At 64.8% G+C, this 57292-nt stretch carries 47 protein-coding genes and 1 pseudogene (1 of these 48 only partly in view); 26 read left to right on the forward strand and 22 right to left on the reverse strand.

Annotation, left to right across the window (positions count from 1 at the left end):
* Positions 1-114: 114 nt before the first annotated feature.
* A complete protein-coding gene (locus N4264_RS11420) occupies positions 115-963 on the reverse strand; it encodes an endonuclease/exonuclease/phosphatase family protein (RefSeq protein ID WP_261697162.1) in 849 nt (282 codons plus the stop codon).
* A 216-nt stretch (positions 964-1179) separates the two neighbouring features.
* Here N4264_RS11420 and N4264_RS11425 point away from each other — a divergent pair, with 216 nt between their 5' ends.
* Together N4264_RS11425 and N4264_RS11430 are read left to right on the forward strand one after the other, a co-directional pair.
* Positions 1180-1665 carry a hypothetical protein gene (locus N4264_RS11425; protein ID WP_261697163.1) on the forward strand — a complete coding sequence of 162 codons (486 nt, stop codon included), beginning with the start codon at positions 1180-1182 and terminating at the stop codon, positions 1663-1665.
* A 29-nt stretch (positions 1666-1694) separates the two neighbouring features.
* Positions 1695-3083 (forward strand): hypothetical protein, encoded by a 1389-nt coding sequence (locus N4264_RS11430; protein WP_261697164.1) that lies wholly within the window; start codon positions 1695-1697, stop codon positions 3081-3083.
* A 4-nt stretch (positions 3084-3087) separates the two neighbouring features.
* Here N4264_RS11430 and N4264_RS11435 read toward each other — a convergent pair whose 3' ends face one another.
* A complete protein-coding gene (locus N4264_RS11435; protein ID WP_261697165.1) occupies positions 3088-3390 on the reverse strand; it encodes a hypothetical protein in 303 nt (100 codons plus the stop codon).
* 126 nt (positions 3391-3516) lie between these two features.
* On the opposite strand from N4264_RS11435, the gene N4264_RS11440 reads away from it, so the two are divergent.
* The 4 genes from N4264_RS11440 (at position 3517) to N4264_RS11455 (ending at position 6596) form a co-directional block, all read left to right on the forward strand.
* Positions 3517-4446, forward strand: a complete 930-nt coding sequence (locus tag N4264_RS11440; protein ID WP_261697166.1) for a M14 family metallopeptidase — start codon at positions 3517-3519, stop codon at positions 4444-4446.
* 99 nt (positions 4447-4545) lie between these two features.
* Positions 4546-4977: a DUF7919 family protein gene (locus N4264_RS11445; protein ID WP_261697167.1), complete on the forward strand. Its 432-nt coding sequence runs from the start codon at positions 4546-4548 to the stop codon at positions 4975-4977.
* A gap of 155 nt (positions 4978-5132) precedes the next feature.
* Positions 5133-5846, forward strand: coding sequence for an SDR family NAD(P)-dependent oxidoreductase (locus N4264_RS11450; protein WP_261697168.1), 714 nt, complete (start codon positions 5133-5135; stop codon positions 5844-5846).
* Positions 5847-6107: 261 nt separating this feature from the next.
* A complete protein-coding gene (locus N4264_RS11455; protein ID WP_261697169.1) occupies positions 6108-6596 on the forward strand; it encodes a hypothetical protein in 489 nt (162 codons plus the stop codon).
* 90 nt (positions 6597-6686) lie between these two features.
* On the opposite strand, the gene N4264_RS11460 is transcribed toward N4264_RS11455, so the two are convergent.
* Positions 6687-8303 (reverse strand): hypothetical protein, encoded by a 1617-nt coding sequence (locus N4264_RS11460; RefSeq protein WP_261697170.1) that lies wholly within the window; start codon positions 8301-8303, stop codon positions 6687-6689.
* A 595-nt stretch (positions 8304-8898) separates the two neighbouring features.
* On the opposite strand from N4264_RS11460, the gene N4264_RS11465 reads away from it, so the two are divergent.
* Positions 8899-9954, forward strand: a complete 1056-nt coding sequence (locus N4264_RS11465; protein WP_261697171.1) for a hypothetical protein — start codon at positions 8899-8901, stop codon at positions 9952-9954.
* A 114-nt stretch (positions 9955-10068) separates the two neighbouring features.
* On the opposite strand, the gene N4264_RS11470 is transcribed toward N4264_RS11465, so the two are convergent.
* The gene (locus N4264_RS11470; RefSeq protein ID WP_261697172.1) at positions 10069-10242 is read right to left on the reverse strand and encodes a DUF3606 domain-containing protein; all 174 of its coding nucleotides are present in this window, start codon (positions 10240-10242) and stop codon (positions 10069-10071) included.
* A gap of 224 nt (positions 10243-10466) precedes the next feature.
* Here N4264_RS11470 and N4264_RS11475 point away from each other — a divergent pair, with 224 nt between their 5' ends.
* Positions 10467-10943: a GFA family protein gene (locus N4264_RS11475; protein ID WP_261697173.1), complete on the forward strand. Its 477-nt coding sequence runs from the start codon at positions 10467-10469 to the stop codon at positions 10941-10943.
* A gap of 45 nt (positions 10944-10988) precedes the next feature.
* On the opposite strand, the gene N4264_RS11480 is transcribed toward N4264_RS11475, so the two are convergent.
* Entirely contained in the window at positions 10989-11384 is a 396-nt protein-coding gene (locus N4264_RS11480) for a DUF1801 domain-containing protein (RefSeq protein WP_261697174.1), read from the reverse strand.
* A 121-nt stretch (positions 11385-11505) separates the two neighbouring features.
* Complete coding sequence (locus tag N4264_RS11485) at positions 11506-15732, reverse strand: Ig-like domain-containing protein (RefSeq protein ID WP_261697175.1); 4227 nt, start codon at positions 15730-15732, stop codon at positions 11506-11508.
* A 572-nt stretch (positions 15733-16304) separates the two neighbouring features.
* On the opposite strand from N4264_RS11485, the gene N4264_RS11490 reads away from it, so the two are divergent.
* The gene (locus N4264_RS11490) at positions 16305-16817 is read left to right on the forward strand and encodes a CHRD domain-containing protein (RefSeq protein ID WP_261697176.1); all 513 of its coding nucleotides are present in this window, start codon (positions 16305-16307) and stop codon (positions 16815-16817) included.
* Positions 16818-16828: 11 nt separating this feature from the next.
* Here N4264_RS11490 and N4264_RS11495 read toward each other — a convergent pair whose 3' ends face one another.
* From N4264_RS11495 to N4264_RS11505, 3 genes are all read right to left on the reverse strand, one after another.
* The gene (locus tag N4264_RS11495) at positions 16829-17218 is read right to left on the reverse strand and encodes a hypothetical protein (protein ID WP_261697177.1); all 390 of its coding nucleotides are present in this window, start codon (positions 17216-17218) and stop codon (positions 16829-16831) included.
* 132 nt (positions 17219-17350) lie between these two features.
* Positions 17351-18910 carry a serine hydrolase domain-containing protein gene (locus N4264_RS11500; RefSeq protein ID WP_261697178.1) on the reverse strand — a complete coding sequence of 520 codons (1560 nt, stop codon included), beginning with the start codon at positions 18908-18910 and terminating at the stop codon, positions 17351-17353.
* 274 nt (positions 18911-19184) lie between these two features.
* Positions 19185-19931, reverse strand: a complete 747-nt coding sequence (locus tag N4264_RS11505; RefSeq protein ID WP_261697179.1) for a gamma-glutamylcyclotransferase family protein — start codon at positions 19929-19931, stop codon at positions 19185-19187.
* Positions 19932-20511: 580 nt separating this feature from the next.
* Between N4264_RS11505 and N4264_RS11510 the strand changes: the two genes are divergently transcribed.
* Positions 20512-22161, forward strand: coding sequence for a hypothetical protein (locus N4264_RS11510; RefSeq protein ID WP_261697180.1), 1650 nt, complete (start codon positions 20512-20514; stop codon positions 22159-22161).
* A gap of 271 nt (positions 22162-22432) precedes the next feature.
* On the opposite strand, the gene N4264_RS11515 is transcribed toward N4264_RS11510, so the two are convergent.
* Complete coding sequence (locus N4264_RS11515) at positions 22433-22873, reverse strand: SRPBCC family protein (protein ID WP_261697181.1); 441 nt, start codon at positions 22871-22873, stop codon at positions 22433-22435.
* Positions 22874-23026: 153 nt separating this feature from the next.
* A complete protein-coding gene (locus tag N4264_RS11520; protein ID WP_261697182.1) occupies positions 23027-23182 on the reverse strand; it encodes a hypothetical protein in 156 nt (51 codons plus the stop codon).
* Between the two features lie 870 nt (positions 23183-24052).
* On the opposite strand from N4264_RS11520, the gene N4264_RS11525 reads away from it, so the two are divergent.
* From N4264_RS11525 to N4264_RS11535, 3 genes are all read left to right on the forward strand, one after another.
* Positions 24053-24244: a hypothetical protein gene (locus tag N4264_RS11525; protein ID WP_261697183.1), complete on the forward strand. Its 192-nt coding sequence runs from the start codon at positions 24053-24055 to the stop codon at positions 24242-24244.
* Positions 24241-24672 carry a hypothetical protein gene (locus N4264_RS11530; protein WP_261697184.1) on the forward strand — a complete coding sequence of 144 codons (432 nt, stop codon included), beginning with the start codon at positions 24241-24243 and terminating at the stop codon, positions 24670-24672. The genes N4264_RS11525 and N4264_RS11530 overlap by 4 nt, the downstream gene beginning before the upstream one ends.
* A 261-nt stretch (positions 24673-24933) precedes the next feature.
* Positions 24934-25146 carry a cold-shock protein gene (locus N4264_RS11535; RefSeq protein ID WP_261697185.1) on the forward strand — a complete coding sequence of 71 codons (213 nt, stop codon included), beginning with the start codon at positions 24934-24936 and terminating at the stop codon, positions 25144-25146.
* Between the two features lie 411 nt (positions 25147-25557).
* Here the strand turns inward: N4264_RS11535 and N4264_RS11540 are convergent, their stop codons facing one another.
* Positions 25558-26304: a LamG-like jellyroll fold domain-containing protein gene (locus tag N4264_RS11540; RefSeq protein ID WP_261697186.1), complete on the reverse strand. Its 747-nt coding sequence runs from the start codon at positions 26302-26304 to the stop codon at positions 25558-25560.
* 500 nt (positions 26305-26804) lie between these two features.
* On the opposite strand from N4264_RS11540, the gene N4264_RS11545 reads away from it, so the two are divergent.
* Together N4264_RS11545 and N4264_RS11550 are read left to right on the forward strand one after the other, a co-directional pair.
* Positions 26805-28193, forward strand: a complete 1389-nt coding sequence (locus tag N4264_RS11545) for a CSLREA domain-containing protein (RefSeq protein ID WP_261697187.1) — start codon at positions 26805-26807, stop codon at positions 28191-28193.
* A 62-nt stretch (positions 28194-28255) separates the two neighbouring features.
* Positions 28256-28603, forward strand: a complete 348-nt coding sequence (locus N4264_RS11550; RefSeq protein WP_261697188.1) for a hypothetical protein — start codon at positions 28256-28258, stop codon at positions 28601-28603.
* Between the two features lie 114 nt (positions 28604-28717).
* Here the strand turns inward: N4264_RS11550 and N4264_RS11555 are convergent, their stop codons facing one another.
* Together N4264_RS11555 and N4264_RS11560 are read right to left on the reverse strand one after the other, a co-directional pair.
* Positions 28718-29584 (reverse strand): alpha/beta hydrolase, encoded by an 867-nt coding sequence (locus tag N4264_RS11555; protein ID WP_261697189.1) that lies wholly within the window; start codon positions 29582-29584, stop codon positions 28718-28720.
* 63 nt (positions 29585-29647) lie between these two features.
* Complete coding sequence (locus tag N4264_RS11560) at positions 29648-31201, reverse strand: polyamine aminopropyltransferase (RefSeq protein ID WP_261697190.1); 1554 nt, start codon at positions 31199-31201, stop codon at positions 29648-29650.
* A gap of 152 nt (positions 31202-31353) precedes the next feature.
* On the opposite strand from N4264_RS11560, the gene N4264_RS11565 reads away from it, so the two are divergent.
* Both N4264_RS11565 and N4264_RS11570 read left to right on the forward strand, forming a co-directional pair.
* The gene (locus N4264_RS11565) at positions 31354-31872 is read left to right on the forward strand and encodes a hypothetical protein (protein WP_261697191.1); all 519 of its coding nucleotides are present in this window, start codon (positions 31354-31356) and stop codon (positions 31870-31872) included.
* A gap of 173 nt (positions 31873-32045) precedes the next feature.
* The gene (locus N4264_RS11570) at positions 32046-32192 is read left to right on the forward strand and encodes a hypothetical protein (RefSeq protein WP_261697192.1); all 147 of its coding nucleotides are present in this window, start codon (positions 32046-32048) and stop codon (positions 32190-32192) included.
* An 84-nt stretch (positions 32193-32276) separates the two neighbouring features.
* On the opposite strand, the gene N4264_RS11575 is transcribed toward N4264_RS11570, so the two are convergent.
* The 3 genes from N4264_RS11575 to N4264_RS11585 form a co-directional block, all read right to left on the reverse strand.
* Positions 32277-33845 carry an MBL fold metallo-hydrolase gene (locus tag N4264_RS11575; protein ID WP_261697193.1) on the reverse strand — a complete coding sequence of 523 codons (1569 nt, stop codon included), beginning with the start codon at positions 33843-33845 and terminating at the stop codon, positions 32277-32279.
* A complete protein-coding gene (locus N4264_RS11580; RefSeq protein ID WP_261697194.1) occupies positions 33838-37515 on the reverse strand; it encodes a S8 family serine peptidase in 3678 nt (1225 codons plus the stop codon). Before N4264_RS11580 ends, N4264_RS11575 begins: the two co-directional genes overlap by 8 nt.
* Positions 37516-37708: 193 nt before the next feature.
* Entirely contained in the window at positions 37709-38848 is a 1140-nt protein-coding gene (locus N4264_RS11585) for a T6SS phospholipase effector Tle1-like catalytic domain-containing protein (protein WP_261697195.1), read from the reverse strand.
* A gap of 296 nt (positions 38849-39144) precedes the next feature.
* On the opposite strand from N4264_RS11585, the gene N4264_RS11590 reads away from it, so the two are divergent.
* Positions 39145-41232, forward strand: a complete 2088-nt coding sequence (locus tag N4264_RS11590) for a tetratricopeptide repeat protein (protein ID WP_261697196.1) — start codon at positions 39145-39147, stop codon at positions 41230-41232.
* Positions 41233-41235: 3 nt separating this feature from the next.
* On the opposite strand, the gene N4264_RS11595 is transcribed toward N4264_RS11590, so the two are convergent.
* The gene (locus N4264_RS11595) at positions 41236-41622 is read right to left on the reverse strand and encodes a hypothetical protein (RefSeq protein WP_261697197.1); all 387 of its coding nucleotides are present in this window, start codon (positions 41620-41622) and stop codon (positions 41236-41238) included.
* A gap of 361 nt (positions 41623-41983) precedes the next feature.
* Here N4264_RS11595 and N4264_RS11600 point away from each other — a divergent pair, with 361 nt between their 5' ends.
* Complete coding sequence (locus N4264_RS11600) at positions 41984-43030, forward strand: hypothetical protein (protein ID WP_261697198.1); 1047 nt, start codon at positions 41984-41986, stop codon at positions 43028-43030.
* Positions 43031-43165: 135 nt separating this feature from the next.
* Here the strand turns inward: N4264_RS11600 and N4264_RS11605 are convergent, their stop codons facing one another.
* The 3 genes from N4264_RS11605 to N4264_RS11615 all read right to left on the reverse strand — a co-directional run bounded on the left by N4264_RS11605 (position 43166) and on the right by N4264_RS11615 (position 48571).
* Positions 43166-43759, reverse strand: coding sequence for a hypothetical protein (locus N4264_RS11605; protein ID WP_261697199.1), 594 nt, complete (start codon positions 43757-43759; stop codon positions 43166-43168).
* A gap of 145 nt (positions 43760-43904) precedes the next feature.
* Complete coding sequence (locus tag N4264_RS11610; protein ID WP_261697200.1) at positions 43905-48014, reverse strand: beta strand repeat-containing protein; 4110 nt, start codon at positions 48012-48014, stop codon at positions 43905-43907.
* Complete coding sequence (locus tag N4264_RS11615; protein ID WP_261697201.1) at positions 48011-48571, reverse strand: hypothetical protein; 561 nt, start codon at positions 48569-48571, stop codon at positions 48011-48013. The genes N4264_RS11610 and N4264_RS11615 overlap by 4 nt, the downstream gene beginning before the upstream one ends.
* Positions 48572-48979: 408 nt before the next feature.
* Here N4264_RS11615 and N4264_RS11620 point away from each other — a divergent pair, with 408 nt between their 5' ends.
* Positions 48980-49867 (forward strand): alpha/beta fold hydrolase, encoded by an 888-nt coding sequence (locus N4264_RS11620; protein WP_261697202.1) that lies wholly within the window; start codon positions 48980-48982, stop codon positions 49865-49867.
* On the opposite strand, the gene N4264_RS11625 is transcribed toward N4264_RS11620, so the two are convergent.
* Positions 49843-50649 carry an MBL fold metallo-hydrolase gene (locus N4264_RS11625; protein ID WP_261697203.1) on the reverse strand — a complete coding sequence of 269 codons (807 nt, stop codon included), beginning with the start codon at positions 50647-50649 and terminating at the stop codon, positions 49843-49845. The two genes, N4264_RS11620 and N4264_RS11625, sit on opposite strands and share 25 nt — an antisense overlap.
* 270 nt (positions 50650-50919) lie before the next feature.
* Here N4264_RS11625 and N4264_RS11630 point away from each other — a divergent pair, with 270 nt between their 5' ends.
* The 6 genes and pseudogenes from N4264_RS11630 to N4264_RS11655 form a co-directional block, all read left to right on the forward strand.
* The gene (locus tag N4264_RS11630) at positions 50920-51246 is read left to right on the forward strand and encodes a hypothetical protein (RefSeq protein ID WP_261697204.1); all 327 of its coding nucleotides are present in this window, start codon (positions 50920-50922) and stop codon (positions 51244-51246) included.
* A gap of 330 nt (positions 51247-51576) precedes the next feature.
* Positions 51577-51933 carry a hypothetical protein gene (locus tag N4264_RS11635; RefSeq protein WP_261697205.1) on the forward strand — a complete coding sequence of 119 codons (357 nt, stop codon included), beginning with the start codon at positions 51577-51579 and terminating at the stop codon, positions 51931-51933.
* Positions 51934-52267: 334 nt separating this feature from the next.
* Positions 52268-52450, forward strand: a complete 183-nt coding sequence (locus N4264_RS11640; protein WP_261697206.1) for a hypothetical protein — start codon at positions 52268-52270, stop codon at positions 52448-52450.
* 216 nt (positions 52451-52666) lie between these two features.
* A complete protein-coding gene (locus tag N4264_RS11645; protein ID WP_261697207.1) occupies positions 52667-54775 on the forward strand; it encodes a glycoside hydrolase family 9 protein in 2109 nt (702 codons plus the stop codon).
* A gap of 815 nt (positions 54776-55590) precedes the next feature.
* Positions 55591-56523, forward strand: a pseudogene (locus tag N4264_RS25805) (S8 family serine peptidase); the annotation flags it as partial.
* A 607-nt stretch (positions 56524-57130) separates the two neighbouring features.
* Positions 57131-57292 carry the beginning of a serine/threonine-protein kinase gene (locus N4264_RS11655; RefSeq protein ID WP_261697209.1) on the forward strand. The gene runs 2766 nt beyond the window's last position, so only the first 162 of its 2928 coding nucleotides appear in the window; it begins with the start codon at positions 57131-57133; its stop codon lies off the right edge, out of view.

A 57292-nucleotide genomic window follows, 5' to 3' on the forward strand; every position in this document is an offset into this window, starting at 1 on the left:
TAGACGCGTCGTGGTCCATTTACCCTACCGGGGCGGCCTGTCGCGTGCGCGATTCGGAAAAGAGGGAGAGGTGGAGTTGTGCAGAACAGACCACTTCGGGAATTGGCTGTGCTGTCAGTCGGAATTCGGGGATGCGCCGCCGATCCATTCCAGTACGACCAGGACGGGGTAGTGATCGGAGACGACGGGAACCTCGTGCACCTGCTGGCTGATGACTCGCCACTGGTGCGATGCGCCAAACAGGACGTAGTCCAGTTTGTCGTTGGTCGAAGGGAATGTGGCGACGTTGCTGATCGGTGCGGTTGCATCGCCGAGCACGCGGGTCAGGATGCGCAGCGGTTTCGATCGCGGCGTGTCGTTCAGATCCCCGGCAACGACGACAGGGCCGGCCGCCTTGAGAAGCTCGGCCAGCCGACGCGCCTGCTGCACGCGGCCGGCGCGCGTTTCATAGTCGAGGTGCAGCCCCATGAACACGAACGGTGGAAGGCCGTTGGTGGGCGCGAGCGTCACCTGGATTGCCGACCGGGGCTCGTGATCCTTCGGATAGGGCAGCGGATGGTTGGTCACCGTGGTGGACGGCCAGCGGAACAGCAATGCCTGGCCGTATTCGCCGCCGTCGTAGTCGAAGAACTTGCCGAAGACGTGCGTCATGTGCGTCAGGCGAGCCAGTTCCGCGCCCTGGTCGACGAGGCCCGTGCGACGAACGTTGTTGTCGATCTCCTGCAGGGCGACAACGTCCGGTTCGAAGCGCCTGATGATGTCGGCGACACGGGGAAGATCCAGCCGGCCATCCATGCCTTCGCCATGATGGATGTTGTAGCTGAGCACACGCAGCTGGGGGTGTTGGGTCTGCGAATGCACAGCCAGGGGGAAGACCGACAGCAGCGCCAGGATGATGTGCCAACGACGTGGTGATGCAACGGCGAGCCAGCGCTGTGGGCAAATCCGGCGGGTGATGCGCATCGCGTCGTCTCGTGGGCTGGCAGGATGGCGCATCGTATACCAGGGGATGATGCGAAGATCCTTGCGCTTTTGCGCCGGCACGTCGCATTTCCGCTTTACAGGAATCGATCGCGTCGTTAGAGATGCCGCGTTGGTGCAAACGAAAGCGGCTGCTGGACGAAACTTGCGGGCGTGGCGGCGTCGGAGCACATGGCGTCCTGCATGTCAGGAGCTTCGATGAAGAGCTGGACCCTCGCTGCCCCCGGGCGCAGACTAGAGCGCGTCGCCGTCGCGTGTCGGCGCGACGGCCAGCAGGGGGGCGTGGTCATGCACAGGCATGTACGCGGCGCACCCGTTGCCAGGGCATGGCTACAGACGGGGTTTTTGGCAGCAGCGATGGCGGGCGGATGGCTCCCGGCTGTTGCGCAGGGGGCAATCATCACGGTCGGCTTGCCCGGCGAATCGGGATGCGCGTTCACCTCCCTGCAGACAGCAATCAATGCGGCGGCAGCGTCGAGCGGCCTGGATATCCTGCGTCTCTCCGTCGGCACTTTTTCGGCACAACGATTGCAGATCATGGACAGCGGCGACCTCGCCATCGAGGGCGGCTGGCTGGCATGTACCTTGCCGATCCCGAATGCGGGAACCACCACGCTGAGCGGACAGGAGCGAACCCTGCGGGTTCGGTCATTGCGCACACCGGGGCGGGGCGCCTCACCCTGAGTGACCTCGCCATCACCGGTGGCAACGGCTTGGCGGGTGGCGCCATCAATTCGGAAACCACTGCGGCACTGACGCTCAATCGCGTGCTGCTCTACAGCAACCGCGCCTCCGTGGGTGGCGGACTGGCTGTCACCGGAAATTTGGTGACACCCAAGGAAGTCAATCTGTTCGGCGTCGGGTTCAACAGCAATACGGCCACCGCGAGCGGCGGTGGACTGTATGCCAATTACTCCGACGTGACGATCGGTGGCGATGGCATCAACTACTTCGCCAGCAACGTCGCGCAGGGGACCACCAACCTCAATGGCGGCGGCGCCATCTACCTGAGCAACAGCGACTTGCTGGTCGACAGTCTCGCACCCGCGCAAAGTCCGTTCATGGATAACAACTTCGCGCAGCGTCACGGCGGCGCGATCGCCTACGTCAACCAGTCGTCGGGATACCACTACATCTCCATCTTCAACCGGAACCGGCTGCGTATCCTGGATATTTCGAACAACGCGACAGCTTCGGGCGGCAAAGGCGGTGCGATCTACGTCAACTCGCTGGAACTCACCAGCGGAACGCACAATCATTCCAGTGTCAACTTGTATAATGTCAACCTGATTGACAACGACGCGTCCGAGGGCGGTGCTTTCCATGTCGAGGCGACGGGAAATTCGATCGGTTCGGAAAGCGTCATCATCATGAACCAGGGCACGGACAACGGTGGTCCGCCATCCTGCCCGCCAGGTGTCCGCTGCAACAGCCTGGAACTCAATCGCACGGGAAACTCCAGCACGATTTCCCTGGTTTCGGGCGGCAGCAGCGGGCATGCACGGTTTTCGATGTACCGCGGCTATGCGCTGCAGAACATCAGTCCGCTGGGCGGTTTCATCAATGGCAATGGCCGGGTCTACCTGGACAACAGCGTCATCGCCAACAACACCCTTGGCAACGCCTATGTGATCGCGACCGTGTTTCACGAGCTGCAGATCCGCAACAGCACGTTTGCAGGAAACACGTTTGGCGCAGGACAGGTGATCTACCACGCACTGACACCCACCTATTTCCGCCTGCACAACAGCATCGTGTTCCAGCCCGGGAAACAGATCTACTTCATCGGCGGTGGTGTCATTGCGGATCCGCGCAACCTGCTGGTGCCGGTCGACCATGGCATCGCCGATACGACCGGCCGCAACATCCAGCAGACGACCGAGCCCTTCTTCGTCGATCCGGGCCAGAACAACTTCCAGCTGCAGGTGTTTTCCTCGGCACGCAACCGCTACGGTCCCGGCAACAGCGTGCTGATGCCGACGATCGATCTGCTCGGAGGCATGCGCCCGACGCCGCCGGATTTCCCGACCCCCTACGACTTCGGGGCCTTCGAATACGGCGCGGTACCCGATTCGATCCTGTGGGCGGATTTCGAGCCCTAGCGCGTCACGGATCGAGCGCGCCGTACGCGGCACCCAGCACGGCTCCGCCGAGCATCCACGGCAGCATCAGGAGCGTGTGCGCCCCCGGCGGTCCGGCGATCAAGGCCAGCATGTCGGTGACGACCAGTGCCGGGCTGGCGAGGGCCGACAGGGCAACGCCGATCAATCCCCAGTCGCCGTCGCGCTGATCCCAGGCCAGGTAGAAGCCGCGCCCGATACAGAAAAGCACCGCGCCCCAAAATGCGCCCGCCAGGCTGCCAAAAACGCGGGACGGAAGCGGTGACGGAGGTGGGGTGGCGTCGCTCATGCGCCGAGGATACCTGACCTCGCGCCGACGCAGCCGCACTGGACAGCAATCGGTCATGAGTCCCCGGGCTGGGCGAGGTGCTACAGTCGACAACCTCCTCACATGACTCCAAGGGCGAGTGGCGCAATGACGGTTCCCGCTTTCTATCCCATCGGTATTCCCGGCCACCCATGGACAGACGCAGAGAAGGCCGAGTGGTTGTCGCGCCAGGTGCGTCAACGCAGCTATCAGGCCGATGTCCTTGATGCGGTCGAGCCCTTGCGGGAACACTTCGACGTCGTGGAATACGGATGCGTGGTCTATGGCGATGAGCGCTTTCCACTGCTGGCCATCAGGAACCGGTGGGGTGATGCCTTACCGACGGTGCTGGTGACGGGCGGCGTCCACGGGTACGAAACCAGTGGTGTTCACGGTGCCCTGCATTTCCTGACGCATCATGCCGCGGCATACGCGGGACGCGTGAACCTGCTGGTCGCACCTTGCGTGAGCCCCTGGGCCTATGAGCGCGTGCATCGGTGGAATGCCAACGCCATTGATCCAAACCGCTCCTTCCGCGAGGGCAGCCCCGCGCAGGAGTCCGCAGCGCTGATGCGGCTGGTTGCGCCGCTGCGTGATCGCGTGCTGGTACATATCGATCTGCACGAAACCACCGATACGGACGAGTCCGAGTTCCGGCCGGCGCTTTCGGCACGCGACGGCAAGCCTTTCGAACCGGGTGAGATTCCCGATGGCTTCTATCTCGTGGGTGACACGGAAAACCCGCAGCCGGAATTCCAGCAGGCCATCATCGCTGCCGTGGCGAAGGTCACCCACATCGCTCCAGCCGATGGCAACGGCGAAATCATCGGTTCCCCTGTCGTGGCGCCCGGCGTCATCAACTACCCGCTGGCGCAGCTGGGGTTGTGCGCCAGCATCACGAATGCGCGGTACACGACGACGACCGAAGTCTATCCCGACAGCCCGCGCGCGACGCCGGCACAATGCAATATGGCCCAGTCAGCTGCTGTCTGCGCAGCGATTGACCATGCGTTGGGGCAGCAGGCGGCTGTGAAGTAGCACGTAATGGACCATTCGCGGCTGTCCCGATCGGATGGCCGCGACCGCCGTTCCATCGGGTGGTGCTATCAAACGCGCAGCATGCGCTGGAAGAGAGACATGACCGCCATTCCGGACCTTGCGCCGTATCCTGACGTCGCGCTGCCCGAGGGGCGCCTGGTCGCGGTTGGCTGGCTTGGCCGCGCCGCCGGGTTTTCACCGGGATACACCGACGAAGCGGTTTTCCGTACATTGCGGGCGCTCTGCAAGGATCCGTGGCGTCCCGCGCTGGCTGCCGGCGTACACGGGTGTGACCTGTGCCAGTTCGATCGCCCGGCATTTTCGGGTGAACTCTTCGTGCCCCATGCGGGACGTATCTACGTCGCCCCCGTCGGAATTGTCCACTACATCGGCGCGCACTGGTATCGTCCGCCGGACACTTTCCTTGAGGCCGTGACGCATTGCCCGCCGATGCGAAGCACGGCGTATTTCAGGTCGCTGTTGGACTGCGGCGGCAGGGCGCTGCTGGGCGCGCGCAGGACCGTTGGCTAGGGTTCCTTCCCGCGGCGTCCCCGTTCGCGGGGATATCGAAGCTGTACGCTTCGTACACAGGTGTAAAAATTTCGTGTATCCGTCGTGGGCGCGATACAGTACCGCCACGGAATAGGGAAGACGCGGTTACAGGAGTGGACCCGAAAGGAGGCAGCATGAAAGCAATCGTGGTCGGTGCCAGCTCGGGAATTGGAAGAGCTGTAGCCCTGGAGCTTTCCCGGCGAGGCTTTGCGCTCGGACTGATGGCGCGGCGCAAGGCCTTGCTCGAAGCGCTGTGCGAACAACTGCCGGAAGGCACGCACGTGCAGGAAACGGATGTGCGGGAATCCGGGCAGGCGATGGACGATCTTGCCGCCCTGATCGAACGCATGGGGCCGGTGGACGTCATCGTGCTGGCGGCGGGCGTCGGCGATATCAACCGGCCACTGGAATGGCGCGTCGAACGCGAAGGCCTGCTGACCAATGTGCTGGGGTTCGCGGCACTCGCCAACGTCGCCATTCACCACTTTGAAGCGCGCAGGCAGGGGCACCTGGTCGGCATTTCCTCCATCGCCGCCCTGCGCGGTGGCGGGTCTGCGCCGGCGTATAACGCTTCCAAGGCGTTTATCTCGAACTACCTGCAGGGACTGCGGCAACGGGTCACGCAGCGCAAGCTGCCCATCACCGTCACCGAGATTCAGCCCGGTTATGTCGATACCGCAATGGTGAAAGGCGATGCCGTGTTCTGGATGGCGACGCCGGAAGTCGCCGCGCGGCAGATTGTCGATGCCATCGTCCGCCGGAAGCCCCATGCGTATGTGACGCGCCGCTGGCGTCTTTTCGCCTGGTTGCTCAAGCTGACGCCGGATTTCATCTATCGCCGCATGTAGCGAGCCCGGCGCGGCGGATGGTGCCGCCACAGGCACGTTCCCCGCTCTCCACGACCCCGGGTGGTGGCGTGAAGCGTTCTTCCGCTACTTCGGGTGTGACATCAGACGCTTGCCCCGGATTTGAGCCCCCGGATGCCTGGTTTCGTCCCTGTTTGGGTGTTTGCAGGGGAATGACGGGCGCCTAGCGTGGGGCCGCCGGTCTTTCTGGCCTGGCCCGCGTCACCATGGCGTGCTGCGGCAATCCCTGATGAAGGTGCTGTGATGAAAACGATCATGCTGGGTGTGGTCACCGTGGTGTTGGCGATGGTCGCAGGCCCGACCTGGGCCGCGGCAGGAAAGGGGATGACCTGGGGCAAATACAGCCACGACGTGACGACCGGTACCGACCTGGTCGGTTGCGGTGGCGTGTGCAATCCGTATGTTGGTGACACGCAGTGCCGCACCCTGCTGCCGATCCTGTGCGTGCGAATTGATGGCTCGCCCAATCCGGGCGTCGCGGCCGATTTCTACCACGGGTGGCGCGAGGGCCACATCACCACGACCATGCCGTTGGCGGGCACGGCATTGACGAGCCAGGCCGTCGCCGACCAGATCTGCGCGGCCACGTTTGGAACCGGATGGGTGATGGCCGAGCATCACCACCCCACCGGTGGTGGCGGCTGGAGCTGGTATGCCTTCGGCAATATCCGGCAGGACACGCGCTTCTGGACGCGGATCCAGAACCAGCCGGGCAATTGCTGGGATCCGTGATGCATCCGCATCGGCAGTCTGACGCGAGCTGTCGGACGTTCGCGGCTGTTTCCTCTCCGCCGGCGCGCGCCGGCGGAGTTTTGGCCGTCTTTACGGCTGGAAGCCGTCGGCGAAGAGCTTGTCCGATGGCCGCGAGCTGAGAACGACATCACCGAACGTGCTGATATTGGCCTTGATGATCATGTGGCCATCTGCTCCGATCCAGCCGTCAAAGCCGCGGCTGAAATCCGCGCCCTCATCGGGCAGGTCGAAGCTGTTCACCGTGGCGGAGACGACGCCCGCGGTCGTCGGCACGGGAACGGACTGCCCCTGCTCAAGGATGCGCCGTGGTGCGCGACCGTGCTCGAGCAGCCAGATGGCGGGCACGTTGCCGGGATCGGTCCTGGCTTCCAGGATGACGTCGCCATTGGCCAGCACCGCGTTTGCCCCGAAGCTGCGCCAGGTGCGGCCCGGTTCCGGGGCCAGTGCGCCGGACTGGCCGATGAGCGCGACCGGCTCCGGCGCCATGCCGTCACCCACGCGCCACACGCCCTGGACTTCGGTGTTGCTGGTGGTCAAGACGCTGCCACCGAATGCCGCATAGCGGCCCGCGGTGCTCAGCGAGGTGGTCTGGAAACTCCGCCAGGTGGAACCTTCCCAGTGCGGGCCAAAGGTGTCGGTGAGCCCCTGGCCGACGATCGGGCGGTTGATGGCACCGTCGTGCCGGAACAGGCCGTAGCGGCCTTCGACGACGCCGGGTATCCGGTAGATCGCAAAGAACGTGAACGTGCCGGGCGTCGCGGGGTAGGGGCGGAAAAGGCCTGAGAAATAGGCATCGGCGAGGCCGACAGAAGGACCGCGCGTGCCCACTTCGTTCTCCATGGCAATGGCCCGGGGCGCGCCGTGGCAGATTTCCCAGATGCCGCTGCGCGCACCGGTGATGTCGAAAATGCCATAGACGCGGCCGCTGGCCGTTACGGTCAGGTCCCAGGGGGCCCAGTGGGACATGAACTTGTCATTGGTGCCGAGGTTGGGACCCAACGCGTCGGTACTATCCGAACGAACGCAGGGAACATTGCCCTGTCCGGGGACATGCCGGGTGACAAGGGCGGTCGAGCCGGCAGTCGCGTGCCTGGCGTTACCGTGGATCAGCGCGCCGCCACCGGGCAGTCCGCGCGTGTGGACGAAGTTGGAGGCGTCCGTGTAGGTCCAGCCCGCACCGAGGCCCGGGCCGAGCGTCGAGTCGGTCTTGGTGCGGACGATCTCGGTGTTTTTCACCGTATCCCAGCGCCACAGGCCGAAGGTGAGGGTGTCGGGGATTGCCGCATCACCGGCGCGTGCGAGAAAGATGCGCTGGCCGTCCGCGGCTGTGTCGATCTCGCCGGTGGCGTCGGTGAATACGTGATGGGCTTCGCCCCCTGTCCGGCCAGGCCCTTGCGGGCCAGTGACGCCGAACTGCGCGTAGCGCGTGAGGATGCCCTGGCGACTGGCCCAGTTCCCGTTGAGGCCGGACTGGGTGAGGCGGACAAGGAATCCAAGCTGTCCGGCCCCCGCGTCGCCGAGGCGGTACTCGGACAGATTGCGGTGGGTATTGTCAGGCAGGCCGGCGAGGAGGACGCGCCCATCCGGCGCGGCGACGATGCGCCAATCCACTGCCTGGGCGTTGGTCAGTGAAACGGGAAGGAAGATCCCGGCGAGGGCGGCGAATACTACGGTCCTTGTCAGCATGATTCTCCCCTGTGGCGACTGCGCGGGCCTGCGGCCCTGTTGTTCGGATCCCTGGGACGCGGACGCTGGTAACGTCAGTCCGACGGAGGGAATTGGCAAGTGTAGCGGCTGGGGACAGGCAAGGCTGTGCGCCGCAACGCATCTTTGCTTTCCGGCCGGCATGGCTCGCGCGCCCTCCGTGACGAATCGCTGCGAACGGGTTCCAAGGAACTGGCCCGATAACGGCACCACCGTGTGCTTTTCGATCGATAGCAGAGTAGAGGGCGGTGCTGCTTCAGGCCGCTACGTTCGGAGCGACAAATTGCCGCAGTGGTTCCGGTGCCGACATTCGGATCTGGCGCCCGCATGGGCGCGGTGTTGTCTAGCACCGCTAGCAACTTTTCGCGCGTTTTGACAATTTTCAACGGGGCTGCAGATGTTCCATGGCAGCTGCATGGCCAAATCAGATTTCGCGATTAGATACTGCGACGTATATGACTACCATGACCTCGCCCGCAGACGGGCTGCTCCTGCCGGATCAGCCGCTTTGTTTCTGCGCAACGCGAACGGAAAACGCGGCCGGCAGGGCATTCTTCTAGCCATGGAAGTCATACCGATGAAACGTAATACGATGTTGCTGGCCGCTGCCAGCCTGATCCTGATTCCCGCCTTCTCCGCGATGGCTGCCAGCCCGCGTCCGACCTGGATCAAGTTCACCCCGGACAAAGTGGTCGCCGGTGGCGAAGTCCGCCTGGAATGGTCCTCGCCGTCCGCTCCCTACGGCTGCTCGATCTCGGGTGTTCCGGGCGTCGGCGGCGTGCCGACCTCGGGCTCGCGCACGGTGACGGCCACCACCGACCTCAACGCGCTGCTCACCTGCGATTACCACGGAACGCAGGCTTCGGCCTCGCTGCAGATCGTCGCGGTCAGCCCGAAGCCGACCGTCACCGCGCACTTCGCGCCCGAATCCATCGCTGCCGGCCAGTGGACCAATCTGTCCTGGTTCGCCCAGTACGCCACCTCCTGCAGCGCTGACAACGGCGTGAACATTTCTGGTACGTCGGGCCTGTACTCGATGAATCCGCGCCAGAACACCACGGTCACGGTGACCTGTACCGGTCCGGGCGGCGTGGCGTCGGCCACGGCGAACCTGGCTGTGGTCAACGTGTTCTCGCCGTCGGTTGCCGTGTGGGCGTCGCCGTCCGTGCTGGCGGCTGCAGACTACTCGCTGATCTCGTTCTACTCGCAGAACGCCACCAGCTGCGATCGCGGCGGTACCTTCGGATCGTTCTACGAATATTTCAGCCAGAGCGGCAATGTGTCGGTGCAGTGCTGGGGCCCGGGTGGTACGTCGACGGCGTTCACCAGCGTGACCGTGCAGGGCGCCCGCGCCAAGCAGGCCGGTGAAGTGGCCTCGCTGGAACTGGCGGCGCTCGGCCTGGATACCTCGCTGCTGCGCGCCCGCCGTGCGGACCTCAACCGTGACGGTTTCGCCGACGTCATCGCCGTTGACGCCAAGGCCCGCCAGGCCCACATCATCCTGGGCGGTTCGAAGGGCAAGCTGGACGTCGTTCGCACCATCGACGGCATCGACAGCCTCGACGCGATCGAGTCGGTGAGCTTCCCGGCTAACGGTGACGCGCAGGCCATCTCGGTCAAGCTGGCCCGTTAATCGTTGCTGATACACCGCTGAAACAGGAGCGTCGGCATCCTGCCGGCGCTCCTCGGGCGGAGGTATCCATTGCTTTATAAACAGTAGCGTGATGGCGCTCCTGCGCCGTGCGCGCTATGCCTGCCGTGTTTGTTGCTTGGCGGCTTCCACCAGGTCGCAGAATACCGCCCGCCACAGTTGCCGGTCGGTGATGCCAAGGGCCTGGGTCCAGTAGTGCTCGTCGTGTTCCGCATCCACTACGATGCGTTCGTCATCCGGCTTTGCAGTGTCAAGCGAGGGGTCTGCCATGATCCACTCCTTGTTCGGTAGGGCGACGATTGTTCGAGACGTGTTTACCTGTTTTTGTCGCGCGAGTTGTCGCGGGTGATCCCTCCGCCGCGGTGCGTGCGTTGCGCACCACGCTGGGCGCACGGCCCCCTGCAGAATGCCGCCGCGGGATGTGAATATCCCGTCAATGTTTCCGGCCGGTGTGCTTGTCGCTCGGGAGCAGTTGGTGTAGGCGAAGGTTGTCCATGGAGACAGTGCCGGTGCGCTACGCGTATCGAAACAAATCGGCCGAAGTTCGAGAATGTGTCACCGAGCCGGCGGCGAGCCGCGCCTCTACCAACCTGACCCCGTTGCCCCGTCCCATGATCGAAGCCTCCTGCCACTGCGGTGCTATCCGGATCGAGGTGGCCTTGAAACCGGGCTTCCTGATCGATTGCAACTGCTCGATCTGTCGGCGCAACGGCGCACTGTGGGCCATCTACGCCGCCGAAGCGGTGACGGTCCGGGCTCGGGACGGGTCTATGGCCGACTACATCTGGGGCGCGCGGTCCATCCGCACCGTGCATTGCCGGCACTGTGGCTGCACGACGCATTGGCAGTCGCTCGGATCTGCAGGTACGCGCCGAGTGGGGGTGAATACGCGCAATATCGATCCCGATCAGATGCGCGGAATCCGGATTCGTGCATTTGACGGGGCCGGGACGTGGGAATTTACCGACTGAGTAGCGAGGCATTACACGGCGCGTGGGGCGGCCATGATGTGTCCCTCACGCCGGCGCGGATTTCGTCGGATCGCCAGCGCTGGCATTGAGTGCCACTGCTTCCCTGACCAAGCGCGATACGACCGCGGGTTTCCACGGCGTGCCTTCCACTAGCTCAAACGTGGCGAGCTCGTACTTCCCGCCGGGTTTGAGGCGTGGTTCGATCGCGCGCAGGCGCTTGCCGCGCCAGAAGCCGAACAGCACACGGTTCTCCTCCACGCGAATCAGCAGGACCGGGCCATTCGAGAAATACACAAGGTGACCCCATTTGATCACCTCCTGCAGCGGTGCGGCCTTTTGCACCGCGGTGCGCAATCCCTCGGCGCAGTCGCGTCGCCATCCGCTGAGAGCCGCGATATAGGCATCCGGATCGGCGGCGGGAACGGATTTCTTCATGGCCATGGCCTATTCCCCGGCAGCGAAGGGCGCAAGTGACTGCGGCGAGCGCGCCCATGGTACGTGTTCACGCCGCGGCGGCAATGGGCTCGCGAAGGACTGCCGCGATTCCTTTGCGCGACGGGACCTACTCGAACCCGTCGGCGAACAGCCGATCCGCATTCGGCGGCTCGCCGTTCGCGTCACGGCCATCGAGTTCGCGCAAAAAGGCCAGCAGGTTGGCCATGTCCGCGCCAGGCAGTGCCAGTACGCGCCGGTGCGGTTCGGCAAGGGCGCGGTCGGCGGTTGTCGATACCGTGATGTCGTCGATGCTGATCGGTTCCCAGCCGTTGCTGAACTGGGTCAGCTCCAGGACGACCGTGTTCGTGGCGCCGGCCTGGAGGGGGATGTCCTCGAAGCGGACGCGGGTCCATTCGAAGTGCGTGGGCTGGCGCAGGAACGAATGGTCCCGCACCGTGGTGCCATTGACGCGAAGCCGGATCGTGCCGTTTACCGAGGGAATGAAGCGCACCTCGATCGCGCCGTTGCCGGCAGTGCCTTCCACATTCGTCCAGGTCACGCCGTCGCCGGCACTGTCGATACCCTGCACGTGGCGACCGTGCGCACTGCTGTCGGAATTGAACTGCGGGAAGTTGTCCATGAACGCGCTGCCGTTGAGCTGGGCATGTTCCGCCTGGAGCATCCGGCCCCCGGTGACGCTGAACACGTCCTCCAGTCGCGTCGCGGAGCCGTCGTGGAAATAGGGGCCTGTTTCCCACACGCCGATCAGCGTTGGTGTATCAATGCCGGCGAGTGTCTGCCCGAGACGCTGCCCGGAGCTGTCACGCAGCGTGCCGACGTTGTGGAGCGTTGCGGTGCCGACACTCGAATCCGTGTACTCGGCGCCTGGCAGGTGGCAGCTGCCACAGCCCTGGGCAGTGAAGACCGCCGCACCAGCTTGTGCGCCGCTGGTCAGCGTGCCGTTGGGCTGACGGTAGGGACTCCTTGGAATGGTGAACGGATCAAGCGAGGCCACGTAGGCGGCGAGCTGGTCCAGTTCGGCGCTACGCCCCGCGTTGGGGCTTCCCAGCGAAGGATGAGGTTCCTGACCCGGCGGGAGAAATCCGCGGCCGCGGAATTCGTTGACCATGTCGAGGACGAAATCCTGGATCTCGTCGAAGTTGCCTGTCCAGTGCACATTGCCGTGCTGCATGCCGTGGCGGCCATGAAGCGTCGTCGTGTTGCGGAAGCCTTCGCCGCGTTGCGTGAAATCCCAGGTGCGTCCGTCGTGACCACCATCGAGGTGACAGCTGGCGCAGGAGATATAGCCTTCGAAACTCATGTCATTGATGCCGTCGACGGAGTCGCCGGCAAAGTAGAAGGTGCGCTTGCCGGCCAGAACTTCCGGAGACAGCCGTTCGGCAACGCCGCTAGGTATCGTCGCGGGCGCCAGCGTGCGCGTGCCGCTGCGCAGGAAGTCGCCGACGGGGATGGCGGTGACATCGCGGCTGAGCAGGTTCTGGGACCACAGCGTCTGGGTGGTGGTGTCCAGCAGCAGGCCCTGCGGTGCGGCGCCGGATGGCAGGCGCCAGACCGTGCTGCGGCCTGCGCCGCCGCGAATCGCGAAGTCGTCGAATACGGCAATCGTGTTGTTGCCCTGCAGGGCGGCGAACGCATAGTCCCCGCGCGGTGAGAACACCAGTGCCGACGGGGAATCGGCATTGTCGATGTCCACGCGGCCGCGTGCCGCGCCGGGCTCGGCGCGCCCGGGCTCCTGCGGAACGCCGCCCGCGGCAGTGAGATTGATCCGGCCAAGCACCGGGCGAACCGTGGAATCGTGCGTCGACGCCTGGTTGAAGAGCGTATCGAGCTTGAAGAAGAGGCCGCGGTTGGTGTCCGCCTTCACCGCGGTGTACCAGAGCCAGTCCTGTTGCGGCGCCAGCACGAGGCTGGTGATGTAGTTCGGAACACCGGGTCCGTCCGAGCCGCCCGAATCAAGGCCAGGCACGCCACGGTCGCGCCACAGCGGCAGCGTTCGTGTCAGGGTCATGGCCGTGGCGTTGATATCCCATACCTCGCCATAGTGTTCGCGCGAAATCAGTCGCGAAACGAAGGCACGGGAGCCATTGCCCGTGAGCGCTATGGCGTGGGCGCCAGGCCCGAGTTCGAGCCGCCCGCTTTCCGTGCGCGTGGCGGTGGCGTACTGCACCAGCTGGCCGTTGTTCCGGTCGGTGTTGCCGCGACGGGCGAGCGACACGAAGGCGCGGACGCCGTCGCGCTGGATGGCGACGGCCTGCGGGGCACTGCCGTAGCCTGTATCGATGTTGGCCAGCAGCTGCCCGGTGGCCGAGAGCACCAGGACCCGGTCGGCGTCGCGTGCGGTGATCCAGGCTTCGCCAGCGGGTGTCACTGCCACCGAAGTGGGGTGTACGGGGTTGTCTGAGGCGAGCAGCGCGCGCAGGTCGATCCGTTGCTGCACCGTCCTGCTATCGGCACCGTAGCGAATGACGGCGTCGTTGTCCGGATCGACGACCCAGATCGTCCGTCGTGTATCGTCCAGCGACAGGGTGCTCGAATGCGTCGGCAGTGGATTGGCAGGAATGGCGGCGACGGTTTGCATCGTGGTATCGACGACCGTCGAAACGGTGCCGCCGGGCTTGAGGTCGCGCACCTGCAGTTTGACGTCGAAATGTCCGGCTTCCGCAAAGCTGTGGCTGGCCGACGGCGTGGACGACCACGCGGTCGCCGCGCTGCCGTCGCCGAACGTGAAACGGTATTGCAGGGCGTCGTTCTCCGGATCCGTGGCCGATGCGGTGAAGGTGACGGAAGTGCCCGGAGCAACCGGGCTTTGGTCCGCCGAGAACGCACTGATCACCGGCGCCGCATTGCCGCCCATCGCGGTCGCACCGGTGGAGAAGCGGAACGTGTAGCCCTCGATGCCGTTACCGGCGGCGTCCTTGATCCCGCCGGCGGGAATGACGACTTCGTAGGTGGTATTGGGCGCCAGATAGCTGCGCGGCGTGATCGTGAGCAGGCGATCGTGCGCAAATGACGTCCATGCCGCGACGGGTTCCCCGCCGAGCGGACGCACGATCACCGAGGTGCCGTTGACGATGGTGAACGACTCCAGCGTTTCGGAAATGACCAGCGTGATGGGCGCGCCGACCGGGAAATTGGTCTGGTCCGGGCGCGGTACGTGGTAACCCACCGTGGGGGAGCGGGTATCGGGTGTGGCCTGGTGGCACCACACGCCTACGCCATCGCGGCCTGGCGCGCTGTAGGCGCCGCTGACCAGCAGGTTTCCCAGCGGCAAGGTGTACTGGCTCACGTCCAACGCCCCCGACACGCTGCCCGCTGGCCGTGCATTGCCGACTTCGTCGAGTTCGAGGACAGGTTCCAGCCGCTCCATGTCGATCTTGTGGCGACGCGCGAACACGTACTGGTCCTGCGTCTGGATATACGGCACGTTGCTGCCCGCATTCATCGAGGCCGTGCCGCGCAGGTCAATCGTCGTGACCAGCCGCAGGTTGGCCGGATCGCTGTAGTCGACCACGATCATCTGGTCCTGATTGGTGCCACCCACCATCAGCAGATAGTTCTCCCAGACCGCCGGGCCCAGGTAGCCGCCGATCGCGCCGGGCAACTTGTCCAGCAGCTGCGGCGGGCGGGGTGGGGTATCGAAGACCGGCGCAATATCGTAGGCAAGAACGCCCAGCATCGACTGGTCTGACACGATGAACAGCAGGTTGCCAATCAACACGCCGTTGCCCGCCACGCCGTGGTCGACCAGGGCATCCCACTCGGCGAGCAGCTGGTTGGCGCGCCACAGGCGCGCAACGCCGGGCGAGGGCGAATAGGATATCGGATGGAACGGCACCGCCCAGGGGTAGTACAGGTGGTGCAGGCCGAAGGCACCGGGTGGCGGCGTCTGCACGTTGTAGAACGACTCGGGAATCGTGTCGAAATTGGCGTTCACGCCGGGCGAGACGCGCCGCAGGCGCATGCCGCCGCCATTGCCGGCGTAGTCGCCGGACTTGCTGTGACCGTGATTGCCGTGGTCGCTGATCCACGGCACTGCGGCGGTGTTGTTGACGACCGTCAGCGTCGTCGGATCACTGGGGGTCGTGAACAGCCATTCGCGCCGCACGCCGCCGGTAACGTCGTTCGAATAGAGCCGGCCGTTGTGATAGATGATGCTGGTGGTCCGGTCGAATCCCACCTGTCGGCTCAACAGCTGGCCTGGCGTGCAGGACACGTTGGTGGGAAACCCCGGGACTACCGGAGGAAGCTGCGCCTGGGCCAGGCCTGAAAACGCGAGTGCCGCCATCAGCGAGCACAACGGCTTCCGGATTCCCGAACGGTTCTGCGATGGCATGCGAGCGTTACCTTATCCTGCGGGCCGCCCAGGCACAGCAAGACCCGCGCCGTGCGCGCAGCGCACGACGAACCGTGACCAAGGTTTTCGGGAATGGTGTGTCCGGGCCGCCATGGCCTCGGAAAACTGGCGGTATTTCCGCCGGAACCCTTTCTAATCAAGCGCTCACCGTGTCGCAACCGTTTGGAGGCGCTGGCGGATCGGTGGCGCGCGGGTGCGGACGAGCGGCCTGAATGAGCGCCGGTACTGACGGAAACTTGCCGCTGCAGGCCGCGACGGGCGTTGTTGGCCGGGCCGTTGACACGCATTCCACCGTTGCCGGTCCTCGTTCGGGAGCGTCGGCGGGTGCGGTGTGCGCTGCTTTCCGTCTTCCTGGCCGGAAAGCGGGCCGGGGGGCGTGGATCAATAACAAAAGTGGACAAAGCGCCTTGTCGTCTTTGGGGCGGCTGGCGGGCGCAACGGCAGTTGGATTGACCGACGGATGCGGATGCTGTCATTGTCCGGTTGTTGCGAAAGCACTTTGTCGCATCACGCGAAGTATCTGCACCTACTCGACCGGAAGGAGTCTTGGCATGAGGTGGATCCGTCAGTTGATGATGCTGCTGTTCCTGTTTCCCGCGTTGGTTTCCGCCCAGTCCTTGCAGGCCACGCTCAACGGTATGAACGAAGTGCCGCCTGCGGATCTGGACGGGAGCGGAACAGCGCAGGTCACCATCGTCGGTACGACGATCAACTATTCCATTTCCGTTGCCAACATCACGCTGCCGCCGACGGCGCAGCATATCCACCAGGCCGCTGCAGGCGTCAACGGACCTATCGTGGTCAACCTTCCCGGCACCTGGGCAAGCGGCAGCCTGGTGGGAAGCACCACCGCCTCGCAGCCGACCATCGATGCCATTCTCGCCAATCCGGCCGGCTTCTACGTCAACGTTCACAACGCGGATTTTCCGGGCGGCGCCGTGCGCGGCCAGCTGGGCGGAGTGCCCTCGGGCGAACCGGTCAACCTGCCGGTGCTCCAACCTGCCGTCCTCGCGCTGATGCTGGTGTCGCTGCTGCTGATCGGGCTGTACTGGGTGCGTCGCTAGACTGTCGCGACTCAGGAATCGCCTGTCTGCCGTCGCGTCCACCGCAGCGCCGGCACGGCGACGAGGAGGCAGGCCAGGGCCACGATGTCCGCGGTCACGACGCGTCCGATCGCGGCGTTGTATCCCTCTGAGGTCATGGCCAGCAGCAGGAAACTGAGGAGGCTGATCCCGGCGGCGAGCGCCGCCGGGACCTGCCACTGCCGACGGAACGCCGCTGCTACGCAGAACGCACCCAGCATGCCGAACAGGATGGCGCGGTGCCGCATCAGAATCGTGAGATTGGCGTCCCGGAAGTCCAGGCCGTACAACGCGGCCAGCGACTCGGCGCCCAGCACGCCGGGCAGCGGGAGCAGGTGGATGACGCCCACGACGAGCATCATCACCGTGATCAGATGGCGCATGGTGCACTCCGGGAAACGCAGTAGCGCGTCGCGCCGGAGTCTTGCGCGGGTGCGGCGGCGTGGCAACTACGTCGCAGGTAAATATCCCTGCCGTGGCCGAGCTGCCGCGACAGGGAAGGGGCCGATGTCCGGTCAGTCCTTTGTCGCGGCGGCAGTCCGCTCTTTCACGTAATAGGCGCGCATGCTGCCGACCTCGACCGTCAGTCCTGTCACCGTACCGTGGGCGTCGCGATGGAACTCCAGTTGCCGTGCCGCGGTAGCGCTGGACAGCTCCGGTGCCACGAAGCGATTGGGAGTCAGCGCCAGCAGTGGCGAGGTTTCCTCCTCACCCAGTGACATCGCCGGTGCTTGGCCCATGGTGACGGTCAGCGTCTTGGGCTTGTCCGGTGGAGCGATCCCTTGCAGAGACATGTACTGCTTGTCGAGCTGGTAGGCACCGGCGTAGTCCTGGTACCGCGCGTGCGACAGGTCGATTGCAACGGTGCGAACCGGCGCGTTCACCGGCCAGCCGAAGGCATCGGCCGCAGCGTTGCGGATTTCGCGATTCAACGCACCGCCATTGGCGCCGTTGGTCAGGATGACGATCCCATCGCCTGTGACGAGATGGCCCTCGATCCAGGCCTTGTAGCTGTCGTTGGCGCCGCCGTGGTGGAAGATGCGCGTGTGTCCCGCACTTTCCAGGAAGGGGCCCAGTCCGCGCGTGGAGCGGGCCACCTCGGTCATCATCTCCTGGGCGAGGCTGCGGGAAAGGAAGGTGCTTTCTCCGCGATAGCTCTTGATCAGCGATGCGGTGAACGTACCCAGGTCACGGGCGCTGGACCATAGGCCCGAAGCCGCCAGCTCGGGCATCGACTGCCAGCCCACGGGTGCTGCAGCGGCTGCGCCGTTGTCGTCGTGCGCTTCGGCGATATTGCCCCGCTCAGCCGACAACGGATTCTCGAAATTCGCACGTCGCATGCCCAGCGGTTCGAAAACCAGACTCTGGGCGAGAGCACCGAATGTCTTCTGCGTGGCATCCTCCAGAACGAGCTGGGTCACGGTTGTTCCGCCACCGGAATACTGCGCCCGCGTGCCGGGTTCGTACTCGAAACGCACCGGTGGATTCTTCGCCGGTGGCAGGCCGTCAAGGGTTTGCACCGCGGTCGGCAGCGGAGCGCCGGGAGGGTAGTCCTTGAAGCCATGCTGGCCCAGTCCTGACGTGTGTGACATCAGCATGCGCAGGGTCGGCTGCTTGCCGCGCGTGATTTCCGGCGCGTCGGGCGTATGCCAGCGCCGAAGATACGTGTTTACGTCCTTGTCCAGGTCCAGCGTTCCCTGGTCGACCAGGCGCAGCACGGTCGCTGCGGTCACGACCTTGCTCACGGATCCGCACGAGAACAGCGTATCGCCGTCCACCTTGTCGTTACCGCCGGCTGCACGAACGCCATAGCCCCGCACGTGTGCGACCTCGCCGTTGCGCAGGATGGCGATGGCCAGCCCGGGCACCTTGTGATGGGCCATGCGTTCGGCCAGCGTCCAGCGCGGCGGCTCCTGCCCCGGTTCCAGGACCATCGGGCGCAGCCCATTCTCCATGGCGGCTATCCGCGCACGATCGTCGACGCGCACAGGCTTTGGCGGCGCGGCAGCGCAGGCGCTCACAGCGGCGCTCAGGCCAATGATGGCAAGGCGGACGACGCGTTCGGTTCCTTTCATGAATCACTCCACTGGGCAACGGGAACGGCCTCGGATGGAGGAAGTGCCGGAAAAGTTTGCTGGTGGTTCCGGGAATGGGCGGAAGACGCCGGACGACGCGTGGCTGCGCCCTGCCAGCGTGTGCGACGCCGCGTGATCGCGCAGGGGTTAGCCGCCCCGCGAATGGAGTGTCGTTGCCATCGTGGTGGACGTGTTGGTTCTGGGGTCCTGTGGCGCTGCAAAGGGTTCGTCCCGTTCTCCGTACTATCGCTCGTGTCGCCGGCGGTTCCTGCGGCTACACGAGTGCTGCGAACTTCATCACGACAAGGCCGATCATCAACACGACGATGCCGGCCATCGCGAGCCTGGAGAGCAGCGGAATTCCCGACGAGGCGACGGCGACCAGCGCGAAAAACGTCGTGCAGGCGGCGAACACCCCGACCAGCAACCCGAACAGGCGGCTGTAGGGATCGTTGCTGGCCATTGCCGAAGCGGCCACTGTCCACAGCCAGGCACTGGCGAGGGTCATCAGCACGGCGACCAGGCGCGCACCGATGGCGAGCGCCGAAACCAGTCGTGACGTATCGACAGGCTTGCTCGGCGGCTTTGCGTGTCGTGTGGCAAGGCGTGGCGGTTCCGCACGGAATTCCCGGGAGCTCGCCTGCACGGGGGGCGCGATGGCTTTGGTATGCGGCACCGGTTCTTCGGATGAGGTCCGATTGAGCGCGTAGACATAAGCATCCACGTATTCGCCGTTCGCGCGCCTTGCCTGTACCGCGACACGCTGATACCCATCGCCTTCAAATTCGTCCAGTCGTTGCCAATGGCCTGGCAGTGCCTCAGACGTGAAGAGGAATCCGGCGACCGGCGCGCCTGATTTGTCCGGTACGAGCGCCGGATAGCCTGCCGCAGCACCCCAGCCTTCGGGGTACAGGACGCCGGTGACCGTTGCGGACTCCCACTCGCCGGGTACGTCGGCCAGCATATGGGCATTCGAGCGGCCCGGCGCGAGCGTGCCGTAGACAAACAGGCGATGGGACACGAAATGCCTCCAGGAGTGGGCAGGCGATTCTCACTCCGTCAGCCGGCATGGGCAACGCGGACCGGATCATCGTGGGCCCCACCGCGAGCCCCTGTTAAGGGTGGCCCAGGCGTGCTGCCGAAGGGCGGGTCACAGGCACACGGCTCTCCGAGCCTGCTTCACCAGGCAGTGATTGAAGCAGTCCCGCGCATGGTCGGCCATGTGGCCGGGACGGGGTCGTGCAGAATGTATCGTTGTGGATCAATGGCTTGGAAACCGTAAGGTTTCCGTAAGGTCTGCCGCCTGCAACGGCGCGAGAGTGTGCCCACCGTGGTGGTCGGCGCGTCCCGGCGCACTGGCACCGTGGTATCGCATGTCCCGATCTTCCCAGGGGAGGGATTCGCCAATAGTATACCTTTCGTCAGGCAGCCGGCGATCGGGGGATACGCCGGCGAGCCCGCCCAGTGGCGCGGAAGAGCGCCATCCCCAGGGGGAAATCCGATCCGGCCTGGCGGGTCGGCAGCGTGTCATTGCGTGCAGGGCCTGGCCAGTTTTGCTGGTCTGGTGATGGCTGTCCGTCTTCCACTATTGGGGAAAGTCCATGAACTACGAAGCATCGTCCTTCGGCATGCCGCGTGTGCTGCTGTCCGTTCTCGTGGCCGCCACGGTGTTCGTTTCATCCGCGTCGGCGGACGATACGCCCACTTATCTCGACACGTTTCCCGCATTCAATCCGCAGTTGACGACCGACCTTCCCGGCGACGTCGACGTCTCGCTCAAGAAGCAGCTGGAGAACGACAAGAAATTTGCCCAGGTGCAGCGCCTGTTCGACCTGTGGTCGTGGCAGTCCTTCATCACGCTCAACTGGCCGGTTAACGACAAGGGGGAATTCTCACCGTCCGTGAGCGACACGGCGTTCGGGCCGGCGAAGTGGACGACGTGGTATGAAAGCCCCTCGATTTTCCGTCGCGACGGCGGTGTGCCGGCCGCCTGCGCAAAGCCATCGAAGGAGCTTCTGCTATCACTGACGCGCGAGGCCAACCTGCCCATCGCGCGCGACCTGAAGCCATTTGCGTTGCCCAAAGGGTTCGACAAGCGCAAGACGCGGCTCCTGGGAAATATCTCGGCGATCGGCGATGCCAGCCCGGCGACGCCCGCGACGTCGACTGACACCCATCCGGATGTACTGGACGAAACCGTGCAGGCGTTCTCGGCCCCGATGATCGACCAGAACGGCAACTATGTGTTCTACGAAATCCAGATAGACCCCAACGAAGTGGGCTACATCTGCACCTACAAGCTCTACAACATCAACGGCCAGGTGGAATTCACCAAAGGTGATCCGACCAAGAAGGCGGACCTGCCCAGCGGTACCGACAAGGTCGACGGCAGCGGCGCGTGGGAGCTGAAACTGGCCTGGCGCATTCTGACCGCATCCGACGACAAAAGCCGTTTCCTCACCACCGCGGCCCTGGTTCCGCCGACGAATGGAAAATGCCCCGGCGGTTCGACTCCTGGAAAGGACAACCAATGCCCGGTGGACGTCGGCATGGTCGGCATGCACATCGCGCACAAGTCCCAAAGTTCGCCCCAGTGGATCTGGGCCACGTTTGAGCAGATCGACAATCTGGCAGTCAATAACGTGGCCCATCCGAACCTCAAGCCCTCCTTCTTCGACCCTTCCTGCGAAATCTGTGTGCCCAACCAGCCGCCGGCGCACAACCAGAGTACCGGCCAGTGGGCGACCACGCCGCCGACGCAGGCCTGGCGCGCCATTCCGATTCCGCCGGACAAGGTGGCGCTCAACGAGCAGGCCGCACTGGCACTGGCAAAGGCGAATTCCGCGATGCAGTACTACCAGCTGATCGATACGCAATGGCCGACGGATCCGTCGGCACCGCCTGCGAACCCGAAAGACGGCCTGCCGAACGCCATCAACAACAAGCCCGGCGGCAACCCGACGCCCGTGTACCTGACCAATATCACCATGGAGACGTACTTCCAGGCCGGCGTACAGGCTGCCTGCAAGCAGGAGGAGGTCAATACGTGCCCCGCACCATCCTGGCTGACTGCCAACCAGGCCTCGCAGCCTGTCGACATGACGTCCGTATTCGGCACCGAAAGCTGCATGGGCTGTCATTCTTCGGCCGGGTTGTACGTGACCCCGACGAAGACCAGCGGCCAGCTCAACGGTGACTTCTCCTGGCTGTTCGCGCAGAAGGCGCAGCTGGCGAAACCGAACAAACCCTAGTTGGCAGGCGACATGGACGGCGCGTCAACGACGCGCCGTTCCGGTCGCCCGCGGGGGCGGTGGAAACGCCGAAGGCCGCCCACGCTACGGCACGTCGAACCCGTCCGCCAGAAGACGGTCTTCCAGGCGCGTTCCGGAGGTGCGATGGACGTCCGGCCGCCGACAAACACGATGCTTCCGCTGCTATCGTCGGTGGAGCGCTCGATCCGCGTTCCGTGCCACGGGAGAGCACGGATGAAGCGGTGGCGGGTTGCCGGGCCGTCGCGGGAAACTACGGCGCCCCGCGCTCGACCAGCCGGGCCAGCAGCGTCAGCGACTCCTGCCATCCCAGGTAACACTGCTCGACGGGGATTGCGTCGGGAACGCCGCTCTGTTCCACCTGAAGGTCGGTACCGCAGGACACCTCGCGCAGCGTGACAGTGGTGATCATCGTGCCGGGCAGGTTGGGATCGTCGAAGCGGTCTTCATTGACGATGCGCTGGTTCGGTATGAGTTCCAGGTAGGTGCCGCCAAAGCTGTGGCTGGCGCCGGTGGAAAATTGGGTGAACGACATGCGGTACGTGCCGCCGACGCGCGCATCCAGTTCGTGAACCGTGCAGGTGAAGCCGTCCGGAGGCAGCCACTTGGCAGAGGCCGCGGCATCGAGAAAGGCGCGGTAGACGCGCTCGGGCGGTGCAGTGAGGACGCGGTGCAGGCGGACGGTACCGGGCATGTTCGTTCCTTCCGTTGACAGGGAATCGGCTCCCGGCGAATCCGGGGGCACGCACAGCGCTGTCCATTTTTATCGGATCGACTGTTGTCGGAAAGTAGACGAATGTCCGCCCCGCCGACAGATCGGCGTGGCACGTCATGCCGCTGCACCTGATCAGTTCACGAAGGCGGCCTCGATCAGGGCAAATCCCAGTTGGCGGGCGTCCGCGCCGGTGCCGCGGTCCCTTGGGCAATACGGCTGCGCCACCGCGAAATCCACCTGCAGGCGCCCGGGTGCTGTGATCCGCCGTTTCAGCGCAAATGTGCGCATGCCTGTCCTGCGGTGGACGACGTCCGCGTAGGGCTCGCCATTGACCTGCCCTCGGGTGTTCCTTGCGCGCGCAACGGCGACGCGCCCGTGCTATCGCGGATTGCCGAGCAGCGGACGCGGCACGGTCAGGCGAAAAGGCCGTGATGCCCGCCGGCATTCGGTGTTTCCGGATGGTCGGCGTCGCGGGAAATAACGTCACCTTAACGTTCGAGGGCGCACTGTAGCCGGAACCGGGTGCTCCCCGGCTGGCCTTCGGTGCCATCGGCGCCGAAGCTGATCTTTCCTTCCGGCGGGAATGATGTCCTGCGTACGCGCCTCCCCGCTGATGCTCCAGCGCACGCCCGCCCTCGCTGTATGAGGCTCTCAGGCCCTGTCGGACCAGGCCATGGACAGTTTTGTCCTCGTCATTGTCGATGACCCAGGCAACACATCGGTGTTTAAGGGAGCTGGCAACTCCGCATCGGCCCGTGGCCAGAATGTCGTGCATGAACTGCGGAACAAGTTTCCGGGACTGCAGGTGACCTGCGCTGGCCGGACACAGGACATGGCGATCTGCGCGACGGTCACTGTCGTAGGGCCCGTCCTATACAGTCGCTTCATGATGACCTTGCGGACGGCCCTGTGGCGTTCCGGCACGCGACTGGGTTCGGCCTCGACACAGCTCCAGGTTGCTGGCCGCGAGGCATGCGCCGAGCTGTGTCATTCCGCACGCGCTGTGCTGGCGTCGAGAGGGAGTCCGCCGTGAGGTCGCCCGCGCCGTGTCTTTTCGCCACGCATCACCCAGGGAGTTTCATGCGCCAGCATCACGTCACGTTGTTTCAATGCCGAATTGCCACGGGGCGCAGCATCGGGCCTGTTCTCTTGCGAAAAATGTGGTCGTCTGCCTGTGGCTCGCACAACGTCAGTGTCGCGCGGGATCTGCATCGCGGCACGAACCGGCACACCTACTCGTTCTGCGGTCCACCCGCCACGGTCGACCTGGCGCAGATCGAGCGGCGTCTGCGCGACCTGCTGAGCCAGTCGGTGCTGGGCGATGATTTTCACCTGGTGCGCGTTCCGTGAACGCCGCCGATCCGGCGACTTCGGGCGCGGCAACGGCCGATGTCGTCGTGAATAGCGACCCTGTCATGACCTACGACATCGGCGTGGGCCGATGCGTATCGATCGATGGCGATATGGTGGTCGCCATGATCGACAGTGCGGTGTTGATGAAGCTTCTGCCGGGACAGCGCTGGCAACGCTTCGGAAAAAGCCGTCTGCTGCTGTCACCAGCGGCCTGCAGCCGGGTGCGTCCACCCGTAGTGGACCAGGAACTGTTCGTCGATCGCGCGGCGATCGCTGCGCAACAGTCGGCTTCGGTCGACGTCGAGGGTGATGGTGTATTGTGCGCCGTCCACCTCGGCGCGCTGCTGGAAAATCTCGATCCACAACGCTGCACAGTGGATAAACCAAAAAAGCGTGTGTGGGAGTATCGAGGACCTCGCGGCTAGCGCCGTGCCGCGGTGCTTGTCACCGCGGTGTATGGCGCTGTTTCAGGCGGACGCTGCAGGGCGCCGCAAAAACAGTCATCGCATTCGCTGCCAATTGCGAGTACAGTCGAGAAACTGTGCTTGCCAGGGTCACCGTGAATAGTGACCCGATGCGGTCGATCCGACGATCCGCTCCATCGCTCACCTCGCTTTCACCTTGCAGACCCAGTATCGCTGGTGCGCGTGCGCCGGCATAACACCTATATTTGCGAGGAATACACCATGTCAGATCGTCAGGTCGGTACCGTCAAGTGGTTTAACGACGCCAAGGGTTTCGGTTTCATTACGCCGGAGAACGGCTCGGCCGATCTCTTCGTCCATTTCCGCTCCATCCAGGGCGCTGGCTTCAAGACACTTGCCGAGGGACAGCGGGTGAGTTTCAGCGCGGTCCCTGGCCAGAAAGGCATGCAGGCTGCGGACGTCCAGGTCGCCTGAGTTCGGCCGGGCACAACCCCAGGCGATGCCTGGGGTTCTTTCGTGGTGAGACTGGACCGGTTGCAGGCATTCCGCGTGCGGACGCCGTCGTGCTACAGGCAGTCCATGGGCACCCGCTCATCCGCTGATCACCCCTGCGCGGCGGTGACCACGACAAATTCCTGCTTCAGATAAAAATTGCAGCGTTGCCTGCACACGCTGGCGCGCGTTTCGCTCCCGCAGTTGCGGGGTGCCGGGCTCCAACACCCGTTGGATGTGGCCGCGTGTTGTCGCGTGCCAGTGGCCTGATGCGCGGTCACACCTCTCTTCGCCGTTCCGCATGACGTCACCCTCGGCTGCGGGGCAGCCAGCGCGGGGCGCTGGCTGCTGGCTACGGAACGATACACGTGGCATGCCGCGACGGGCATCCCGTCATTCGGCGATCTTGCCCGCCGGGAAATACTTGTTGCGAAGGTACGATGTGGTCGCCTGCAGGTCGCCGTCAGGCAGCGCGGAGGCGTACGTGACGACCTCGGCGAGATCCCCTTTGAGGTAGTGCGTGGAGTACCAGGCGCCGACCTGCGCCAGTGTCCACGGACCTTGCGTGCGCAATCCGGTGGAGAGCTTGAGCGCGCCGTTCCGGTAGATGTTCAGGCGCGAACCATCGTACCGCGCTGCGAGGATGTGGTAGTCGCGGGTGAGTCCGACATCGGCCGTGATCGCCGGCATGCCATTGCCGGTGCCGACAGCAAGGACGTTCTGGCCGTTCTCCCACCGAAGCTGATTGTTCGGTGAGTTACCCCCGGGGCCGAGGATCATGCTGAAACCCTCGCCCGGATTGCTGTTCTTTCCCACCACGAACATCGTGAACTGCGTGGGGCTTATCGGTGTTGACAGATAGAGCGACTGGGTGCCGCCGAAGCGGATGACGGGAAGGCCATTGATTGCGCCGCTGACCCATTGGGGTTGCCGGGCCACATTCGTGCCGGTCATGTAAGCGTGGTGACCCAGGCCGCTCTGGTCACCCCAATGAGTGACCTTGCCGTTGCTGATGGTGACACCGACATCGGCGCGCAACCACATATCGGCGCCCGGTGTTTGCGCGGGTGCGGTCGTTGCCAGGCCGAGTGCAAGGGTGATACCACAGATCAAAGAACAAACCTTCTTTCCCACATTCATACACTGCTCCTTCAAAGTGGAATGATGCGTTGGCGGAGTTGGCGCACGCGCGGTGATCAGTCGCGCGGAACGCGCTTTCCGCTGTCCATCCTCGATCGTATTGATCAGTCACGTTCGTCGATGGTCGATGCGGCAATGACCGGAAAATGCGGTGACGATTTCAGATGCATCTGACCGGTCGCTGCGGCGATCGTGTGTATAGAATCTACTTATGAACGAAAGTACACAAATGGCGTTGGTCACGATGTGTTGCAAATTCTGACCGCGGGGCGTGCGATTGCGTATGGTCATGTCGTCCCGTCGCTCACCCGGCTTGAGCAGATACGTGCATCGATGCGGCATGGGGTTGACGAAAAGCGGCGCCGCTACGAAGACAGCCGCATAGGTTCTGTCGTATGACGGAATAGGGTGACCGTCTCCCTTGTGCGTCGGACAACCGGAAGCGCCGATTCGCGCACTCAGGCAACGGCGCCCACACGGCGTCATCGAGGGAATGGACTATGCTATTGCGTGTTTTCTCGGGATGTCTGCTGACCATTGCTGTGACAACGCCGGCGACCGCGGCGACCTGGCTGGTCAATACAACGCAGGATGCGCCGGATGCGCAGCCGGGAGATGGCCAATGCGCCACCGCGGCCGGGCACTGCACCTTGCGGGCCGCCATCCAGGAAGCCAACGCTACCCCGGGCTATGACACGCTGCGCGTGCCTGGCGGCTTCTACTTCCCGGACCTGCAGGGGGCTCCGCCGGACGATACCGCGCAGGCGGGTGACCTGGATATCCGCGAACCCTTGCTGTTCCGTGGCGAGCCGGACGACAAACCGGTGCAGATTGGCGACTCCACCCTCCACTCGGCCGAGGGAGAACGGGTGTTTGACATCGACACGGGCGACGCATCGATGCCGGTGCGCTTCGAGCACATCACGATCCAGTTTGGCAAGTCGCATGATGAACTGGGCGGTGGCGCTGCCGTGGTGAGGGCGGGCAGTGTGGTGGAATTTGATCGGTCCGTCCTGTACGCCAACGGTGCCGATCGGCGCGGCAACGCCCTGGCGGTCTATGGCCGCGCGACACTGATTCACAGCCACGTCTTCGACAATCACCGTTCCTGGAACTGGATCGTGGGAGAAGGCGGCGGCGCCATCTATGTGGGTATCGGAGGTGCGTTGCGCCTGTTCGAGGTGGGTGTAGACAGCAACAACCATTGCTTCGGCGGCGGGATACTGGCGCACGGGCCGAGTACCATCCAGATCGAGCGATCGTCGATCCGGCAGAATCGCGGCGGCAACCTCGGCTGCGTCGACAACTCGGCGCGTGGAGACCTTCTGGCGTTGCTCGGACCGGTGCAGATGGATGTGTCCGACAGCACGCTCGGCGATGCGCGCGAGGTGCTGTATGCAACCGACGGAGCGCAGGTGCGTTTCACGCACGTCACCGCCTACGGCGAAGCGGCCACCGGCCACTTCGCGCTGGTGGGCGAAACGACCCGGCTGCGGATCGCCAACAGCGTGATCGGAAGACCGTCGTGGCCGGAATTCTGCGTCGCGCCAGCAGGCGCCATCGTGAGCCTGGGCGGAAATGTCATCGAGCAGCCCGCGCCTTGTGGCATCATGCCGCTGGCAACGGATCGTCTGGTATCGGCCTTCGGATTGACGTCGTTTGATATCGATGAACTGGGACCAGGGCTCGCCATTGATGTGCGTCGTCTGTATGCGCCGTCGGCCGCGAGCAGCCCGGTCGTGGACGCGGGGCTGGCTGCGCATTGCACCGGCAGCGACGCATTCGGTTCGTCGCGTCCCGTGGCGGGCAGTTCAGGGCAGCCGGCGCGGTGCGATGCGGGCGCGGTGGAATGGCCGCCGACGCATCTGCACAGGGATGGATTCGAATAGCGCTGACGCGGGTCGATCCGGTCGGGTCCGCGGTTCTCACCTGTCGATGAGGTGCCTTTACCATGATCACGTCCATCCATCGCAAACGCTCCGTCTGGTCTGCTCCCGGAATCACGCTGATCGCTGCCGCGCTGGCGGGCCTGCAACCCGCATTCGCTGCGTGCAACAACCAGACAGGTGATCCGGTGATGTCAACGGCGCAGGCGACAGGCATTGCCGACAGCGCGTTGCGAAGCGCCGGTCATCCGGTCGAGCAGCTCGTTCGCAGTGACAAGATCCTCTTTGACGCCGCCAGCTGCCAGTGGCGGATGCACTACCGCTACGAGGAAAGCGATCCGTCGGTCGTTGCGCGCCGGTTCCATGTATATGTCGACGACACGACTGGAAAGGCAGATGTGCAGGAGCAATAGGTTCCTGTGACCAGATCCGCGCGCGGGGTGAATGGGTTGTGCGACGCGCAGTGACAGCGACAGTCAGCGCTTCCAGCGTGCCCTTCGTGAGGCACGGCAGCGTAAAGCCAGGCGCTAGCGGCGCACGGGGCAGGTCGACTCCTGAAACCTTCCGTCCAACCAGTTGCACAAGACCTGCAGCACCTCATCCTTTTCCGGCTCGTTGAGTATCTCGTGATACAGCGCCGGAAACTCCCGGGATGTGACGACATCGGCCGGTGCGGCAGCGGCGAAGCGGCGACTGCCCTCCGGTAAGACCAGGCGATCCTGTCCGGCGAAGAGCAGCAGCGTAGGCGTTTTCCAGCGCGGCGCGCTGCCAATGACGTCGCTACCGGCGTCGAGGATAAATCGCGCCAGACGCGGTGTGATGCGGTCATGGACCAGCGGATCGGCGCGATAGGTGTCGACGATGGTGCGGTCGCGCGATACGAAGTCCGCATTCACGCCGTTGTGCGCGCGCAGGTCGGGTGCAATGGGGCCGAGGGCGGCGAGCAGCAGGCGCTGTGCCAGGGTCATGCCCGGATCCAGCGCTGGCGAAGACAGGATCAGCGCATCGACCGGGCGATACCAGTCGGCGGGTCTGTCGGCCAGTCCCTCCGCAACGAAACGGCCGGCGATGCTGCCGCCCATGCTGTGACCAAGCAGGACGCGATGTGTGCCCTGCGGCGCGTCAAGGGTATCCAGGGCCGTGGCCACGTCGCGCAGCAGCGCATCGCCCTGGGGAATGCGTCCTTTGGCTCCGCCGCTCCGGCCGTGGCCGCGATGGTCGAACGCCACGACATGCCAGCCCCGGTGTGTAAGCGCCGCAGCCACATGGGCATAGCGTGCGCCGTGTTCGCCCAGTCCGTGAACGATCAGCACGGTACCGCGCGGCGTGCCGGGTGTCGTCCAGCGGTGAACATGCAGGGGGATGCCGTCGGATGCGGCGAGGGGATTGTTCATCGGTCGAGTGTAGTGCGTCGCGCGTGATCCAATACAGTGGCGGGTGCCGATGTTCGTGCCTGATCAGTCTGGCGCCACTCGCAGCCAGTCCTTCTCGAAGTAGCGCACCAGTGCCAGGTCGTCGAGGCGATTGGGTTGTACCGGGCGCGGCGCCATGTCCGGCGGGAAGACGAACATGGCCGCGGCGGTGGCGGTGTCCAGGAACCGCGTACGGACCGCGAACTGTGTTGGCGGCCGCATGGCCGCATCGTGGCTGGCAAGCACATAGCCCCACTCGCCGAAGGAGGGCACATAGGCGTGATAAGGAAGCGTGTGCCAGCCCGCTTCGCGCAATGTGGTGTCGATGCACCAGAAGGCGTGGGGCACGTAGAACGGCGACGAAGCCTGCACCGCCACGACGCCATCGGCAGCCAGGTGTCGCGACAGCAGGCGATAAAACGGCACGGAGTACAGTTTTCCCGTGGCAAACGTGGTCGGGTCGGGGAAGTCGACGATCGCCACGTCAAAGGTGTTCGACGATTGCTCCAGCCAATGGATCGCGTCGTCGTTGATGACCCGCAGACGGCGGTCAGCCAGCGCGCCCTGGTTGAGACTGACGAGTTCCGGAAGGGTCGCGAACAGGTCGGTGACTTCGGCATCCAGGTCGACCAGCGTGACCGATTGCACTTCGGGATATTTCAGCACTTCCCGCGCCGCAAGCCCGTCGCCGCCACCGAGGATGAGCACCGAGCGGGTGCCGGGTCGTAGTGACATGGCCGGATGAACCAGTGCCTCGTGGTAGCGATACTCATCCCGCGAGGAGAACTGCAAGTCGCCGTTGAGATACAGGCGAAGGTCGTCCTGCCAGCGCGTGAGAACGACGCGTTGATAAGGGGATTGCGCGCCATGCACGACAGTCCCGCCGTAGGCACGGTTCTCGGCCCACTCGGTGAGCCGGGGCGCCATGGCCATGCCGACGCCGAGGACGGCGAGCACGCCCGCAATCCGCAACCATAGGCCGCCGGCCTGCGCGAGCTGGCGCCGAAGCACAAACAGGGTGTAGGCGGCGACAACGGCGTTGAGCAGACCGAACAGGAAGGCGGTTCGCACCAGGCCCAGCCAGGGAGCCAGGATCAGCGGAAAGAGCAGCGATACCGCCAGCGCGCCCAGGTAGTCGAAGGTCAGCACGCGGCTGACGAGGTCGCCGAGTGCCGGCCGCTCGCCGTCGGATTGCTGGTTCAACAGCCGCGTCACCAGTGGAATCTCCATCCCCACCAGCAGGCCGACGATGAAGACGAGTCCATACAGCAGGCTGCGAAACGCCCACGACTGTGCCGCAAACAGCGCAAACAGCAGGGCCGCGGAGCATCCGCCGATGAGCCCCACCAGGAGTTCCACTTCGACAAAGGAGCGTAGCAGTCGATCGTCGCGGATGTAGCGCGAGAGGTGTGAGCCAATCCCCATTGCAAACAGGTAGCACCCGATCACGGTGGAGAATTGCAGCAGCGAATCGCCGAGCAGGTAGCTCGCCAGCGCGGCGATCACCAGCTCGTAGGCCAGGCCGCACGAGGCGGCGATGAACACCGAGAAGACCAGTACGATAGCAGGCGTGGACAGCGGACGCCGGTGTGGGGCCATGGACGAACCCGATCGGGAAGGCGCCGGAAGTCTAGCGGGAATGACCAGGAAGCGGGGCGATCGTCGCCGGCGGGCCTGGACCGCACCGTGCACCCGTAGCAGTATCCGACTTCCACCGACAGGGTATCCCTGCGCCAGGCGCCGTCATCCCGATGAGCCAATACAGCTATTCCGTTACCTGTACCGAGTGCGGTGCCGTTGACGAGGGCCAGGTGGACGAAATGACCGCTGCCTTCGCGATGGAAGACCATTGCGATCGCTGTCGGCAATGTGGTTCACAGCGTGTCCGGTCGAGCTGGGCCATGCCGCGGATCTCCGAGGCGACACTGACACGGTGGAGTCGTGAGGCGTCGTTGAGTTTCCTGTCGCAGGACGAAGATATCGTGCTGTCCGAGGCCGACGGCGAGCTGCTGCTCGCCTGCGCCGATCATCCGCAAACACTGCCGGAGAAGCGCCTCACCCTGGCCCGTGCGATCTGCGTGCGTATCCACGACGGCCTCACGAGCGAAGAAGATGATCGCCAGCAGGAAGCCCGCCTGGCCGCTGCGGCGCTGCGCGCGCGTCCTCAACTGCTGGATGCGCTGGCCGTCGATTCGTATATCGGGCGCGTCGTCGCACCATGGCTTCATCGCGCATTCGACGAAGCGAGCGGGCAGTTCGTGCCCGAGTGACACCGCGTCGGCAGGAACGTCTTCCACGGTATACAAGCGCCGAAAGTGGCTCGCCAGTCCCGCGAAAATGGCACTGCTTCGCAGGGGCAATCTGGGCTACTACTGGCGCCCGGCATCTGCGCCTGGAACAGGACACAGAAGCCGCAACCGACTCGGCATAGAGGAGTTTTCCCGTGAATGAAGCCTTGCGTGAATTGAACCTGGAAGAGATCGAAATGGTCGCCGGTGGATTCGACGGCGTGATCATCTGCCCGCCGCCGCGCGTGTGGGGCCCACTCGGCCTCGTGCCGCCGCCCAGCGTCGTACCGCCGCCGCGCTGATCACAGTGCTCCGCTGCGTGGGCGCCCATCGGTCCTGCTGATGGGCGCCCGTTTCCTCGCCGTACGCCGAACTGCGGTGCTGAATCAGGCGATGTCCAGTTCCACCCACAGACCGCGCTTGTCCGGATCGACGGACACCCGCTGAATCGAACCGGAGGGTGTACGGAAGGGCGCCTTGCCGTTGAGCAGCCAGGCGTCGTCGGCGCGAACAACGCGTTTTCCTGCCCGCCGGTGCAATGCGTCGAGAATCTCGTTGAAGGGCATCGCCCCCCAGCGAACGCGCTCGGCGTCATCCTTGTTGGTGGGAATGAAGGCGGTGAGGTCCTTGTCGACCATCAGTTCCAGTCCCTTCTGCTTGAGCGTCGCGTTCTCGCTGCCGTGGTGGCCCACCTTGTACAGCACCGTGCGGGCGAGCAGGTCATGCGCGGTGACCGTCTTGCCGTCGACCTTCCAAGACACATTCTGCCAGCTCAGCCAATTGCCGACCTGGGCGTCGGCGGCAAACAGCATGACGCGGCCGCTGTCGATAAATTCGAACGCCAGAACGACACTGGAATTGTTGGTGCGGTTGTCCAGCTGGATGGCCAGGTCCGAGCTCACGCCGAGCCAGTCATTGTCGATGCGGCGGTAGGCTTCGTCCTTCGCCAGGTAGCTCGTGGTGAGGAGTTTCGACGCCTTGCGTTCCGCCGGATCGGTGTCGATCGCGCTGCCCTGGATCAGCCGGTCCAGATCCGAGCCGATATCGGCATCGAAGGGCGTTGCCAGATCCTGCGCGGCATAGCTGCTGGCGCCAAACGCGTTGATCAGTGCGTCGGCCTGCCGGCTCGACGCGCCAAGCCCATACATTTCACTCTTGCGCTCGCGCACCGCGATCAGCGATTCGTCGCGGGGCGGACCCAGCACATAGATGCGCAGGTTGGGCAGCCCCGGCAGGGTGATCGGCTTGTCCGCGGGTTCCACGTAGCGCACGTTTCCGTTGCCCAGCGCCACCAGCGCCTCGCGTGCGGCACGGGTTTTCTCCCCTTTCGCGCCGAAGTGAAAACCCAGCAGGCCATCGATGCCGGCGCGCATCATGGCCATGTGCCCGTCGTCGGCGACGCCGGCAAGACGTGCCTGGGCGCCTTGCAGGGCTGTCAGCGCGTTGCCCTTGAAGCGGTCGAAGGCGGCGGCCTGCGGGTCTTCCGGATCTTCCGTCCAGCCCAGCCACACTTCGCCCACGTCGAATTTCCCGAAGGCCTCGCGTGCGGTGTGAAAACCGGAAATGTGATCCCAGTGTTCGTGCGTGCCGACGATGACATCAATGCGCGGCTTCTTGCCGTTGCGGCGGTTGGCGCCGACGCAGGCTTCGATATCGGCGACGACTTCGTCGATCTTCCGGTTACCGTTCAGGATGGACGTATGGATACCGCAGTCGATCAGCATCCAGAACGGGCTTCCGTCGCTCTTCTCGAAACGCAGGAGATGCGCATCGCCGATTCCCTGGCAATAGAAGCGCACGGTTGCCAGGCCCGGCGCATTGGCGCGGTCGCGGTCGGGCATCGACGCTGTCTTCTTGGCGGCGCGTTTGGAGACGACTTCCCGGGCGGGCTTGCGCGCCGTCGTGCGCCTGCCTTTGACGGATGGCGCACGGTTCCTGGGGGACTTGCTAGCCATGATGGGCCTCCCGGTCGGCATGGATGAGTGCAAAGGGCTCCGCTACGGATTTGCGGCAGTCGCCGCCGAAATACAGGGCGCGCAGCGGCGAAAGATAGCTCGCTCCCATGGACTCCCGCTGGCGCTGCAGCCGATCTTCACTCGCGCAGTTCTTCAGCACGCTGTAGCGAATCTCGCGCACGTTGTCGCGTGGATCGATCACCAGCGTCGCTCCGCCGCGGAACCAGAAGAAGCCATTGGCGACGTCTTTTCCGTCAAAGGGAATGGGCCGTCGCTGCGTGATCACGGCGATGATTTCGGTTCGATGTGAGCCGTCGGGCGCGATACGGCGCGCGGGACGGATGTTGTGGACTTCGAACGTCGTGTTACACAGCTGGTAAGTGGATCCGTCGGCGACGGCGACCTCCTTGCCGAGTTCGTCGTAGCGTCGGATGCCTGGCATCAGGCCAAACTCGCGCAGGCGTTCGGCGTCTTCGGCAAAGATCTCGCTGAGTTTACGCGACACGTTCCCGCAGTTCTCGCGGTTGAGATTAAAAATCTCGTGGCGAGTCAGGACGCGGTTGAAGTTGATGTCGACCGCGTCAACCAGTCGATCGAGCCATACCGGCGTCGGATCGTGGAAGGTACCCCAGGACAAGGTCTCTTCCGACACGGTACGCACATCCGCTGGCAGAATGCCGCGCTTGCGGAACGATTCCATGATCGCCACGCGGTAGCCGTGGCGGTCCTCGACGACGAGATCGCGATCGGCGGTGATGATGGCGCGCAGATACTCGCCGAACGTGATATCGACCGGCGGGCAGTAATCCAGCGCACGGATGCACATCGTCAGGAAATACGAGGCCGTCTCGCAGGTTTCCGTCGTCAGCCGATTGACCAGGTCCGGATGCAGCGCGCCGGCCGCGAGCACGCCCGTGCCGTTGGTCGCAATGCGGATCAGGTCGGCGGTGCGGTATGACACCACGTTGAGGAAAGCGTCATAGACCGCATGCACCAGGATGGATCCGCGGGCGTGAGGTTCCTTGGTATCGGCATAGACCAGGTTGCTCACCTCGGCGCCGACGTAGTCGCGCAACGGGCCGTGCCGGTTGGCGCCTTCGCCGAACTGCTTGGCAATGCCGCTCAGCAGCTTCGCCGCCGTCAGGTTGCCGTGCGCATGGCCGATCTCGAAGCGGACGAGGTCGGTGATCATGAAGTGCTGGAACAGCGCAACGATATCGGCGAAGGCTTCGTGGAAGGCGATGACGTCGGGGTTGGAAGGTTCCTCAAAACGCCGGTGGAGGCCGTCGAGCAGTGCGTGCGTCATTTCGTGGGCGATGATGTCGCTGGAGAGGCACGTGAACACCATTGTGCCGGGGGCGGTCGCATCGACGCCGCTGGAACGCGACTGGAAGTAGCCGAACAGCAGTGCCTTTTTCTGGGGGCTGTAGTACGCATTCTCGTCGCGCAGTCCGTGTGGGTAGATCCGCAGGCGTCGCGTCTCGTTGTTGCCGGTGGGCGCCCATAGTGCGCTGCGTCCCAGCGCCCGTTCGAAATGGCCGATGGTCGTCATCGCCACGGCGTAGACCATCTGCTGGTGGAACTGCGGATTGCCTTCCGAGGGCGCCAGCCCGTCTTGGGCCAGCAGATAGGGATCGTTGAGATCGACCGGTTCGTACACTTTGCCGGAAGCGGGATCGACGTCGATGACTTCCAGGTACTCGCCGACCGGGCCTGGCTGCAGCGCTTCCATCCGGCTCCGGCGTTCGGTCAATGGACCGTCCTTCTCGTGGGTCGGCATGTCGTCCCACGGCACTGTCAAAACAGTTTCGTTGAGCTGGCGCGACTGGATCTGCTTGCCGAGGCTGGGGTCGAGTGCATACACGCGCAGACGCCGCCTGGGCGGTACCGCTGGCTTGGGACGACGAGCCAGTCCGCTGGACTTTGGCGCCGCTGCGGGGATCGACGGACGATTGCGGCCGACCAGTCTTTCCAGAAACGCCCGCAACAGACGGGATGGCTGGCCGTGGTCCAGCGCCGCTTCCAGGTAACGGCTGCACGCCGCGGCGGGAATCGTTTGAGGTGGGCGGTCCGGATCGTCAATGGCCTCGTCCACCTCGACCACCCGCTGGGCGATCTGGGTCAGTTCCAGCGCGAGCATTTCCTTCTGCGCGGTTGATACCGCGTCGAGACTCACGCCACCGCCGCCGAACAGCAGGTTGGCGACCGAAAACGATGCCTTCGCCGGTGGCCGCTTCGTCAACTGCGCGGCTGGCAGCGGCAGGATGTCGAGCGCGGCAAGCGCGTTGCAGACACCGTTGCCGATGGTCTTGCGTGTCCGCGCCAGGTCCATCTTCGCGGTCGACTTGCGGGCGCTGGCGAACAGGGCGTGGCGGGCGGCTTCGACGCGCATCCAGGGTTCCGGATACTTTTTTACCTCGTCCCAATGTTCGGCCAGCCACAGCGCCGCGGCCGCTGCGATCTGCGGCGTGGCGGCGGAGGTGCCCGCACCGTCCATGTCCACCAGGTTGGCACAGTCGATCTGTGCCCAGGGCACGTTGGGCGTATAGGCGCCCAGGGCCGTTTCCATTTTCTCGTCGGGCCCGAAGTTGCCCTGCATCGTGCGATTGGCCAGGCCCGTGTAGGCGCGACCATCGGCCATGACGCCGCAGGCCGCCAGCACGCGGTGCAGGCGTGCAGGAAATACGACGGTTCTGGGTGTCGGCGTGCCGGCAAAATTGTTGCCGGCGGCGGTAACCATCAGCAGGCCTGCGTCATAGGCGAGGTTGACCGCGTCCACCAGTGCGCGTGAGCTCACGCCGCCCATGCTCATCGACAACACGTGCGCGCCGTGGGTCCTGGCGTAGTCGATGCCTTGCACCATGGTGCCCAGGCGGAACCGGACCACCCAGTCTGCAATGCGGACGGGAAGGATGCGTGCCAGGGGCGCACCGCCGATGGCTGCGGCGAATGTTTTCCAGGGGTCGGACGGGTTCGCCATCTGCGCGCCGGCCAGCAGGCTCAGCGTGCCGGTGCCGTGGCCGCGATTGCGGATGAAACCCAGCCCGTCGGGGGTACGGTCAGTGGCGTCATTGGGCGGGTCGCCGGCCACGAAATTGCGCTGCAGGGCGTGCATCAGATTGACAGGCACCGTTGCATGCGCCTTGTCGAACCCGGTATCCAGGTGCGCGATGATGATCTGCGCCTGCTTGTCGCCCACGCGCGCCCGCGCCTGCGCCAGCGCGCTGAAGCCGTCCAGCAGATTCCACCCGACGCTGGGCCCCTTGGGGCGACCGCCTTCGGCGTTCTGATCGTCGAACGTGCATTGCGGCTTCGCCGCAGCGAGGGCGAGCGCTGATTCGTTGCCCGGCGAATCGCCATGGGGCCATTGCTGCTCGAGGTCCGGTTCGATCGCCTCGATCGGCCCCAGGCCGCCGGCCACACCGAGTCCCTGCTGTCGTTCCAGCAAGGCATGGGCGTTATCCCAGGGGTTGTCACTGGCAGGCTCCGCCGTCACGCGCAGCCAGGTGGCCGACCCTTTCTTCGCCAGCCCGAATGCCGCGTCTGCCGGTCTTGCCGGCACTTCCAGGATGGGTTCGGCACGAATGCCAGGCGTCGCCGAGAGCGATTGCGCCCCGGCCCCGTTCTTGCCGCCGCGCACCTTTACCAGGACTTCATGGACCTTTGCCATGCGACACCCCCGCGATGTCCGAGCTGCTGGGGAGGAAGTGTCGTCGTGGCGATCTTCATCTCACTCAGGGAAGGTTGGGTGAGCGGACAAGTTGGATGTCTGCCGTCCCCATAACCCGGCCAAACGGTGGTCCGGCGGCATTTTGCCGCCCCTTTACGCCAGGGGGCTCAACGGAACGGCGGGTGGGCGCCGATCAGACAGACCGGTTGGTCGGTTCCGGCTCGTCGCCGGGCCGGACCAGCCGCGGGCGTGCCACATAATCCATTTGTGACGCGCGTGTCTTGACGCTGCCATGTATCAGCGACTGCTCCGGAACGAACCGTGGGCGTGCGCGATGCAGGTACCAGCGCCGCTTGCCGCCGCCACGGCCGTCCGGGCGCCACCGCGGTATCGGCAACCATTCGAGCAGGTACCACCAGGGGCGCTGCCGCAGCTCGTCGTGCGCTGTTGCCGCGGCGTTGGCGGCGGTGATGCTGGCCATGTCGGTCTGCTCGGATGCGTCGTCGCCGGTGAGCATGCGGGCCGAAAGCTTCGGCCGGAACTCCAGCCCGGCCTGTTGCGCGTGATCGCGCATCCACGCCAGGGGAATGCGCGAAAGGCCGGATTCTGCCTCGGGGTACCCGCCGCCCACGTCCGCGTGGGCGCCGGCAAACCAGACCTGCCGCACATCGGTGCGGCGTTCCGCCGTCGGCGCGCCAGGTTCGCTGTTCCACAGGTTCTGCACGAACATCACGCGGTGTTCGTCCAGCGCCAGTGCGTGGCGGACCGTTTCAACCCGGTCGTTGGTAAAGGTGTAGTCGAAAATCTGCGGGCGCCAGGGTGTGCCGACAGCGCTCACCGTATCGAACAAGCCCAGGAAACGGACTTTTGGAACAAAGCGGCTGAATGCATTACGGAATTCTTTTGCGGCGTCATCATTGCCGCGCTGGGCGTAGGTGCGCCAGGCGAAGTCGACCATCTCCTCCTGCCCCCGGTGCAACAGGCCTACCTTCCGGATCATGCCGATCAGCACGCGCAACGCATAGGCCCCGCGGCTGAAGCCGAACCCGTAGATCAGGTCATCCTCGCGATACTCGGCCATGAGGTAGCGGTACGCGGAGCAGACGTGCCGCTTCATCAGATAGCCCGTGGTGGCGTCCAGGAACATCAGCCACCGGCGGTCCCAGCGCGTATCCGGCGACTCGGGTTCGACGGTGCCGACACCCGGCTGGTAGTACACGACCTGGTTTTCATCGCGCGCCAGCATCCGGTTCAGTCGCTGGATATTGGTCATGCCTTCGCCGGGTGCATTGCTGGTTCCGTCGATGCAGATGACGAGGCGGCGTGAGGGCATGGGTGGTTCCTCCGGGTGCGCAAACATGGCGACCGGCGACGAACCAGGCCGATCACCGTTGAGGTGTCGGGCAGGCAGGTGACCTCCCATGCCGTGCGCAAACCCGCGGAAGTGCCTGGCGTCCAGGCCCGCGCACCCGCGTGGAGCGAAACGGGCACTATCTCCCGCATGCCCTCTCGCCACTGGTTCTGCGTTGACACGTACCACCGCGAATGCCGCACGCCGCGGCGATAGTCCGGTAGCCCAGGCGCCGGGCGGCTTTGGGCGCAACGGTGATCACGGTAGACTTCGTACGAATGGACTCCCGAATCTGCGTACTCCTCCTGGCGTTCGCCGCCGCCGTGGCATCGCCGGGCGAGGCGCTGTCCGGCACATTTCCGCATTGCGACGAACCTGTCGCGCCGTTGGCACCGCCGGACCCGACAATCTGCCTGTCACGCAACGAAGTGGCTTCGCCGGTAGCAGCGACCGGCCAGGCCCTGCAGGGTTTGTTCGCGCGGACCGAGGAACACGTCGCCGCCGGCCGCTTCGACGCGGCTTCCGATGCGCTGGCCTGCGCGGATGCAATCGCCGGTGCAGCACCGGCGTTTCGCTACGAGGTGGTCCGTCGCTTCGGCATCCTGGAGTTCCGGCGCGAGCGGATTCCCCAGGCATTGCGGCACTTCCACTGTGCGGCGGAAATGGCGGCAGCCAGTGGCGATCCGGTCGCACAGGCGCGCGACCTGAAGAATGTGGGTGCCGCGCTGCGACGCCTGGGCGACTTCCAGGGCGCTCTCCAGGCGCTGACAACCAGCCTCACGATGCAGCGCGCAGCCGGCGCTGTCTCGGGCGCCGTGCTGAACAACCTGGCCGATGTCTACCGTGACCTCGACGAGCCCCGGCCGGCTTTGCAGTACTACCGCGAAGCGCTGAAGTGGTACCAGGACAACGGCGAGAAGACCGAAGCGGCGCACGTTCTCGAATCGATGGCCGAAGCGTCGCTGGACGCCGCTGATGCCGCGCAGGCCGATGCCTGGCTGCAGGAGGCGCTGGCGACCTACCGCGCCGAGAAGAACCGGGTCTATGAACTTCGCGTACACGATGGGCTGGCGCGGGCGGCGCTGGCGCAGGGGGATCTCGCCCGGGCGCGGCACTGGAGCGCCTCAGCGCTGGCGATTGCCGCCGACGGTGCGCTGCCGCTGCCACCGGCGTTGCAGCGACAGATCGCCCGGACCGAGCGGTTGTCCGGCCGGCCGGACGCGGCGATCGCGCAGCTGCGGTCGGCCCTGGGCAGCGCGGTCGATGACGATCCGGAACGTGTGCCGCTGTGGGAGGAACTCGCTGCTGCCCAGACGGATGCGGGCGAGCACGCCGCCGCCAACGACAGTCTGCGCCGCGCCAATGGTGAAGCGCGGGAAGTGTCGCGTGCGCAGCACCACCGCCAGCTGGACTGGTTGCGCATCCGCTTCGAAACAGCTGAGCGCGACCGGACCATCGCTGCGCTGGAAAGCGAAAACCGGGCGCGCACGCTGCAGTTGTGGGGGCTTGTGGTGTCCGGTCTCGCCGCGATACTGGGATTGTGGTTGCTGTTCGAACGGCGACGGCAGCGGCATCGACTCGAAGCCGAGGCCCGTCGCGTGCGTCTTGAAGAGGAACTGGCGCGCTACCGTCGCGAAGCCGATGCTTTGGCGGAAGACCGCAATCTGCTCAAGTCCCTGCTCGACAGCCGGGATGATGCCGCCTGCCTGCTCGATGCGGAGGGGCAGATCCTGGTCTGCAACCGCGCGGCGTGCCGTCTCATCGGTGTCGACGCCGACCAGCTGACGGGGCAGTCCATGACAGCCTATCTGGACGCCGGCGATGGCGCTGCGTCGGAGACTGTCTTCGAACGCATGGAAGACAGCACCACGCAGACCCTGGAATTGGCGACCCGTGACGGCGCGCGCGTTGCCGCGCGCATCACGCAATGGCCGGGGGGCGGCGGGCGGCTGGTGATGGAGCTCGCGCCGCGCAGCGACGTGGCGGCTGCTGCGGAAGTTACGCCGCTCGACACTGGGGAATCGGATGGCGACGACATGCGCCAGGCGTTCCGTGTCGCCCTGGTGGATCTGATGCTCGCGGCCATCGAGGCCTGGGAGAGCGCTACCGCCAGCAACCGGATCGAGCTGGCGGAGAAAAGCCGCATCTGGCGCGTGAACATCGACGACGGGCGCCTGCGCGCCCGTGCGATGGAACGGTATCTGAGCGTGGCCAAGCTTCCACAGAACCCGCGTTGGCGCGACGTCCTGCGTACCGCCTACTACGTGCTGGGCCAATGCGCCGGCATGACCGCCGAATCGCGGGCCCGGCTCCAGGGACGGGTCGATGTGGTGCTCGGGTTCACCCGTCGTGACGCGATGGTGTAGGGCTCAGGGCGTGACACAGACGGCGCAGACCCCGGCCAGGCCCTGGTCGATGCTGTATCCCAGATGGTGGCCCGAGGTGCGGTAGCTCTTGGGCGCCGCAATGATCGGCACAGGCGTGTCTGCCAGGCCTGGAACATCCAGCTTGCTGCAATAGTCGTCGATCGCCAGCGACACCTGCGTCCACGCGTCCGGCGGCTTGGCCAGGTCCACGATGCCGCACTTGTCGATCAAGTGGCGCAGTCCCGCGCCGTCAAACTGAAATTCGTCCACGACCAGTGGCGATGCGGCCGGCTGCGTGCACCAGTCCTTGGGAACGGTTTCGTGTGCGCTGGCCGAGGTTGCGCCGGACAGCGCGGCGACGGCAGCACAGAGCACAAAGAGTCGACGCATCGGAGGAATCTCCAGGGGAAGAAGGGGGGCAAGCCTATTCGCGTCCCACTGTCCGGGTCCACCGGGATCCCGGGTAGAAGTCGGGAATAATTGATGTAACCGGCTTGATCTGAAAAGGAATCGAGCACGGTTCGCGCGACACGACGCGCCGCGTTGCGCGGCGTGTCAGACCGCCCGTGCGGCCGATTGCCCGGCTCGTTCCCGCCCTGGCCCGGCTTCGTCCTCGTCGCCGCAGTGGCCGCCGACTAGCGTGATCGGCAGGCGGTGACTCCCACGCCGCCCGGCTCTTACCCCCGTCGCACAGGACGTTCTGTGCGACGGCACCGTCCGCCGCCGAGCCCGGCCCATTTTGGAGACAGCAATGTTCACAGCTTTCGGTATGCGCAAATCCTTCCTCGCCATGGCGCTTGCCCTGGCGCTTCCGCAACTGGCCGTCGCCGACGATTCCGAAGGCGAGACGCCACCGGAAGAGCAGGAAGCGGCGCTCAAGACGGAGGTTCCCAAGGGTGCACTGGCCTTCCTGCACTACCTGGAGGATCTCGATGCCCGCTACCCGGATGCCGGCCTGGTCGACTTCAAGACATTCTTCGCCATCGAAGGCGAGACCTTTGCGCTGCGCTTCTGCGGAGCGGTGGGTATTGATGGTCCCTGCGTGCCGGCCGAGGACGAGGAGGGCAACGACATCTATGTGCCGGTGCAGGGCAGGACGGCGCGCACGTCCGGATCGCTCGATGGCGACGACGACCTGGGTGGTGGCACGGGCGCCGGCGACTGGTTTGACTGGGCGCGCGGGCACACCGTCAATGTTGGCGTGATCCCGGAAACCAGGGCCTGCCCGACTCATGCGAAGCTCGTCAGCATCCATCACGACGATGAAGACCGCCGCAACAACAACTCGCACAGCGGCTGGATCGGCGCTACCCGCGCCAACGACAACACCACCTGGCGCTTCTGCAAACTGGACGAGCTGGACTCGCTCTCGTTCCGTCCGCTACCGACAGCCGGTGACGACAACGACTACTCCGTGCTCAACATGGGCGCGCTGTGCCCCTCGGGCGGGCGTCGCGTGATGCGCATGGAAGAAGGCGAGGTGTGGCGCAGCCACGCCGACACTCACGGCGGCGTCGCGCCGAGCTTCCGTGCCTACAACCTCCAGTTCACCTTCTACTGCCACTTCGACGGCGCCAGGAAGGCGTCGCTGGGCCCGATGAACCAGTTCCCTGTGCTGGGCTTCCCGTACGGTGTGTATGCGCCCAAGACCCTGCCGACCACCTATGCGCTGGAGCGCGGACGCGTGTACCAGGACGACGAAGACTACGCCAACATCAACTTCTGGATGTTCGGCAGTCCCGACCTGGTGATGTCTGGCACGACCAACACCGTTCGCCGTCTGGCGAAGGTGCGCTGAGCCCGACGTTCCGTCAGGGCTAATCCGGGGCGGCGTCATGCCGCCCCATTTATCGCATCAGGTCACTCCAATCCGCTACGCCGGATGTAGTCGTTGCCGGGCGCAGCGGCCGGTGCGAGGCAATGGCCCGGTGTTTCAGTCTGCGTTGCTGGCGCTTGCGCTCTGCTCGCAACGGACCGCTTTCGCATAGGGATCGTTGAAGCACTGCTCCAGCTTTGACAGCGCATCGAGTAGTCCCCGGTTGGCTTTGACCGCGGGAACGTTCGGTTCTGCCTGGATGGCGGACGCGAGCTGGACCTTCTGTCTGGCGAATTCGGCTTTGTCTGCCTGCCAGTACGCGATAGTTGCCAATGCGAATTCGTTCCAGCGATAGCCGAACGTGAGGACGTCGTCCGCGGGGCGCAGGCCATGGGCCTTGCCGATCTTTGCGGCTTCGGCGTTCTCGCCACCGAATGCCAGTGATTGCGCCTGATGCCAGTACAACAGGCGGTCCGGTTCTTTCTGCAGTGCAATATAGCGCCGGATGAGTTCACCAGCTTCCCGATAACAGCCGGCATCAGACAGCGCGCGCCAGCCGTTGCCCGGAGTCTGGTCGAATGCCTTGTAGGGCAAGGCAAGGTCAGATTTCGCCCGTTCTTCGAGCTGCTCTGCGCAGGAGGTTGCCGACGCGGGGTTGACCCAGAGCAAGGCGGCCAGCAGGCCCGTGGCCAGAAACAGGTGATTCTTCATGCGTGCATGTCCCTCAGCCAGGAGTTGGCGACGCATAGAAGAGGGCAGACGTGAATAGTTCCGTAGCGGTGGCGCGACGCGCCTACCACCAGCGCAGGGTCTTACCGCGTCCCGCACTGTTGCAGTGCGGGACGCGGCACGGTCTTCAATTCGCCTGGAAGCCGTTGGCGAAGATGCGGTCGGCCACCGTTACGGTGTGAGCCACGGAGGTCGAGGCGGTCTCGTAGTTGGCGTCACCGCCGTAGGCTACGGCGAGGTTGTCGCTGCCTTCCGCCGTCATCACCAGGTTGCAGGACGTCGCCGGCAGCGTGATCGTGCAGCTGGTCGTGCTGCGCGGTGCGCTGACGGTTACGACGCCGGTGGCGGCCGCGGCGCCAGCGGGTGTCGACAAAGCGATCGTGACCATGACACTGGTACCGGTCACCGACGGGCTGGGCGAGTGCGACACGACCGAAAGACCTGGCGTGGCCTTGTCCACCACATGCTGGAAACCCAGGCTGGTCGCTGTGTTGTAGCTGGCATCGCCACCGTAGCTGGCCGTCAGCGTCTTGGTACCGGCTGTCGTGGAGTTCAGGGAACAGCTGCCCGAACCGTTGGACAAGGTGACCTGGCATTGCGCGCTGCCGTCGGAGACGGTGACCGTCCCGCTGGGCGTCGCGGCCGCACCATTGGCCGTGACGCTTACGCTGTAGGGCTCACCGACGAGCGTGCTGTCGGGCGTGGACGACTGGATGACCACGATCGGATTCGCCTTGCTCACCGTGTGCGTTTCCGTGTCGCTGCTGGTGGCGAAATTGGCGTCGCCGCCATAGTTCGCGGTCAGTGTCTTGGTGCCGGTCGTGGTCGAGGTGAGATCGCAACTGCCGCTGCCGCTGCTCAAGGTGGCGTTACACGTGGTGCTGCCATCGCCGATCGTGACCGTACCGGTTGGCGTGCCGGCCGAACTGCTCACGGAAACACTGACCGTATAGGCCTGCCCGACGGCCGAGGGGTTCGGCGTATGCGTGCCGATGGTCGTGGTGGTCGACGCCTTGTTCACGGTGTGCGTTTCGGTGTCGCCGCTGGTGGTGAAATTCGCATCGCCGCCGTAGTTCGCGGTCAACGTCTTGGTGCCCGCGGTCGTGGAGGTGAGGCTGCAGCTGCCTGATCCGCTGGAGAGCGTCGCGTTGCAGCTGACGCTGCCGTCGCCGATCGTGACCGAACCAGTCGGCGTGCCGCCCGTGCTGCTGACGCTGATGTTCACCGTATACGCCTGGCCGACGACCGACGGGCTGGGGTTGTGCGTGCCGATGGTCGTGGTGGTCGACGCCTTGTTCACCGCATGCGTCTCGGTGTCGCTGCTGGTAGTGAAGTTCGCATCGCCGCCGTAGTTCGCGGTCAATGTCTTGGTACCCGCGGTCGTGGAGGTGAGGCTGCAGCTGCCTGATCCGCTGGAGAGCGTCGCGTTGCAGCTGGCGCTGCCGTCACCGATCGTCACGGTGCCAGTCGGCGTGCCACCCGTGCTGCTGACGCTGACGTTCACCGTATACGCCTGGCCGACTGTCGACGGGTCGGGCGTATGCGTGCCGATGGTCGTGGTGGTCGACGCCTTGTTCACCGTATGCGTCTCGGTGTCGCTGCTGGTAGTGAAGTTCGCATCGCCGCCGTAGTTCGCGGTCAATGTCTTGGTGCCCGCGGTCGTGGAGGTGAGGCTGCAGCTGCCTGATCCGCTGGAGAGCGTCGCGTTGCAGCTGGCGCTGCCGTCACCGATCGTCACGGTGCCAGTCGGCGTGCCGCCCGTGCTGCTGACGCTGATGTTCACCGTATACGCCTGGCCGACTGTCGACGGGTCGGGCGTATGGGTACCGATCGTCGTCGTGGTCGATGCCTTGTTCACCGTGTGCGTTTCCGTGTCACTGCTGGTGGCGAAGGTCGTGTCGCCGCCGTAGCTGGCTGTCAACGTTCTGCTGCCGGCGGTGGTCGAGGTAAGGCTGCAGCTGCCGTTTCCGGCAGACAGGGTTGCATTGCAGCTGGCGCTGCCGTCACCGATCGTGACCGTACCCGTCGGCGTTCCGCCGGTGCCGGTGACGCTGACATTGACGGTGTAGGCCTGGCCCACGGTCGACGGGTGCGGATTGTGCGTGCCGATGGTCGTCGTCGAGGCGACCTTGTTCACCGTGTGGGTTTCCGTGTCGCTGCTGGTGTTGAAATTGGCGTCCCCGCCATAGTCGGCCGTCAGCGTCTTCGTGCCGGACGTCGTCGACGTCAGGCTGCAGCTGCCCGCGCCACTGCCGAGCGTGGCGTTGCAGCTGACGCTGCCGTCGCTGATGGTGACCGTGCCGGTCGGCGTGCCGGCCGTGCTGGTCACGCTCACGTTCACCGTGTAAGCCTGCCCGACCGTCGACGGATGCGGATTGTGCGTTCCGATCGTCGTCGTCGTGGCCGCCTTGTTTACCGTGTGCGATTCGGTATCGCTGCTGCTGTTGAAGTTGCTGTCTCCACCGTAATTGGCCGTCAGCGTCTTGGTGCCGGCCGTGGTCGAGGTCAGGCTGCAGCTGCCGGCGCCGCTGGAGAGCGTCGCATTGCAGCTCGTCGCGCCGTCGCCGATGGTGACGGTACCGGTCGGCGTGCCGCCCGAGCCGGTCACGCTGACGTTCACGGTGTAGGACTGGCCCACCGTGGAGGGATGCGGATTGTGTGTGCCGATCGTCGTCGTCGACGCCGTCTTGCCCACCGTGTGGGATTCGGTATCCGATGCGCTGGTGAAAAGCGTGTCGCCGCTGTAGGTGGCCGTGAGCGTCTTGGTGCCGGCAGTGGTCGACGTCAGGTTGCAGCTGCCGCTGCCGCTGGAGAGGGTGATGTTGCAGCTGGCGCTACCATCGCTGACTGACACGGTGCCGCCGGGCGTACCGCCTGTACCTGCTACCGTGACGTTCACGGCGTAGGCCTGTCCTACCGCCGAGGGATCCGGCGAATGGGACGTAATGGTGACGGTCGGCGTGCGTTGCGTGACCGTGTGCGTCACGGTAGCGCTGGTGCTGCTGTCAAAACCTTCAAAACCCAGATAGTTCGCGGTCAGCGTCCTGGTGCCCGGCGTCGGCGCACTCATCGAACAACTGCCGCTGCCGCTGGACAAGGTACCGGTACACGTGTTCGTTCCGTCGCTCACCTCGACGGTGCCGGTCGGCGTGGTGGTTGGCGAGGCGGTGTTCCGCGTGACGGTAAAGCTGACCGTATAGTTCGTGCCGAATGGTTGGTTGTCCGGCGTGTGGCCCGTGATCGCCGTGCTCGTGTTCTGCGACTCGCTGAAGTACCAGGCGGCCGTTGGCGAGAAGGTCAGTGCGGCCGAGGTGACGCGCGCATGGTTGCTGGTGAAGATCGTGCCGCCGGTGGAACACGCGGCGAACGAAGTGCCTGCGTTGAATTCCGCCGTGATATCGCAGGATTCGGCGACCCCGATGTAGTTGAGCTGCATCGTGTAGTCGTCACTGGTGCCGGCGGTCATGTCGATACCCGACGCGGCGAGCTTGAAGGTGGCCATGTCTTCGGCCGTCAGGCGGCGCTGCGCCTCGTCCGTGTACTGGCCCTGCTGCATCGACGATTCGGTATTGGTGTAGCCGAGTGCTGCAAGGACGCTGCGGTCCGCGTTGGCCGGGAACAGGTGCCCGGCGGGCAGGTTGGCCACCGTGCGGGTATAGGTGGTCTGATCAATGATCGCCGGATAGGAAAGGGGATCGTTGACGCCGGTGCGGAACCAGTACAGGTTGACGTCGTCTCCGCGCACGTCATCGCGTGAGCCGTGCAGCGTGTCGGTGCCCGCACCCTGGTCAAAGACCGCATTCGTGCCCTTACCGGACTTGGTGCCGTTGGCCGCCGGATCCGACAGCGCCGATTCCGTCGCATGATTCGGATGCGCAAGGCCCACGCAGTGCCCCAATTCGTGCAGCAGCACCGATTCCAGGTCCACCTGGCTGCTGCCGATATCGTTATTGGCGTTGAGGCCCAGGTTGTTGGTCGAAACCCGCTGGGCGTTCCAGGTGCGGATCGCCTTCTGGACCGTGTTTCCAAATTGCGCGGCGGTTGCGCCGGAGGGCAGGACGGTGGTCTTGATGCACACGCTCAGGGTGCGCTGGCCGCCCGCACCGGTGTAACCAGTCGGATGTGTGATGAGATTGGGAGAGGACTCGCTGGCGAAGATATAGGGCCCTGCCTGTGCGGCAGCGGCGAACAGCGGCGAGACCAGCAGCGCGCCCAGGCGCAGGAACCGGCGGTTCATCGGGCCACCTCCGCAACCTTGGCCTTGCCATCATGCGCGGCGACGGCGCGCATCTGCTCGACGAAGCGGACCAGTCCGGTGTACTGGGAAATTTCCTTGTAGCGGTGCGCGCTCTGCTGCAGCGCGTACCACTCGATGACCTGGGCCTTGCCGCCCTGGTTGATCAGAATCCGGGTCACGTCCCCGTCGGAGACTTCAAAGAGAGCCGGCTGGTCGACCCGCAGCCCGCTGCGCAACATCTGTTCGTGGTTAGCAACGGCAGTTTCGAGCGCGGCCGTGTCCAGATCGGCCAATCGGTGTTCGACCACGGTCTGGGCGAGCGCGTCGAATTCCTTGGTTCCGAGCTGGCGCTGGTAGATGCCTGCGCGGACGTCGAAGCTGCCATAGCGAATCGTCGCGCATCCGTCCGGACTCACGTCGACGGTTTCAGCCGCCTCGCTGCCGGCATATTCCGAAGCGATGATTTCCAGGGTCAGCCAGGGTTTGGCGTCGCCGGCACAGGTCGCGTGCGCAGCAGGAACGAGCAGCAGCAAGGCCGCGGTCAGAACGAAACGCATTGAATTTCCCCCTTGTCGAAACGTGGACCCTGGCGGGTCCCCTGTTCCTGGCGACCCATCCTGGCGCCAGAAAATGCCGCGTACAGCAAGAAACGCACCAGCGGGGCAGTCCTGTAGCCCGCGTCCGCGGCCGGATACTAGGGACCAATTGTGCAGATACGGTGTAGGTGTTCTGGATGACCGGGCCGTTCCGACGCCTTGCGTCTGCGGTGCGGCGGCAGTATTCCGCCGGCCTGGCGGGGAAATCTCTGACCAGGATCGGAACACCCTCGTGGGAATTTCCTGCGGACCGGATGGCAAGCACGGTACCGAGGTTGTCGCGTTGGATCCTGTGGCGGCGATGCGCGAGCCGGTACGGTGTGCTCACCGGCGCCGTCGCGCCATCGCAGCGCGGAAGGTGGATCTGCCATGAGCCCCGATTTCGTTCCAGATGATCAGTTTCTCACTTTAGGCGGGAACCGGATTCGCTACTGGAGCGCCGGTGAACAGGGCACGTCAGTCGTACTGGTGCATGCATTGGGCGCATCGATCGAGTACTGGGGACGTGTGATAGGCCCGCTGGCAACGCATCACCGGGTGTTTGCCCTGGACCTCCTGGGATTTGGACAGAGTGACAAACCCGAGGTGGCGTACGCGGAGCCGCTCCTGGCCGGGGTCGTCCGTGAATTCGTGGATGCGTTGCGACTGCAGCGGTTCGCACTGGTCGGCAATTCCATGGGGGGCGCCGTCGCGCAACGAGTGACGCGCGACATTCGGGATCGCGTCTCGCGGTTGATCCTGGTGTGCGCGGGCGGTCTTGGCTATGGCATCAGCCGGCGCGTCTGCGCACTGAGCCTTCCACTGCTGGGTGAATGGGTTTCGCGGCCACGCAAGGCGTTCGTCGACCGTCTTGTGAAAGGATGTGTCGCCCAGCAGGACGCGGTGGCGCCCTCGCTGCTCGATGCTGCGCTACGCTATTTCCAGAGTCCCGGCGCACACCAGGCGTTTCTCCGGACCTTGCGAAATGGTATTGGTTTCCGCGGTCAGCGGGCCGCCATCGTGGATGCGCACCGTGCGGCCTTTCCGGCCCTGCCACCCACGCTGGTGATGTGGGGCGATTGCGATCCGCTCATTCCCTTCGACTATGCCGATGCCATCGGGAACATTCCGCACCGGCAGGTGCACCGTTTCGCCGATTGTGGTCACTATCCCCAGCTGGAGCATCCCGGTGAGTTCTGTCGCGTGACGCTGAACTTCCTGCGCGAACAGCAGGATGCCGCCCTCGACGGATATCAGCCGCTCACTGCCGCCAGGTAGCGTTCGAACGATGCTTCTACGGCCGCGTCTGCGCCGCCCCGGATATTGCGTCCCCAGGAAAAGCCGAACACATCCTCGAATGCCAGGCCGGCAATGCGCGCACGCATGGCCCGAACGTCGCCCGGCTTCATGGGAATGAAATTGGGATAGCTGTACATGAAGCTGACGTGCCGCCGGTCGGAAACCACCTGCAGCGCATCACCGGGAAACAGTGCGCCACCAGCGCGCGGCCCGCGTCGCCAGTGCAGCGCCGTGCTACCTGGAAAATGGCCGCCGCAGCGGATTAGCGTAACATCGTCGGAGAGCGCCAGCGCATCGCCTTCCCAGAATTCAATCTGCTGCGTGGGGCGCCGGACCCATTCCCGGTCGGCGGCGTGAAGCAGGATGGGAACGCCACCCAGCGCCTCGCTCCATTCCACCATGGACGAATAGAAGTGCGGGTGTGAAATCACGATCCGGTCGACGCCGCCGCGCTCGTTCAAGGCGGCAACTGCCTCTGCCGTCACCAGGCTCACGCATTCCCACAAGAGGTTGCCGGCGTCGGTTGGCAGCAGCAGTGCCCGCTGGGGGATGGCGAAATCGGGCGAAACTGCGATACCAAACAATCCGTCATCCTCCTCCAGACGCAGCGAACAGCGCTCCGTCAGCGCTTCGTGGGTGGTCCAGCGCTGTCCATTCCAGCCGACGTACTGGCGTTCGTCGTTACAGATGACGCAACACGCGGGGGGCGCGGGCGTTGGCGCGTATTGCGTACCGCAGGTCTCGCACAGGAAGCAAGGCATTGTTGATGACGACGTCGCGCCCGCCGTGGGGCAGTGCAGCCACTGTACGCGGGGCGACTGGTGTGTGATGCACCAGAAGGTGCGAATCCCGGGGATCCAGTCCGCGGCGTGAGCGGCGCGGGGTCTTCCGTACGAAAAGCGCCTTTCGCCGCGCCCGTTCTCGCAAATACCACGGCTGCTTAACTCACGAGGGCGCATGGTGTGCTGACGCGGTGCGGGATCGGTGAGTCAGGTGCCGGTCGCGGTGCTGGCGGCAACGGAGAAAACACCATGAACAGTTTCACGCTCACCATCGTGGACGACCCGGCCAATACCACTGTGTACAAGGGCCCGGGATTTGCCGCCGCCGTTCGCGCCGAAAAAGTCATCCGTTGCCTGCGCCAGGAATTCCCAGGCTTCCAGTTCGATACGACGCGTGATGACGCGCTGACCTGGCTGGCCGCCTCGGTGGAGGTGGTGGGCCCTGTCGCCTTCGGTCAATTCCTGGTATTTCTGCGGGCATCGTTGCTGCGCTCGGGAACCCGGTTGAGGCCGGATCAGGAAACCGTGGCCCACCAGTGCCGCGTCGTCGATACGGAAGCCTACCGCGTGGCTTAGCGTTCAGGCTGGCACCCTGTGGTGTTCGCCGCGAACGGGAATAACACGCGCTTAACGGTCCTGGGCGCACCGTAGGCCGATTCGGGCGTGCTCCACGTCCCGGCCGGCCTCAGTGCGGATAGCGCTCTGAGCGAATTTCCCGCCATGACGAGCGTACGTTCTGCGCAATTCTCTACTCATCGGTAGATTGTCCGGCCCCGGGCGGCGTCACCTGCCTTCCTGCCGGATCAGATCGGCGCCGCCGGGCACAGCGCGGCTCGCCCGATCCGCGCGCTTCCTGGCCGCGGTGCCAGGAGCGCGGCCTTCAGCCCCGGACGAATGGAGAGTGTCATGACCTACGACATCGGCGTGGGGCGATGCGTGTCGATCGATGCCGACAGCATCGTTGCCTTGATCGACAGCGCCGTGCTGCAGAAGCTGCTGCCCGGGCAACCCTGGCAGCGGTTCGGTACCAGCCGGCTGATCGTCTCCCCGGGTGCATGCAGTCGGACGCGGCCGCCGGTGGTTGCCCAGGAACTCTGGATCGATCGCGCGGCCGTAGCCACGCAGACGGCGGCCTCCGTGGATATCGACGGCAACGGCGTCCTGGTGACGGTGAACCTGGGCACGCTTCTGGAAAACCTGGATCCGCTGCGCACTCACGAAGAGAAACCTCGCAAGCGGGTGTGGGAACATCGCGGCATATAGTCGCCGCGTTGCAGGAACGATGTGTGGATACGCATCGGGTGTGCAAATGTGAATTGGCGCGGCCCTCACGCGACGGTCACGGGCCGCAGCGCACACTGAAACCCTGACAGGGTGGGGCGACTGGTCGTCCCGGTAGACTCCAGCATGCATCCCGGTCGTCGTGAGCCGCTACTCTATCCGTAGCGCCGTATCGCGTTCACTCGACCAACCATGCCCAACAGACCGTCGGTCGCTGGACCCTTCGCGTTCCGGCGGACGCGTCGTTTCACCCTGGTTGCACGAACCAGCCGTCACTGGGACGTCCGCCGTGCACCAGGACTTGGGAGATCAGCTCATGGCACCGCAACACCACGATCCGCGCGAATCGGAAGGCGAGCCCGGCATGGGCCAGCACGACCAGGGCATGGACAATACGACGGACCGGGGCAAGGAAGGCCCCGGCAAGGACGACGACTCGCATCCCACGCCCGGCAACGAGCCGGTTGAGGAGCCAGGGAAGGCGGACAACGCCGATTGACGGTAGACGCCGGCCGCGCGAGCTGTTGCCAGCGTGGAGCATTCGTGATCGCAGGCGCTCAGGCGCCCGCGATCCTGCGCGGTGATGTCCGGAAAACGTCCTGCGGATCTGCGTGATCCGTTCCTTCGTTTTTCGGGTTCGTGGTCCGGTTCCCATTTCCCATGGCGGCCTATCGCGCCCGTCGTCGTCTCCCTGCCGAAACGGGGAGGACGATGCATGCCATTTCTACGTCACAGTGTTGCGGCTTTCGTATGGGTGCAGTGCACCGGCGCGCTGGCGGGAACGATCCAGGGCATCGGTACGGCTGGTCCGGACGTCATCAGCATCGTCGTCGAGGCGCCGGTTGCCGAGGCGCCGCCGACACAGTCCGTTGCGCAATGGAAGGTCAACGGCACCAGCCCGGTGGCGGTGGGACGCAACAGCTACGTGTGGGACCAGGCCGCCACGAGCAGCGCGATGACGATGCGGCATCACCTGTACCTGCGTCTGGCCGCCCCGCTGGTGGAGAACGCGGACTACGCGGTGACGACGCCCTACGGTAACCGCGCGTGGCGATTCCGCGCTGCAGAGGTGGTTTCCGAGGCCATCAAGGTAAATCAGGTCGGCTACGCCGCATTCGGCTCGCCGTACGCGGTTTACGCCAGTCACCTGGGCGATCTTCCGACCAATGCACTGAGCCAACCACCGCACTACCGCGTGCGGCGCGTTTCCGACAACAGTGTCGTTGTCGAGGGGACGGGCATGTATCGGGGTTTCGACAACGACGGTCCGGTGGCTGGCGGGGAACATGTCTACCATCTCGCGCTGGGCGCGGTTCCCGAAGGCGGTCCCTATTTCGTGGTGGTCGATGGTGTAGGTCGCTCTCCGCCGTTCGGAATGGGGGCGTCTGCCAGCCGCGAGATTGCCTATGTCGTCACACGCGGGCTCTATCACCAGCGTTGTGGCATGGCATTGGCGACGCCCTACACGGTGTTCACGCGCGGGCTCGACCACACCCAGGTGCAAGTCACCGACGCCGAACCGCCGGGCTTCATTACGATGACCGGTCCGATGCGATCGGTTGCCGGTGGATACCACGACGCCGGTGACTTCGACCGGCGTCAGGCGCATACCTTGATACCGGCCTGGCTGTTGACGCTATTTGATGCGTATCCCTCGCGCTTTGGCGATGGCCAGTTCAATTTGCCGGAGTCCGGTAATGGCGTTCCCGACTGGCTGGATGAAGCGCTGTGGGGTGTACGCCAGTGGGAGGCGCTGCAGGAGGCGGACGGTGGCGTGCGCGCCGGTACCGAGACGACGCAGCATCCCACCTACGGCGCAGTGGATGCCGCGACCGACACACTTGTCTACCGCACCTACCGCCGGGATGGCCACGCCACGGCCAGCGCAGCGGGAATGTTCGCGCAAGCTGCGCGTCTGGTGGCACCGTTTGACGCCGCGCGCGCGCAGCAGCTGCAGTCGCGCGCGCTATCCGCGTGGAACTGGCTGCAGAGTGCCAATGCACCGTCCGCGCATACCGCGCAACGCATGTACGCTGCGCTGCAGCTCTATTTGCTCACGGGCCAACCCACCTACCACGATGCCTTTCGCGCGGCAGTCACGCAGCTGTCGACGGCGGGCTGGCCGCAGCAGTACCACATGGCCTTCTTCAACTTGAACACCATTGTCGACGGCATGGTGTTTTCACCCTATTTCGCGCCGTATCTGTGGACCCAGCGCCCCACCGATGCGGCGACGCGGCAGGTATTGATGCAATGGCTGCGCAGCAGCGCCGACGGGTACCTCAATGCGGATCCCGATCAGCCCTATGGCGTCGGTGCGACGACCAGCGTTGCCTGGGGTGGACTCACGGGACAGGGGCGCTATGCCGATCCGATGATCTACCTCTACCGCGTCACAGGGGAGGGGCGCTATCGCGACGCGGTCGCCCGTCTTGCGAACTATCCACTGGGGCTCAATCCGCTGGGAAAGTCGTATATCACGGGCCTTGGCAGCAATCCGCCGGTGACGCCGCTGCACCTGGATTCCTGGTTCACGCGCCAGCGCGGGCTTGGCGTCGTTCCTGGCATCACGGTGTATGGTCCGGTGCCCAACCCCAGTTCGATCAGCTACCAGCAGCAGGTCTGGAGCCAGGCGTGGCCCGCCTGGAGCAGCCGCCCGCCGGCGCGGCGCTACAGCGAGGGTTGGTCGTTTGTTGCCGCGAACGAGTTCACCACCTGGGAAACCATGGCGCCCAATGCAGTGATGTATGCGTTTCTGCTTCCGGATTTCGATCGAATTTTCGCGGATGGATTCGCGCCGGTGGCGCAGCTGCCGGTACGTTGACGACGATGAAGTGCTCGTGCCTTCTCATCCACGGATGAGAGGAATCCGGACAATGGAACAGTTCATCCATTGTCCGGCGGCACGCCGACAATGCCGCGTCCGCCGGGCAATTCCTCTATATTCGCGGAAGCCCGGCCATGGCCACGATCACGATCAACGGGGTCAGCATTGACCCTCAGAGGGACTCGGAAGAGATGGCGCTGGCCGGTCTGGACAGCAGTGATGCGTCCACGTCGGATTACATCCTGGTGCAGTCGTCGCAACCGCTGCTGCCTGACCAGCGCGAGTTGCTCCGGCAGGCCGGGGCAGAAGTGCTGGCCCGGGAACAAACTGACCCACCCGGTTCTGGCGCCACGTATCTGTGCCGGTTTCCGGGACAGGATCTGGAAGCGGTTCGACGTCTGCCCTTTGTCGCCGCAGCGCTGCTGTATCCGAGGCAGGTAAAAGTGGCTCCGGAATTGTTGACGCCGGAAGGGACGCTGCGATTCGCAACCTTCGAAGCGGGCTTGTCGCCGCAGACGACGATGGCGCAGGAACCACGCGACGTGTCCATCATTCTGCATCCGGGGCGGTCGGTCCGCGAAGTGGCAGCGGACATCGCGCGTGCCGCGCGGCTGGACTCGGAAGGCATCAACATCGAAGACGAGCACATCGTTGTGCGCGTGCTCCCGCAGCATCTGGCGGATATCGCCAATGTGGACGCCGTGCACCATATCGAGGAATACACGCAGCCGAAATTCTTCGGCGCCATTGCGCTCAATATCATCGAGGCGGACCGGGTTCACACGGCCGTCAACCTGGACGGCAACGGCGAAATCGTCGCCGTCTGCGATACCGGGTTTGACCAGGGCTCGACGGTGAACCCGCATCCGGCGTTCGCCGGGCGCGTACTGTCCCTGTATGCGTTGGGACGAGCAACACCGGACGATCCCGACGGCCACGGTACGCACGTATCGGGTTCCGTTCTGGGCGACGGCAGCTCGGTCTCCATGGGCGGTCCGATTCGCGGTGCTGCGCCGGGCGCGCAGCTGGTGCTTCAGTCAGTGCTCAATGGCGCAGGCGGTCTGTCGCTTCCATCGAACCTCGGCTCCCTGTTCGCCCAGCCTTACAACAACGACGGCGCGCGAATCCACACCAATTCCTGGGGCAGTGCTGCGGCAGGTCGCTACACCGCGCGTTCCAGCCAGGTTGACGACTTTGTGTGGAGTCATCGCGACTGCCTGGTCTGTTTCGCCGCCGGCAACGAAGGTGTCGATGGCAATGCCAACGGCATCATCGACGCCGGTTCCATTGGCTCGCCGGCGACGGCCAAGAACTGTCTTTCCGTTGGTGCCAGTGAAAGCGCACGACCGGGCATCTCCAAGCCATGGGGCGGGCCGTGGGCCAGCCGCTATCCCGCGCAACCCATTGCCAGCGATCTATGGGCGGACAATCACAGCGGCATGGCCGCATTCAGCAGCCGCGGGCCGACGCGTGACGGCCGTATCAAGCCGGACGTCGTAGCGCCTGGCACCGCGATACTGTCCGCGCGCTCCCGCAATGCGTTGGTCGGCTCATTCTGGGGGGCATCTTCCGATCCAGATTACTGTTTCATGGGCGGTACCAGCATGGCGACGCCCTTGGTCGCCGGCAGCGCCGCGGTGGTACGGCAGTTCCTGCGCCAGCAGAATCGTGGAACACCGAGTGCTGCGTTGCTCAAGGCGATGCTGATCAACGGCGCAACGGATATGGCGGGCCAGTACGTACCGTCCGAGGCGGGGGTCTTGCCAAACAACGCCGAAGGGTTTGGTCGTATCAACCTCGCGCGCTCCGTCAACGCCGATCAGGCGGAGCGGCTGGACGTTCTGGACGAGGGAACGGCGCTGGATACCGGCGAGGAATATCGCGTCTCCATTCCCGTCGAATGCACGGGGCGCATCCTGAAAGTGACGCTGGTGTGGTCAGATCCGCCGGGCAGTTCGCTGCAGAATGACCTCGACCTGATCGTCGTCGACGCCACTGGCGACGAACGCCACGGAAACATGCCTGCACAGTCGCCTCAGTTCGACCGGAAGAACAATGTTGAGCAGGTGGAGTGGGTCGACATCGCGCAGGGCGACGCGGAAATCATCGTACGCGCCCACGATACGCCTCGTTTCCGGCAGGACTTCGCACTGGTCATCCGGCTGACCTGATCTGGCCCGGGGCGAACGGCGACGCCCAGCCCCGGTGTTGCCGTCGCATGCCCATCCGCGAGGGCTGCCGGATGCGTGTGTCGACGCCGCCTCAAATGCAGGCGCCCCGTGCGCTATCCTCCGCGCATTCGCGCCGAAGCGGCGGAGGGGGCTATGGACATACGACACCGGAGTGCCGGCAATGACTGATACGGCATCCTGGGCGCGCATGAAAGCATTGTTCGCTGCTGCCATGGAGCTGCCTCGCGGGGAGCGGGACGCATTCGTGGAGCGGGAAGCGCACGGCGACACTGCCTTGCGCGACGAGGTGCTGGCCTTGCTGGCCGCCGATGCCGGCGAGGAT

It is taken from the genome of Tahibacter amnicola (assembly GCF_025398735.1).
GTDB classification, from domain to species: Bacteria; Pseudomonadota; Gammaproteobacteria; order Xanthomonadales; family Rhodanobacteraceae; genus Tahibacter; species Tahibacter amnicola.

Excerpts from the sequence above, each read along its gene's own strand:
- N4264_RS11420 (WP_261697162.1), bottom strand. The coding sequence starts at position 963 with ATGCGCATCACCCGCCGGATTTGCCCACAGCGCTGGCTCGCCGTTGCA.
- N4264_RS11425 (WP_261697163.1), top strand. The coding sequence starts at position 1,180 with ATGAAGAGCTGGACCCTCGCTGCCCCCGGGCGCAGACTAGAGCGCGTC.
- N4264_RS11435 (WP_261697165.1), bottom strand. The coding sequence starts at position 3,390 with ATGAGCGACGCCACCCCACCTCCGTCACCGCTTCCGTCCCGCGTTTTT.
- N4264_RS11440 (WP_261697166.1), top strand. The coding sequence starts at position 3,517 with ATGACGGTTCCCGCTTTCTATCCCATCGGTATTCCCGGCCACCCATGG.
- N4264_RS11445 (WP_261697167.1), top strand. The coding sequence starts at position 4,546 with ATGACCGCCATTCCGGACCTTGCGCCGTATCCTGACGTCGCGCTGCCC.
- N4264_RS11450 (WP_261697168.1), top strand. The coding sequence starts at position 5,133 with ATGAAAGCAATCGTGGTCGGTGCCAGCTCGGGAATTGGAAGAGCTGTA.
- N4264_RS11455 (WP_261697169.1), top strand. The coding sequence starts at position 6,108 with ATGAAAACGATCATGCTGGGTGTGGTCACCGTGGTGTTGGCGATGGTC.
- N4264_RS11460 (WP_261697170.1), bottom strand. The coding sequence starts at position 8,303 with ATGCTGACAAGGACCGTAGTATTCGCCGCCCTCGCCGGGATCTTCCTT.
- N4264_RS11465 (WP_261697171.1), top strand. The coding sequence starts at position 8,899 with ATGAAACGTAATACGATGTTGCTGGCCGCTGCCAGCCTGATCCTGATT.
- N4264_RS11470 (WP_261697172.1), bottom strand. The coding sequence starts at position 10,242 with ATGGCAGACCCCTCGCTTGACACTGCAAAGCCGGATGACGAACGCATC.
- N4264_RS11475 (WP_261697173.1), top strand. The coding sequence starts at position 10,467 with ATGGAGACAGTGCCGGTGCGCTACGCGTATCGAAACAAATCGGCCGAA.
- N4264_RS11480 (WP_261697174.1), bottom strand. The coding sequence starts at position 11,384 with ATGGCCATGAAGAAATCCGTTCCCGCCGCCGATCCGGATGCCTATATC.
- N4264_RS11485 (WP_261697175.1), bottom strand. The coding sequence starts at position 15,732 with ATGCCATCGCAGAACCGTTCGGGAATCCGGAAGCCGTTGTGCTCGCTG.
- N4264_RS11490 (WP_261697176.1), top strand. The coding sequence starts at position 16,305 with ATGAGGTGGATCCGTCAGTTGATGATGCTGCTGTTCCTGTTTCCCGCG.
- N4264_RS11495 (WP_261697177.1), bottom strand. The coding sequence starts at position 17,218 with ATGCGCCATCTGATCACGGTGATGATGCTCGTCGTGGGCGTCATCCAC.
- N4264_RS11500 (WP_261697178.1), bottom strand. The coding sequence starts at position 18,910 with ATGAAAGGAACCGAACGCGTCGTCCGCCTTGCCATCATTGGCCTGAGC.
- N4264_RS11510 (WP_261697180.1), top strand. The coding sequence starts at position 20,512 with ATGAACTACGAAGCATCGTCCTTCGGCATGCCGCGTGTGCTGCTGTCC.
- N4264_RS11515 (WP_261697181.1), bottom strand. The coding sequence starts at position 22,873 with ATGCCCGGTACCGTCCGCCTGCACCGCGTCCTCACTGCACCGCCCGAG.
- N4264_RS11520 (WP_261697182.1), bottom strand. The coding sequence starts at position 23,182 with ATGCGCACATTTGCGCTGAAACGGCGGATCACAGCACCCGGGCGCCTG.
- N4264_RS11525 (WP_261697183.1), top strand. The coding sequence starts at position 24,053 with ATGTGGTCGTCTGCCTGTGGCTCGCACAACGTCAGTGTCGCGCGGGAT.
- N4264_RS11535 (WP_261697185.1), top strand. The coding sequence starts at position 24,934 with ATGTCAGATCGTCAGGTCGGTACCGTCAAGTGGTTTAACGACGCCAAG.
- N4264_RS11540 (WP_261697186.1), bottom strand. The coding sequence starts at position 26,304 with ATGAATGTGGGAAAGAAGGTTTGTTCTTTGATCTGTGGTATCACCCTT.
- N4264_RS11545 (WP_261697187.1), top strand. The coding sequence starts at position 26,805 with ATGCTATTGCGTGTTTTCTCGGGATGTCTGCTGACCATTGCTGTGACA.
- N4264_RS11550 (WP_261697188.1), top strand. The coding sequence starts at position 28,256 with ATGATCACGTCCATCCATCGCAAACGCTCCGTCTGGTCTGCTCCCGGA.
- N4264_RS11555 (WP_261697189.1), bottom strand. The coding sequence starts at position 29,584 with ATGAACAATCCCCTCGCCGCATCCGACGGCATCCCCCTGCATGTTCAC.
- N4264_RS11560 (WP_261697190.1), bottom strand. The coding sequence starts at position 31,201 with ATGGCCCCACACCGGCGTCCGCTGTCCACGCCTGCTATCGTACTGGTC.
- N4264_RS11565 (WP_261697191.1), top strand. The coding sequence starts at position 31,354 with ATGAGCCAATACAGCTATTCCGTTACCTGTACCGAGTGCGGTGCCGTT.
- N4264_RS11575 (WP_261697193.1), bottom strand. The coding sequence starts at position 33,845 with ATGGCTAGCAAGTCCCCCAGGAACCGTGCGCCATCCGTCAAAGGCAGG.
- N4264_RS11580 (WP_261697194.1), bottom strand. The coding sequence starts at position 37,515 with ATGGCAAAGGTCCATGAAGTCCTGGTAAAGGTGCGCGGCGGCAAGAAC.
- N4264_RS11585 (WP_261697195.1), bottom strand. The coding sequence starts at position 38,848 with ATGCCCTCACGCCGCCTCGTCATCTGCATCGACGGAACCAGCAATGCA.
- N4264_RS11590 (WP_261697196.1), top strand. The coding sequence starts at position 39,145 with ATGGACTCCCGAATCTGCGTACTCCTCCTGGCGTTCGCCGCCGCCGTG.
- N4264_RS11595 (WP_261697197.1), bottom strand. The coding sequence starts at position 41,622 with ATGCGTCGACTCTTTGTGCTCTGTGCTGCCGTCGCCGCGCTGTCCGGC.
- N4264_RS11600 (WP_261697198.1), top strand. The coding sequence starts at position 41,984 with ATGTTCACAGCTTTCGGTATGCGCAAATCCTTCCTCGCCATGGCGCTT.
- N4264_RS11605 (WP_261697199.1), bottom strand. The coding sequence starts at position 43,759 with ATGAAGAATCACCTGTTTCTGGCCACGGGCCTGCTGGCCGCCTTGCTC.
- N4264_RS11610 (WP_261697200.1), bottom strand. The coding sequence starts at position 48,014 with ATGAACCGCCGGTTCCTGCGCCTGGGCGCGCTGCTGGTCTCGCCGCTG.
- N4264_RS11615 (WP_261697201.1), bottom strand. The coding sequence starts at position 48,571 with ATGCGTTTCGTTCTGACCGCGGCCTTGCTGCTGCTCGTTCCTGCTGCG.
- N4264_RS11620 (WP_261697202.1), top strand. The coding sequence starts at position 48,980 with ATGAGCCCCGATTTCGTTCCAGATGATCAGTTTCTCACTTTAGGCGGG.
- N4264_RS11625 (WP_261697203.1), bottom strand. The coding sequence starts at position 50,649 with ATGCCTTGCTTCCTGTGCGAGACCTGCGGTACGCAATACGCGCCAACG.
- N4264_RS11630 (WP_261697204.1), top strand. The coding sequence starts at position 50,920 with ATGAACAGTTTCACGCTCACCATCGTGGACGACCCGGCCAATACCACT.
- N4264_RS11635 (WP_261697205.1), top strand. The coding sequence starts at position 51,577 with ATGACCTACGACATCGGCGTGGGGCGATGCGTGTCGATCGATGCCGAC.
- N4264_RS11640 (WP_261697206.1), top strand. The coding sequence starts at position 52,268 with ATGGCACCGCAACACCACGATCCGCGCGAATCGGAAGGCGAGCCCGGC.
- N4264_RS11645 (WP_261697207.1), top strand. The coding sequence starts at position 52,667 with ATGCCATTTCTACGTCACAGTGTTGCGGCTTTCGTATGGGTGCAGTGC.